The following is a 57373-nucleotide window of genomic DNA, read 5'->3' on the forward strand; positions in this document are numbered from 1 at the left end:
CCGACCCGACGGTGTCGGACGTCACGACGACGACCGTCGCTCCGGCCGCGGATCCACCGACCCTCGATCTGATGCGCGACCGGCTGGGCACCTCGCGGCGCGCCGCCGCCGATCTCGCCCGCACCCTGCAGGGGTACCGGGCGGGCCTGCTCGCCTCGATCAGCGCCGCGTGCGCCGTGCACACGGGGGTGCTGCTGCCGTGAGTTCGCAGTCGCTGGGTGTCGAGCAGCAGGCCCTCGTGGACGCGTTGAACGCCGAGTACGCCGCGGTGTTCGGGTACGGAATCGTCGCCGCCTTCTCCAACCCCGCCCGGGCGGCCGAGGTCTCGGCCGACACCGCGGCCCACCGCGCCCGGCGCGACGCCACCACGGATGCGCTGCGGGCCGCGGGCGTGACCCCGCCCCCCGCTGCCGCCGGGTACACCACGCCCTTCCCGGTGACCGATCCGGTCTCGGCAGCACAGCTGGCGGTACAGATCGAGGCCGATGTCGCCGTGGCGTGGCGTTCCGTCGTCGAGCGGGCCCGCAGCGAGCACACCCGTGGAGCGGCGATCGAGGCGCTCACCGAGTCGGCGATGCGGGCGGCACGGTGGCGCGTCAACCTGGGGATCGCCCCGTCGTCCGTCGCGCTGCCCGGGCAACCCTGAGCCGTCCGGCGCGGCGGGTCAGGCGGTCATCACGGCGATCGCCACGCCGTCCCAGCCCTTGACCCCGACGGTCTGCAGCGCGGTCGCGTCGAGGCGGGGCTCCGCCCCCATGAGTTCGAGCACCTCCCGGGCGCCGCGCACACGCTCGTCGTCGAGGTCGGCATTGGTCACCGATCCGCCGCGGATCACGTTGTCGACGACGATCACGGTTCCGGGTCGGCCGAGCCGCAGCGCCCACCGCACGTAGTGCGGGTTGTTCTCCTTGTCGGCGTCGACGAAGACCAGGTCGAACGGGGCCTCGCCCTCGAGGGACGGCAGGAGGTCGAGGGCGGCGCCCACGCGGACCTCGACGCGCTCCCCCACCCCGGCGCGGTCGAGGTTGGCGCGGGCGACCTCGGCGTGCCGCGGTTCGTACTCGAGGGTGACCACGCGCCCGTCGTCGCCGACGGCCCGCGCCAGCCAGATGGTCGAGTACCCGCCGAGCGTGCCGATCTCGAGGATGCGCCGGGCACCGCGGATCCGGGCCAGCAGGTGCAGCAGCTTGCCCTGCACCGGTGCCACGTCGATCGGCGGCAACCCGGCCGCGGCGTTGGCCTCGAGCGCCGCGGTCAGGGCGGGGTCGTCGCCGACGAGGAGCTCGGCGAGGTAGCTGTCGGTGGCGGCCCAGTCGTCGGCCGTGTCGCTGTCGGTCATGACACCGATTGTGGGGTCCGACGCGCCTCAGCGGCCGAGGATCTCCTGCAGCGCCTCGTCGGCCGGAACCTCCCGGGACTCGCCGCCGAACCGGTCGCGCAGCTCGACCTTGCCGTCCGCCCATCCCCGTCCGACGACGACCACCAGCGGCACGCCGAGCAGCTCGGAGTCCTTGAACTTCACCCCGGGCGAGGCCTTGCGATCGTCGAGCAGGACCGCGACTCCGGCCTTGTCGAGTTCGGCCGCCAGGTTCTCGGCGCCCGCCCGGGCCGCCTCGTCCTTGTTGGCGATCACCAGGTGCACGCCGAACGGAGCGACCTCGGCCGGCCAGCGCAGACCCTTGTCGTCGTGCTGCTGCTCGGCGATCACCGCGACGAGCCGCGAGACGCCGACACCGTAGGAACCCATGGTCGGCCGCACCGGCTTGCCGTTCTCGCCGAGCACGTCGACGGCGAAGGCATCGGTGTACTTGCGGCCGAGCTGGAACACGTGGCCGATCTCGATGCCGCGCGCCGACACCAGGGGCCCGGCACCGTCGGGCGACGGATCACCGTCGCGCACCTCGGCGGCCTCGATCGTGCCGTCCGGGACGAAGTCCCGGCCCGCGACGAGTCCGACGACGTGCCTGCCGGGTTCGTCGGCGCCGGTGATCCACGACGTGCCGTCCACGACCCGCGGATCGACGAGGTAACGGACCCCGTTGTCCAGCAGCGCCTTCGGACCGATGTACCCCTTGACGAGGAACGGGTGGGCCGCGAAGTCGGCGTCCGTGAGCAGCTCGTACTCGGCCGGCTCGAGCGATGCACCGAGCCGCTTGTCGTCCACCTCTCGGTCGCCGGGGATGCCGATACCGAGCAGTTCCCACTCCCCGCCGGGTCGCCGCGTCTTGACGAGGATGTTCTTCAGGGTGTCGGCGGCGGTCACCGGGCGGTCGAGCGCCCCGGCTGCCCACTCGACGAGAGTCTCGATGGTCGGGGTGTCGGGGGTGTCGTGCACCACCGGCTCGGGCAGCCCGTCGAACGCGACCGGCTCGGGAGCCAGAGTGCGCACCGCTTCGACGTTCGCGGCGTAGCCCGACTCGAGGCAGCGCACGTACGTGTCCTCACCCACCTCGCTCTCGGCGAGGAACTCCTCCGACGCGCTCCCGCCCATCGCGCCCGAGGTCGCGGAGACGATGACGTACTTCACCCCGAGACGCGCGAAGATCCGCTCGTAGGCGTCGCGGTGGGCCCGGTAGGACTCGGCCAGGCCCTCGTCGGTGAGATCGAAGCTGTAGGAGTCCTTCATCACGAACTCGCGGCCGCGGAGGATCCCGGCACGCGGCCGCTCCTCGTCCCGGTACTTGGTCTGGATCTGGTACAGCGTGACCGGAAAGTCCTTGTAGGAGTTGTATTCGCCCTTGACGGTGAGCGCGAACATCTCCTCGTGGGTGGGCCCGAGCAGGTAGTCGGCGCCCTTGCGGTCGTGCAGCCGGAACAGCCCGTCGCCGTACTCGGTCCACCGGTTCGTGGTCTCGTAGGGGTCGCGCGGCAGCAGTGCCGGCAGCGAGATCTCCTGCGCGCCGATCGCGTTCATCTCCTCGCGCACGACGCGCTCGACCTGCCGCAGCACCCGCAGACCCAGTGGCAGCCACGAGTACACCCCCGGCGCTATGCGGCGGACGTAGCCGGCGCGCACGAGCAGCTTGTGGCTGGCGACCTCGGCGTCGGCCGGATCGTCGCGGAGGGTGCGGAGAAACAGGTGCGACATGCGGGTGATCACGGGAGAGCAGCCTACCTGCCGCCCCCGGACCGGCCTCGGTACGGTTACCGCTTGTGCTGGTGCTTCTGCCTCCTTCCGAAACCAAGTCCGACGGCGGCGACGGTGCGCCCCTCGACCTGGGCGAACTGTCGATGCCGCAGCTGACCGTGACTCGCGAGGCGCTGGCGCAGGCACTCGTCGACCTGGCCGCGGACCACGAGGCGTCGACCGTGGCGCTCGGCCTGGGTCCCACGCAGGCGGACGAGATCGAACGCAACGCCAAGCTGTGGGTCTCGCCCACGCGACCGGCGCTCGCGCGATACACCGGAGTGCTGTTCGACGCCCTCGACGCCGCCGGGTTCACCAGGGCGCAGCGGGCGAAGGCCTACCGGCGGCTCGCGATCGGGTCGGCGCTGTTCGGCGCGGTCCGTGCGGGCGATCCCGTCCCTGCATATCGCCTGTCGGGCGGATCGAAGCTGCCCGGGTTCGGCACCCTCGCGTCGTTGTGGCGCCCGGAACTGAGCGACGCACTGTCCGCGGAGGCCGCCGGGGAGCTCGTCGTGGACCTGCGCTCGGGGGTGTACCAGCAACTCGGACCTGTCCCCGGTGCGGTCACGGCAACCGTGCTCACCGAGCAGCCGGACGGCAGCCGCAAGGTGGTCAGCCACTTCAACAAGCACCACAAGGGCCTGCTGGCACGTGCGCTCGTGCTGACCCGCGCGGAGCCGGCGGACGTCGACGGTGTCGCGCGGGTCGCGGCCCGCGCGGGTCTGCGGGTGGAGACGGCGTCAGCCACCGAACTCGTGATTCTGACCTGATTGCGGTGTGCGCCCGGTGTCCTGCACCGCGGTGAGGAACCGGTGCGCCGGGTGCCAGAAGCTCCCGAGCACGGCCGCCACCCGGGGATCACCGGACCCGGCGGCCGAGCGCTGCAGTTCGGCGAGCCGGCGGGCGCACCGGTCGCGGGCCTCGTCGAATCGCGCGGGGTCGTCGTGGGCGTCCCCGATCCGGTCCACGAGCCCGGCAAGGGCCGTCAGGAGGGCGGGCACGGAACACCGCGCCGCGTCGTCCGCCTCGGCGAGAACACCGTCCGACGCCGCCTCGGCGACACGTGCGAGTTCGCGCAGCGCCGGCACGGCGTACCACAGCCGGTCCAGGACGCCCTGGGAGGCCGTGGCCTGGTCCCGGACCCGGTCTGCGATCGGACGCGGATTGAGCCGCGCGCTCTCGCGTGCCCACTGCGAGGATTCCGCCGCGCGCTCCATCATCCGGTCGATCTCCTCCGCCCGGCGCGCCCAGCCCCCGGTGCCCGGGCCCGCGTCGTCGCCCGTCCCGGCGGCCATGTCGCACAGCAGGGATCGGATCTCCCGGGTGAGTACCTCGAGCTCGTCTCCGACCGGGTAGACGGGCGGGAAGAGCGCCGCGGTCACCACGAGTCCGCAGACCGCGCCGATGGCGGTCTCGATCAACCGGTCTCCCAGCATCACCGGATCGCCCGCGACGCCCGTCGCGATGACGAACAGGGCGGTGATCGCCACCCAGATCCCGTTGGTGCCGAACACCCGCCACCGGCCGACGAACCAGCCGACGAGCACGGCTGCGCCGATCGACAGCGTCGGTCCGGGCACGAGCGCGATCGCCGCCGCGGCGAGCAGTACCCCGGACAGGACGATCGCCATCTGCACGAACGCCTGCCGGACCGACCGGAACACCGTCGTCTCGACGAGGAACACCGCGACGTACGGCGCGAGATAGGCCTGCGGCAGCGCGAGCCACTCGGCGGCGACGAGCCAGGCCATCATCGCAGCGACGGACGCCTTGGCAGCCTGGGTGGCGATGTGGCGCTCGTGGCCTCGTTCGCGGACGGCACGTACCGTCCACGACGCCGAGTATCGAACCCGGTCGGTGAAGGCGGACAGCATGTGCTCCGGCTACCCGGGACGCACGGCGGTCACACCCCGGTGCGGGCGGCCACCGCGGCGGAGGTCTGTGTGCTGTTGCACCTCCGGCGGCGGAGGTCTATGTACCCTGCGCCTCCGGCGGCGGAGGTCTATGTACCCTGTGCCTCCGGCGGCGGAGGTCTATGTACCCTGTGCGCCGCCTTCTCCGCTTCCTGGGCCTGCGCGACCTGCTCCGGGGTGAAGCGGATGAACAACGCCGCAGCCCCCGCGATCACGGCGCACACCGCGCAGCCGACGAGAGCGAACAGATAGCCCTCCCCCAGCGCGTAGAGCTGGGCGGGGTCCATGTCGGCGACGGCGCCGGACGTACCCCCCAGGGCCAGGGTCCGGGAGGTGGCCATCGCGCCGATCACGGCGAGACCGATCGGGCCGCCGAGCGTCTGCGCCACCTGGGCGATCGCAGCGAGCGGGCCGATCTCGTGCGAGCCGACGCCGGCGATCGCACACAGCGGCAGCGGGACCACGGCCAGGCCCACGCCGAATCCGACGACGAGCACCAGGACGAACAGCGTCGGCACGTACGCGACGGTGTGCGACATGGTCGACCCGTACAGCAGGCTGACCGCCATGATCAGGGCTCCGGTGACGACGAGCCACCGGGGCCGCACCCGGACCGCGAGCTTCGACGCGACCGCAGCGGCGGCGCCCAGCCCGAAGGCGAACGGCACGAACGCCAGACCGGCCTGCAGCGGCGAGTACCCGAGGATGTCCTGCACGAACAGGGCGACGAACGCGGCGAGGCTGAACATGACGGCACCGGCGAAGAAGATCGACACGAACGTCGCGACCCGGTCGGGATTGCGGAACAGCACGAACGGCAGCAAGGGGTTCTCGGCGCGGCGCTCCACGACGAGGAACACCGCGAGCAGCGCGGCACCGGCGAGCAGCGCGCCGACCACCGCCGGGCTGCTCCACCCCATCTCGGGGCCCTCGGTGAGCCCGAAGACGAGACCGGTGCAGCCGAGCGTGGCGAGCACCGCGCCCGGCACGTCCAGCGGCAGCCGCTCGGCGGCGGTCTCGCGGAGTGCGATCACGGCCAGGGTCACGATCAGGATCCCGATCGGCACGTTGATCAGGAAGATCCAGCGCCAGGACACCTCGGTCAGAGCGCCTCCGATGATCAGCCCGGCGATCGAGCCGACACCCGTCATGGCCGCGAAGATGGCGATCGCCTGGTTGCGGGCCGGTCCGGGTGCGAAGGTGGTGGCGACCAGCGCCAGGGCCGTGGGCGAGGCCACAGCGGCGCCGACGCCCTGCAGCGCGCGGGCCGCGACGAGGGTGCCCTCGTTGACGGCGAGTCCGCACAGCAGCGAGGCGAGCGTGAACAACCCGACGCCGGCGATGAACATGCGTTTACGACCGAAGGCGTCGCCGAGGCGTCCGCCGAGCAGCATGAGACCGCCGTAGCTCAGTGCGTACGACGTGAGCACCCAGTTGCGGCCCGCGTCGCTCAGGCCGAGGTCCTCCTGCAACGGGGCCAGCGCGAGATTGGCGACCGTGCCGTCGAGGACGACCATCAGCTGCAGGCCGCTGAGGACGACGATCGCCAGACCCAGCGCACGCGTGGTGACGGGGTAGCTCACGGGCGAGGAGGTTTCGGCCATGTGGATCAACGTTACCGAGCGTCCGAGGCGACCTCGGCCACCGGCCCGACGTCGAACGCGGCCACCGGCCCGATGACGACGATGGCCGGCGGGCGGATCTGCTCCTCCCGGACCCGCGCGGCGACGGTCGCCAGATCGGCGCGCAGCACCCGCTGGGTGCGCAGCGTGCCCTCCTGGATCACGGTGACCGGCGTCTGCGCGGGCCGGCCCCCCTCGAGCAGGGCGGCGGCGAACTGCTCGATCCGCTCGACCGCCATCAGCAGCACCAGCGTGCCGCGCAGGCGCGCGAGCGCACCCCAGTCGGTGAGCGAATCCGGGTGGTCCGGGGCCACGTGCCCGCTGACCACGACGAACTCGTGGGTGACCCCGCGATGGGTGACCGGGATCCCCGCCGCGGAGGGCACCGAGATGGCGCTGGTGATGCCCGGAACGACCGTCACGGGCACCCCGGCGGCAACGCATGCCTCGAGTTCCTCGTAGCCGCGGCCGAACACGTACGGGTCGCCGCCCTTGAGCCGGACGACGAACTTCCCGGCCTTCGCGCCGTCGATGAGGGCCTGGTTGATGGCCTCCTGCGCCATCGCCCGGCCGTAGGGGATCTTGGCGGCGTCGATCACCTCGACGTGGGGGCCGAGCTCGGCGAGCAGTTCCGGTGGGGCCAGCCGGTCGGCGACGACGACGTCGGCCCGGGCCAGCAGGCGCCGCCCGCGGACGGTGATCAGGTCGGGATCGCCCGGGCCACCCCCGACCAGCGCGACCCCGGGACGGGCGGGTTCGGCGTCTGCGACGACGGCGCCGGACTGCAGGGCCTCGCGGATCGCGGTGCGCACGGCCGCGGAGCGGCGGTGGTCGCCGCCGGCCAGCACACCGACGGTCATCCCGTCGTAGTGGGCGGTGGCCGGGGTGACCGCGGTGCCGCGACGGGCGTTGTCGGCCCGGACGCAGAAGATGCGGTCGCGTTCGGCCTCCGCGACGATCGCGGCATTCGTGTCCGGTTCGTCCGTGCAGGCGATGGCATACCAGGCGCCGTCCAGATCCCCGGCGCGGTAGTCGCGCAGTTCCAGGGTGATCTGCCCGGCGGTCGCCATGCCCTCGACGGCGGGCGTCGCGGCACGGGTGATCACGTGCACGTGGGCACCGGCGGCGACGAGCAGGCCGAGCCGCCGCTGTGCGACGGTACCGCCGCCGACCACCACCACGCGCCGGCCCCGCAGATTGAGCCCGACCAGGTAGTTGGTCTCGTCGTCGGCAGCACTGGACACCGGCACTTCCCATCTTTCGGCACTGTCTGCAACGCGCATCACGCTGCGTGGAACGCACAAACACTACGGGCACGGTGGTTTGCGGCGCCATCCGCCGTACGAACTTCGTGAGCGACGCCGCAGTCGCGACCCGCACGGCTGCCGGAGGGATCAGCCGGGGAGGAGAGACTCGCGGACCTGCCGGCGCAGCACCTTCCCGATCTGGGAGCGCGGCAGGTCCTCCACCACCACCACACGTCGCGGAACCTTGTAGGCGGCCAGGCGCGACCGGCAGTGCTCCCGCGCCGCCTCGGGGTCGACGTCCTCACCCGAAACCAGCACCGCCGCCACCACGTCCTCGCCGCCGTCGGAAGCCGGCAGTCCCACCACGGCGGCATCGACGATCCCCGGGAACGACCGCAACGCCGCCTCGACCTCGGACGGCATGACATTGAATCCACCGGTGATGACCAGTTCCTTGATCCGATCCACCACCGTGACGAATCCGTCCCGGTCGACCTGGACGATGTCCCCGGTCCGGAACCAGCCCCCGTCGAGCAGTGCTTCCGCCGTCTGTTCGGGCTTGTTCCAGTATCCGGAGAACACCTGCGGACCCCGGAGCAGCAATTCTCCCCGCTCCCCGGGTTCGACGTCGCGCGCCGGGTCGGCAGGATCGACCACCCGGATCTCGGTGCTCGGGAAGGGCACCCCGACGGCGCCGGGCCGGCGGGTGAGTCCGATGGGATTGCCGATCGCCACCGGCGACGTCTCGGTGAGCCCGTACCCCTCGACCAGTACCCCGCCGGTGACCTCCTCCCACAGTTCCAGGGTCTCCGTCGGCAAGGGCATCGCCCCGGAGATCGACCATCGCGCCGACGTCAGGTCCACCGATCGCTCCCGGGCCGCGCGGGCGAGCCGCTCGTAGATCGGCGGCACCGCCGGCATGAACGTGGGCGGGTGCTTCGCGGCGGCGGTGAGCACCAGATCCACGTCGAACTTGGGGAACAGGACCAGCCGGGCGCCGATACTCATCGCGAAGGTCACGCACAGCGTGAGCCCGTATGCGTGGAACATCGGCAACACCGCGTACACGACCTCTTCGCCGTCCACCAGGCCCGGTACCCACGCACGACCCTGGGCGGCGTTGGCGCCGAGGTTGCGGTGGGTCAGCATCGCGCCCTTCGGGACGCCGGTGGTGCCGCTCGTGTACTGGATCACCGCCAGATCCTCGACCGAGGGCCCCGGTCGATCGGGGTCGACGGGCCCGTCCGCCAGCAGCCGATTCCACGGAATCGTCCCGGGCGCAGAGCCGGTCAGCGCGTCCCGCGCCGCACGCGCTTTCGGAACGGGAAGGGCGAGCGCGAGCCGCTTGGACCACGGCATCGAACGCGTGATGTCCACCGCCACGATGTGCTCGACGGCCGTGTCCCCGGCGACCCGCTGCAGCAGCGGACAGACCTTGTCCCAGGCGATCGCCACCGTGGCGCCGTGGTCCGCGAACTGGCGGGCCATCTCTTCCTCGGTGTAGAGCGGATTGTGCTCGACCACCACGCCGCCGATCCGCAGGACCGCATAGAACGCGATCACATGTTCCGGGCAGTTCGGCAGGACGAGCGCCACCCGGTCACCGGGGCGCACACCGAGCCGCCGTAGCCCCTCCGCGCCGCGGTGCACCCGGTCGGCGAGTTGCGAATAGGTCAGTTCCGCGCCGAAGAACTCGAGCGCCGGACGTGGTCCGAACCGGGCTGCCGAAGTCTCGAGCATGTCGACCAGCGAGTGCTCCGGAGGCGTGATGTCCGAGGGCACGCCCTCGGCGTAGCTGGCGAGCCAGATCCGTTCCCTAGCGGTGCTCACAGCCCTGCCCCTCTCCACGCTGGAACCAGCGTAGACCGCCGGGCGGGGACACCGGCATGTTCCGGCGGACGAGGCGGCCCGCCCGGGACCCGGCCGGGTCCCGCGCGGGCGGCCTCGACGACTGGACGGTCAGACCGTCGCCGGCTCCGCCGGGGCGGGGGCGTCGACCGGGGAGGCGACATCGAGCTGCAGGGACTTGGTACCCCAGCGCCAGACCTTGTCGAACAGTGCGGTGTCGTCCGAGAGCCTGACTCCGAGGGACGGCACCATCTCCCGCAGGGTGTCCTGCCATGCCGTCCACCGGTCGGGGAAGCACCGTTCGAGCACGTCGAGCATCGCCGGAACCGCGGTCGAGGCCCCCGGCGACGCGCCGAGCAGACCGGCGATCGTGCCGTCGCCGGCATTGACCACGGCGGTGCCGAACTCGAGCACTCCGCCCGCGCCCTTGCGGCGGATGACCTGTACCCGCTGGCCGGCGGTGATGAGCTCCCAGTCCGCCATGCGGGCCTGCGGCACGAACTCGCCCAGGGTGCCGATGCGGTCGCGCGGCGACTGCATCAGCTCACCGATCAGGTACTTGGTCAGTCCCATCTCGGTGAGGCCGACGCCGATCATCGACAGCAGGTTGTTCGGCTTGACCGACCCGGGCAGGTCGGTGAACTTGCCGTTCTTGAGGAACTTCGGGGACCAGCCGGCGTAGGGGCCGAACAGCAGGCCCTGCTTGCCGCCGATCACGCGGGTGTCGAGGTGCGGGACCGACATGGGCGGTGCACCCACGGCGGCCTTGCCGTACACCTTGGCGCTGTGCATGGCGATCAGCTCCGGATTGGTGCAGCGCAGGAACTGACCGGAGACGGGGAAGCCGCCGAAGCCCTTGGCCTCCGCGATACCCGACTTCTGCAGCAGGTGCAGCGCGCCACCGCCGGCACCGACGAACACGAACCGGGCGTGCACCTTGCGGGCCTGGCCGGTGCGGCGGTTGCGGACCTTGACGCTCCAGCTTCCGTCGGACTGCTTGTCCAGATCCGTCACGTCGTGGCCGAAGTGCACGGTGCCGCCGGACGCGGCGACGTTGTTCAGCAGTTGCTTGGTGAGGGCGCCGAAGTCGACGTCGGTGCCGTCCTGGGTCCAGTTCAGCGCGATGGGCTCGGAGAAGTCCCGGCCCTGCGCCATCAGCGGCAGCCGTTCCGAGAAGTACTCGGGGCTCTCCGAGTACTCCATGCCGGCGAAGAGCGGGTGCCCGGCCAGCGCGTCGTAGCGGGCACGCAGGTACTTCACGTTGTCGGCGCCGTGGACGAAGCTGACGTGCGGAACGGGATTGATGAAGTTCTTGGGATCGGTGAGGATGCCGTTGTCCACCGCGAACGCCCAGAACTGGCGCGAGACCTGGAATTGCTCGTTGACGTTGATCGCCTTGGTGATGTCCACGCCACCGCCCGGCTTGGCGGGCGTGTAGTTCAGCTCGCACAGCGCCGAGTGGCCGGTGCCCGCGTTGTTCCAGGGATCACTGCTCTCGGCCGCCGCGGCGTCGAGCCGCTCGAAAGCGGTGATGGACCAGTCGGGCTGCAGCCGGCGCAGGATGGCGCCGAGTGTCGCGCTCATGATGCCCGCACCCACGAGCACTACATCGGTCTTGGCCTCTACCACGTTCTCTGACACTGGAGGATCGACTTCCTTGTCTGTTCGCACGCGCCGCTGCGTTCCGCACTGCACCGCGTGAGTGTCCCGTGCACGTCCGTGCTCGTCCGCCGGGTCTCGCTGAACTCACGGATCCCGGCGACGTCGCGGCCGCGCCGACTGCGACGAACAGGTTACCCGCGCGTTGTCCGGCGTTTGTCTTCACCCAATTGTGCCCCCACGACAGGTCCGCGTACCGACCAATACAGTGTGATCGTGACTACTTGGCAGCCCGATATCCTCGGCGACGGATACGAGCAGCTCACGCTGCATCTCGGCCCCGATCCGGACGGCGAGGGCGAGGCCACCGCCACCCTCGTCCGCTACCAGCCGTCCGTCTACCCCGGCGGCGAGTCCGCGCCGGACCGCGCGGTGATCTACGTGCACGGCTTCACCGACTACTTCTTCCAGCAGCACCTCGCCGAGCACTTCGCCGCCCAGGGGTACCGGTTCTTCGCCCTGGACCTGCGCAAGTGCGGGCGCTCGCGGCAACCCGGGCAGACCCCGCACTTCGTCACCGATCTGACCTACTACGACGCCGAACTCGAGGAGGCACTGCGGATCGTCCGCGGTGAGGTCGGCGGCGGGATCCTGCTCGTGGCGCATTCCACGGGCGGGCTGGTCCTGCCGTTGTGGCTCGATCGGATGAACCGCCGACCGGGCGGTACGGGCGGCGCCGGGATCCAGGGCCTGATCCTCAACAGCCCGTGGTTCGACCTGCAGGGACCGTCGATCCTGCGCGGCCTCGGCACCGTCGCGGTCGATGCCGTCGGCCGGGTGCGCAGCCGCGCCGTCATCCCGGGGCAGAGCCTGGACACCTACGGGATGAGTCTGCACAAGGACGCCAACGGCCACTGGGAGTACGACCTGGACTGGAAGCCGCTGGCCGGGTTTCCCGTCACGTTCGGCTGGCTCCGTGCCGTCCGCCGCGGCCACGCGACACTGCACCGCGGCCTCGATGTCGGCGTCCCGTCGCTGATCCTGCGGTCGAAGGACACCCGCTGGGCCCCCGCGTACGACCCCACGGTGGACACCGCCGACGCGGTCCTCGACGTCAAGCAGATCGCCCGGTGGGCCGGATGCCTGGGCGACCGCACGACGATCGTTCCGATCACCGGCGCCCGGCACGATGTGTTCCTCTCCACACCCGACGTGCTCGACGTGGCGTTCCGGGAATTGGATCTGTGGCTGCACTGGTTGGACGGTCACAGCAGATCCCTGTGATCGTCCACGCGAACCTGACAACGGGAGAACAGTGAGTCACTACGACCTGGCCATCATCGGCACCGGCTCCGGAAACTCGATCCTCGACGAGCGATTCGACGGCCGGAAGGTGGCGATCCTCGAGCAGGGCACCTTCGGTGGCACCTGCCTCAACGTCGGCTGCATCCCCACCAAGATGTACGTCTATGCGGCGGAGGTCGCGCAGACCGTGCGCAAGGCCGCGAAGTACGGTGTCGACGCGACGATCGACGGGGTCCGGTGGAGCGACATCGTCGACCGGGTGTTCGGCCGGATCGACCCGATCGCGGCCGGCGGCGACCGCTACCGCACCGAGGACTGCGCGAACGTCACCGTCCACCGCGGGCACGCCCGGTTCGTGGGCGAGCGCACCCTCGACACCGGCACGGGCGAGATCATCACCGCCGACCAGGTCGTCGTCGCAGCGGGCGCGCGTCCGGCGATCCCGCAGGAGGTACTCGACGGCGGGGTCCGCTACTACACCAACGACGACATCATGCGGCTGCCGAAACTGCCGGAATCGCTGGTGATCCTCGGCTCCGGGTTCATCGCGATGGAGTTCGCCCACGTCTTCTCCGCCCTGGGCACCCGGGTGTCGGTGCTCGCCCGCACCGGTCAGTTGCTGCGGCACCTCGACCACGACCTCGCCGAGCACTTCACCGGCCTGGCCACCGACCGGTGGGACGTGCACCTGTCCAACCCCGCGACGGCGTTCCGTCCCGTCGGCGACGGCGTCGAGGTGGAACTGGCCGACGGCACCACCGTCAGCGGCGACGCGCTGCTCGTCGCGGTCGGCCGGACACCCAACGGGGACGCACTCGACGCCGCCGCGGGCGGCATCGCGCTGCACGACGACGGCCGGATCGTCGTCGACGAGTTCCAGCGCACCACCGCGCGCGGGGTCTTCGCGCTCGGCGACGTCTCGTCGCCGCACCAGCTCAAGCACGTCGCCAATCACGAGGCCCGCGTCGTACAGCACAACCTGCTCCACGACGCGTGGGGCAAGGACGTCTCGGTCCTGCGCCGCTCGGACCATCGGTTCGTGCCGTCCGCGGTCTTCACCGACCCGCAGATCGCGACGGTCGGCCTGACCGAGGAACAGGCCCGCGCCCAGGGCTACGACGTCGCGGTGAAGATCCAGTACTACGGCGACGTCGCGTACGGCTGGGCGATGGAGGACACCGAGGGTTTCTGCAAGGTGATCGCCGACCGCACCACGGGCAAGCTGCTCGGCGCGCACATCCTGGGCGCCCAGGCGTCGTCGGTGATCCAGCCGCTGATCCAGGCCATGAGCTTCGGTCTCACCGCCCGGGAGACGGCCACCGGACAGTACTGGATCCACCCGGCCCTGCCGGAACTGGTCGAGAACGCTCTCCTCGGGTTGTGATCGGTGTGTCCTTTGGGCGGCTCCCACCGCCCAAAGGACACACCGGCGGCGAAGCCGCCTACCAGCTGCCGGTGCGCAGGGCGATCGCGCTGGCCAGTTCCGCCGGCGCCTCGGCCGGGATGTTGGCCACTCCGCTCAGTTCGACGACGCGGAACTCCGACAGGACGTACCGCATCGAGGCGTCGGCTTCCGGGCGGCGCGCGGCGCTGCCCACGAGCACGGTGGTGGGCACCTCGGCGGGGGCGGCGTCCGCGTCCCGTACGACGCCCTCGACGTCCGGCACCGCCGGGTGGCCCCGGTCGGCGACCACGAGGCTGGCGAACCGGCCGAACCGGCCCGAGGCGGCCGCCCACGCCAGCTCCGCTCCAGCCCCACTGCCGACGAGGTGCACCCACGGCAACTGCAGGGCGTCGAGCAATGCGTGCACGCCCGCGACGTCGAGACCCTCGATGGTCTCCGGTACGAACGTACGCAGATCCGAATGGTGCAGCCGCGTGCACACCGCGTCGTAGACGTCGGCGGATTCCCCGGCGCCGGGCAGCAGCAGCACCGCGTGCCGGCTCTCGGGGCCGTCGATTCGCACGGTGAAGGTGCCGGCCGGGATCGCCACGTCAGTCGGTTCCATGCCGAAGCACGGTACGCGACAAGACGATGCGCCCGGCACCCGGCCGCGTCACGGCAGCGTGAGGATATCCGCTCCGCTGTCGGTGACGACGATGGTGTGCTCGAACTGGGCGGTCCACTTGCGGTCCTTGGTGACCACGGTCCAGCCGTCGTCCCAGATCTCGTAGTCCACGGTGCCGAGGTTGATCATCGGCTCGATCGTGAACACCATTCCCGGCTCGAGCACGGTGTCGACGGACGGCTGGTCGTAGTGCAGGATCACCAGCCCGTTGTGGAACGTCTCGCCGATGCCGTGACCGGTGAAGTCACGCACCACCCCGTACCCGAACCGGTTCGCGTACGACTCGATGACCCGGCCGACGACGTTGAGCGCCCGGCCCGGCTTGACCGCCTTGATCGCCCGCATCGTCGCCTCACGGGTCCGTTCGACCAGCAGGCGGTGCTCCTCGGAGACCTCGCCCGCCAGGAACGTGGCATTGGTGTCACCGTGCACTCCCCCGATGTAGGCGGTGACGTCGATGTTGACGATGTCGCCGTCCTCGAGCACCGTCGAATCCGGGATGCCGTGGCAGATCACCTCGTTCAGCGACGTGCAGCACGACTTGGTGAAGCCCTTGTACCCCAGCGTCGAGGGATACGCGCCGTGGTCGCACATGTATTCGTGCGCGATCCGGTCCAGTTCGTCGGTGGTCACGCCCGGCGCGACGGCCTTGCCCGCCTCGGCCAGGGCCTGCGCGGCGATGCGGCCGGCGACCCGCATCTTCTCGATGGTCTCCGGGGTCTGCACCCACGGCTCGTGCCCTTCGTTCGCCGTCGGCTTCCACGCGTACTCCGGTCGCTCGATCCCGTTGGGGACGGCGCGGACGGGTGAGACGGTTCCGGGGACGAGTGCGGTGCGAACAGGCATGGTCACCAGGATAGGCCCCGACCGACGGGGGGCGACGCGGCGCCGGCCGCGCCGCCCCCACGCGGGCGGCTCAGCCCTGACGCAGGATGTAGCGCTGGATCTTGCCGCTGGGCGTCTTCGGCAGCTGCGGCACGAAGTGCACGGTCCGCGGGTAGGCGTGCGCCGCGAACTTGCGCTTGACCAGCTGCTGCAGCTCCACCTCGAGCTCGTCGGTGCCGTCGACGCCGTCGCGCAGCACCACGAACGCTTCGAGCACCTCGCCGCGCAGCTGGTCGGGCATGCCGACGACGGCGGCCTCGACGACGTGCTCGTGCATCACCAGCACGCTCTCGACGTCGAACGGGCCGATCCGGTAGCCCGCCATGATGATCACGTCGTCGTCGCGGGCGGAGAAGTAGAAGAACCCGTCCTCGTCGACCTGTCCGGCGTCGCCGGTGAGGTACCAGCGGCCGTCCTCGGTGAACCGCTGCGCGGTCTTCTCCGGCGCGTCCACGTACCCCGTGAACCACAGCAGGGGGCTGGCGTGGGTGTCGATCGCCACCCGTCCGGGCACGCCGGGGGCGGCGATGTCGTCGGAGTCGTCCGAGAGCACGGCGCAGGACCACCCGGGCAGGGGCTTACCCATCGATCCGGGCCGCACTTCTTCGCGCAGCCCGTCCGCCCACGCGTTGACGACGAACATGCCGTGCTCGGTCTGGCCGTAGTGGTCGCGCACGATCACGCCGAGGGTCTGCTCGGACCATGCCACGACGTCCGGGGTGAGCGGCTCGCCGGCGGACGAGGCGCGCCGCAGCGAGACCGACTCCGGCACGGGCGCCGAGTCCGCCCGCAGGCTGCGGTAGACGGTGGGCGCGGCCGCGAAGTTGGTGACCCCGAACTTCTCCATCACCTGCCAGGTGAGGGCGGCGGAGAACCCGGCGTGCAGCAGCAGGCTGCGCACACCGGCGGCCAGCGGCGCGAGCAGCGCGTAGTAGAGCCCGTACGCCCAGCCGGGATCGGCGGCGTTCCAGAACACGTCGTCCTCACGCACGTCGAGGCCGAAGTCCAGGTAGGCGTGGAACGACGCGAGCGCCCGCACCGGCACCGGCACCCCCTTCGGGGTGCCGGTCGTGCCGGAGGTGAACAGCTGCACGAGCCCGCCGTGCCCACCGACGGCGACCGCGGCGCCGCGCGGATCGTCCGCATCGTGCGAGGCCACCAGGTCGGCGAAGCGGACGCCGATGCCGGCGGTGCCGGCCTCGGCGGGACCGGCAACGACGATCTGCCACGGCGCGTCGGCGGGGATGTCCTCGCCGGGCGCGAGCTTGCCGACCTGGTCCGCGTCGGCGACGACGACCTTCGCCCCGCTGGCCTGCAGCCGGAAGCCGATCGCCGGGGGTGCGAAGGCGGTGAACAACGGCACGTGCACGGCACCGCGACGCCAGATGCCGAGCAGCGCCACCACCAGGTCCGCGGACTTGCCCATCAGGGTGGCGACATGGTCGCCCGGCTCGACGCCGAGATCGGCCAGGGCCGCGGCGAACCGGGAGGACTGCTCACGCAGCTCGCCGAAGGTCAGGTCGGTCGCGGTCAGATCCGCCTCGACCACTGTGAACGCGACGGCGTCCGCGGGATGCCCGTCGCACAGCAGCTGTGCGGCACACGCGTCGGCGGTGTCGTAGCGGTCCAGCAGTTCCCGCACCCGTGCCTCCTGCCCGGAATGCGCACGCGCGGTGGTCTCGGTGGTCATCGAATCCGTCCTCTCGTGAAGCGCCCCGGGGTGAACGTCCCGAGGATCGATTCCTTTATGATCCAGGTCACACGTCCGTCCCGATACCCCCGGAAAGGGGTGACCGATGGCGCCGGCCGGCACCTCGCCTCTCCTTCGTCCCCGCGACAGCGACGCCCTGCGCGGGGAGCTTCGCCGTACCGCGGCGGAGGCCCTGATCCCCGTCGTGTTCGCCGGGGAGGTCCGCGACGGGAACCTGCACCTGACCGAGTTCTTCGGCACCCGCACCAACGCTCTCGAGGGGGTCGTGGTGCCGCCGCGGGCCGGTCTGGGCGGCCTCGTGGTGGACCGGGCCCGGCCGGCGACGGTGCCGGACTACGGCCGGTCGTCGTCGATCACCCACCACTTCGATCGGCCGGTCCTCGGCGAGGGGCTGCGCTCGATCCTCGCGGTGCCGGTGATGGTGAGCGGGGCGGCTCGTGCCGTGCTCTACGGCGCGATCCGGGAGTGTTCACCGCTCGGCGACCGCGCGGTGGGAGCCTTCGTGCAGGCGGCGCGACGGCTCAGCAGCGAGATCGCCGTCCGGGACGAGGTGGACCGGCGGCTGGCGATGCTCGGCTCCCTCGACCGCCCGGCCGAGAGCCCGGTCGCGGCCGCCCAGATCCGGGACGTGCACGCAGAACTGCGCGGTCTCGCCCAGTGCGTCGAGGATGCCGGCCTGCAGCGTAAGCTGCGGGACCTGTCGGACCGGCTGGCCGGGGCGCTCGGCGGCGCGGCACCGCTCCAGAGCGACGTGGTGCTCTCGCCGCGCGAGACCGACGTGCTCGCGCACGTGGCGCTGGGATGCACCAACGCCGAGATCGCCGACCGGCTGTCGGTGGGCCCGGAGACGGTCAAGAGCTACCTGCGCAGCGCGATGGGCAAGCTCGACGCCCACACCCGGCACGAGGCCGTCGTGTCGGCGCGACGCCTGGGGCTGCTGCCCTGACCGGCGGCCGGTGGGCTCTCCCGCGGCGCGCCCGGGCCGGTCAGTAGCCCTCCGGCAGCGCCGCGAACATGTCGCGGGTGACGGCGACGGCGTTGTCGGAGCTGCCGCCGCGCACGACGAGCGTCGCGAAGGCCAGGTCACCGCGATATCCGACGAACCATGCGTGGGAGCCGCCCGCGACCTCGGCCTCACCCGTCTTGCCGTACACCTCGCCCTGGTCGCGAATCCGGTCGGCGGTACCGCTGGTGATCACCAGGCGCATCATGCCGCGCAGGCCGTCGACCATCTCCGGGGTGACCGGCGGCCGGTCGCCGGTGACGACGGTCTCGCGTCCCTGCAGCAGGTAGGGCACGGGTGCGCTGCCGTGCGCGACGGTCGCCGCGGCCAGGGCCATCCCGAACGGGCTGACGACGACCCTGCCCTGACCGAAGCCGTCCTCGGCGCGCTGGACCAGGTCCTCCGCGGGCGGCACCGATCCGGAGAACGTGGGCATGCCCACCACGTCGTACTCGGGTCCGATGCCGAACTGCGCGGCCGCGACGGTGAGGGCGTCGGGCGCCATCTCGGAGGCGAGTTTGGCGAACGAGGTGTTGCACGAGCGCGCGAACGCCGTCGCCATCGGCACGGTGCCGACCGAGAATTCGTTGTAGTTCGGAACACTGCGCTCGCCGATCGTGATCCGGCCCGGGCAGGCCACCATGGTGCCCGGTCCCGCGAGCCCGCTGGAGATGGCGGCACCCGAGGTGATGATCTTGAAGGTGGAGCCGGGCGGGTACTGTCCGGCCAGCGCGACCGGCCCGTCGCGGTCGGCGGCCTTGTTCTGCGCGACGGCGAGGACCGCGCCGGTGGACGCCTCGATCACCACCATCATCGCCTGTTCCGTGCGGGCGTCGACGGCGGCCTGCGCCGCCACCTGGATGGGACGGTCCAGGCTGACGGAGAAGGACGGCGCGGGTTCGGGCGGCGTCTCGGTGAGGACCCCGGTGTCGACACCGTTCTGGTTGACCGCGACGACGCTCCACCCGGCCTTGCCGTCCACCTCGTCGATCACGGTCTTCTTGACCTGGCCGACGAGGTCGGGGGCGAAGGTACGGTCGGTGGCGACGAGATCGGCCTGCTCGGTGATCGTGACCCCGGGCACCGCCGCGAGGGTGTCGGCGACGCGTTCGTAGTCCTCCTCACGCAGCCGCACGACCGAGTAGGCGCCGTCGGCGGCGGTCGCGGTCTCGGCGATCGACTGCGCGGTCAGCGACGGGTCGAACTCGGTCAGCGCCGCCGACAGCGCCCGCGCCGCGGCCCGGACATCGCCCGCCTGCGCCGCATCGAAACCGATTCCGTAGACGATGCCCGGAACGAGCACGTCCGAGCCGGAATGCTCGTTGACGCGGGCACGCGGGGCGGGATTGGTCCGCAGCTGCATCCGCTGCCGGTCCCCGAGCTGGGGATGCAGGTTCGACCGCGTCCAGCGCACCACCCAGTCCTCGCCGCTGCGGCCCATGTTCATCTGCCCGGAGTACCGCCACACGCGCTCGCCGGGCAGGTCCCACTCGTAGACGTAGGTGACGGTCGCGGTGTCCCCGTCGATCCGCACCCCGTCGGTGTCCACCTCGAGACCCTCCGCCTGCAGCCCCGTCCACGTCGCCGCGAGCGCCTCCTCGGCCGAGTCGGGACGATCGGTCAGGGCAGCGGCCGCAGCGAAGTCCCGCTCGGCGAAGTCGGTGAGGAACTCCTGTGCGGCAGGCTCCGGTCCGGCGGGTTTGGGGGTGCATGCCACGACGCCGCCGGCCAATGCGACGGCGGCTGCCAGGATCGGCAGGAGCCGACGCGGTGCCTGGACGAACCGGACGGACGGGACCGGGGCGCAGACGGGTCGAGTTCTCATCGCCGTCATCGTAGGACCGGTGGCACCCGGGATCGGGGAGGCGACACGGCCCGGACGGAGCGGCCCCTCAGTCCAGCAGAACCGTGCAGAAGGTCGCGACCTGCCGGAAGCCGATCCGGGCGTACGCCGCGCGAGCGCGGTGATTGAAGCTGTTGACGTACAGGCTCGGCAGCCGGCCACCGGCGGTGACGGCGGCGGCGACGGCCGCGGTGCCGGTCGAGCCGAGGCCGGCGTCGCGCCTGCCGGGGTCCACCCACACGCCCTGGATCTGCCCCACAGACGAGGACTGGGAGCCGATCTCGGCCTTGAACACCACCCGGCCGTGCTCGAAGCGGGCCCATGCGCGTCCGGTGGCGATCAGGCTCTGCACCCGGCGGCGGTATCCCGCTCCGCCGTCACCCGCGCACGGATCCACACCGACCTCCTCGCGGAACATCGCGATCGCGGCCGGCATGTAGGCGTCGATCTCGTCCGGTCGCACGCGCCGCACCAGCGGGTCGGGGACGACGAGGGGTTCCCGGTCGAGCACCAGCAGCGGTTGCTCGGCCCGCACCTCGCGGGCGGGACCCCATTCCGGCTGCAGGACCTCCCACATCGGCAAGGCGAGTTCGGCACGGCCGACGAGCGACGAGCACAGGCGGGGGCCGCGGGCGGCGCGGTCCGCGAAGGCATGCAGGTCGTCGCGATCGCCGAGCAGCGGGACGAGGTTCGCCCCCGAGAAGCACAGCGACTCGTCGGGTCCGCCCCGGCTCCACATGTCACCGCCGACGGCGCGGGAGTCGAGGCCGTACTCCTCGATCCGGCCGGCCACCATGCACGCCGCCACCGGATCGCGGGCCAGCACCCGCAGCACGTGTGCGGTGTCACGGCCGCCGAGAGACCGGACTCCCAGAAGCTTGAGCACGTCCCACCACCTGTCGACTGCGGATACGCACTCAGACTGCCAGAAGCCGGGGCCGCGCGGGAGTCCTGTGCCCGCCGAACCGGTTCAGCCGACCGAGACCACCGGGTTTCCGGTGCCGGCGTCGCCTTCCATCTCCTCGGCGATGCGCATGGCCTCCTCGATGAGGGTCTCGACGATCTGGGCCTCGGGGACGGTCTTGACGACCTTGCCCTTGACGAAGATCTGGCCCTTGCCGTTGCCGGACGCGACGCCGAGGTCGGCCTCGCGTGCCTCACCGGGGCCGTTGACGACGCAGCCCATGACCGCGACGCGCAGCGGCACCTCCATGCCCTGAAGGCCTGCGGTGACCTCGTCGGCGAGGGTGTAGACGTCGACCTGCGCGCGGCCGCACGACGGGCAGGAGACGATCTCGAGCTTGCGCGGCCGCAGGTTCAGCGACTGCAGGATCTGGGTGCCGACCTTGATCTCCTCGGCGGGCGGCGCCGACAGCGACACCCGGATGGTGTCGCCGATGCCCTCGCTGAGCAGCGCACCGAACGCGACGGCCGACTTGATCGTGCCCTGGAAGGCGGGCCCTGCCTCGGTCACACCCAGATGCAGCGGGTAGTCGCACTGCGCGGCGAGCTGACGGTAGGCCTCGACCATCACGACGGGGTCGTTGTGCTTGACCGAGATCTTGAGGTCGCCGAAGCCGTGCTCCTCGAACAGGCTCGCCTCCCACAGCGCGGACTCGACGAGCGCCTCGGGCGTGGCCTTGCCGTACTTGCTCAGGATGCGCGGATCCAGCGAGCCGGCGTTGACTCCGATACGGATCGGAATGCCCGCGGCGCCGGCGGCTTTGGCGACCTCCTTCACGCGGCCGTCGAACTCCTTGATGTTGCCGGGGTTGACGCGCACGGCGGCGCAGCCGGCGTCGATGGCGGCGAAGATGTAGCGCGGCTGGAAGTGGATGTCCGCGATGACCGGGATCTGGCTCTTCTTCGCGATCGCGGCGAGCGCGTCGGCGTCCTCCTGCCGCGGGCACGCGACCCGGACGATGTCGCAACCGGACGCGGTGAGCTCCGCGATCTGCTGCAACGTCGCGTTGACGTCGTGCGTCTTGGTGGTGCACATCGACTGCACCGACACCGGGTGGTCGCTGCCCACGCCGACGTCGCCGACCATGAGCTGACGGGTCTTGCGCCGGGGCGCGAGGACGGCGGGAACTTCGGGCATGCCCAAACCGACGGGGCTGGTCACGTTTCGCCTTCTTTCGTAGCTACGCGGCAATTCTAGCGGTGTGGGTCAGAACAGCTGGATGGGGTTGACGATGTCCGCGGTGAGTGTCAACAGCATGAACGCGCCGCCGATGAGGACGAACACGTAGGTGACGGGCAGCAGCTTCGTGTAGTCGACCGGGCCGCCGACCGGCAGCCCGCGCAGCCCGCGGATCCAGTTGCGGACCTTCTCGTACACGACGACGGCGATGTGGCCGCCGTCGAGCGGCAGCAGCGGGAGCAGGTTGAACATGCCCAGGAAGAAGTTCAGCTGGGCGAGCAGCAGGACGAACATCTGCCAGATGCCCCGCTCGGCGACCTGCCCACCGATGACGGAGGCACCGACCACGCTGATCGGGGTGTCGGGGTCGCGTTCGCCGCCCGTCACCGACTCCCACAGCGCCCCCACCTTGCTGGGCAGGTCGGCGAGGGCCTGCGCGGTGAGCACGAACATGTCGCCGGTGAATTGCAGCGTGCCGCCCACTGCGGTGAACGCGTTGTATTCGGTGACGGACGGCGGCGCGGCCACCCCGATGGCGCTGACGGTCTCCGAGGTGATCGCGCCCGTCTCGGGATCCTGCACCCAGCGCTGGGCGGACTGGACCGGCACCGGGATCGTCAACGTGCGACCGTCGCGCTCGACGACGAAATCCACCGTGCCGGTCGCGGCGCGGGTGACCTCGACCAGGTCCGCGAATGTCGCGACCTCGGTGCCGCCGACGGAGACGACGACGTCCCCGACTTCGAGGCCGGCGGCAGCGGCCGGACCCGGCCCGCTGCACGGCGCGAGCTCGTAGCCCCCGGATTCACCGGCCTGGGTCGGTGCGACGCACGAGAGCTCCCCGATCTCCGCCGGGGTCTCCCCCAGCCGCGGCAGACCCCACGCCACGGCGAGCCCGAAGATCAGCACCATGCCGAGGAGGAAGTTCATCGCGATGCCGCCGGACATCACCACCACGCGCTTCCATGCCTTCTGCTTGAACATGGCGCGCTCGTGCTCGTCGGGAGCCAGCTCGTCGAGCGCCGTCATGCCCGCGATGTCGCAGAAGCCGCCCGCCGGGATCGCCTTGAGGCCGTACTCGGTCTCACCGCGCCGGAACGAGTACAGCCGCGGCCCGAACCCGATGTAGTAGCGCCGCACCTTCATGCCGAGGCGCTGCGCGGTCCACATGTGCCCGGCCTCGTGCAGGGCGATGGATACGGCGATGCCGAGGGCGAACAGCACGACGCCCAGAACGAACATCATCGGTGGCCGGTCCTCCTACTTCACGAGCGCGCGGGCTCGGTCCCGAGCCCAGCCGTCGGCGGCGAGCACATCTTCCACGGTAGCGGGTGCCGCGGACCAGGCGTCGGCGTCGGCCAGCACCGCCGCCACCGTGCGCACGATCCCGGGGAACGGCAGCGCCCCCGCCAGGAAAGCCTCCGCGGCCACCTCGTTCGCGGCGTTGTACACCGCGGTCAGGCATCCGCCGGCCACCCCGGCGGCCCGGGCGAGTTCGATCGCGGGGAAGACGTCGTGATCCACGGGTTCGAACTCCCACGTCGAGGCGGTCGTGAAGTCGAGGGCCGGCGCCGCGTCCGCGATCCGGTGCGGCCAGCCCAGCGCGAGCGCGATCGGCAGCTTCATCGACGGCGGCGACGCCTGGGCCAGCGTGGACCCGTCGGTGAAGGTGACCATCGAGTGCACGATCGACTGCGGGTGCACGGTGACGTCGATCCGGTCGTAGCCGATGCCGAACAACAGGTGCGTCTCGATCAGTTCCAGGCCCTTGTTCACCAGCGTCGCCGAGTTCAGGGTGTTCATCGGGCCCATCGACCAGGTCGGGTGGGCGCCGGCCTGCTCGGGGGTGACCGACTCGAGCCGTTCGGCCGTCCAGCCGCGGAACGGACCACCCGAGGCGGTCAGCACGAACCGGGCCACCTCGTCGGGGCTGCCGCCGCGCAGGCACTGGGCCAGCGCCGAGTGCTCCGAGTCCACCGGCACGATCTGCCCCGGGGCCGCGGCGGCGGTGACCAGTGCGCCGCCCGCGACGAGCGACTCCTTGTTGGCCAGCGCCAGGCGTGCGCCCGTCGCCAGTGCGGCCAGGGTCGGCTCCAGCCCGAGGGATCCGACGAGGGCGTTGAGCACCACGTCGGCCTCCACGTCGCGCACCAACCTCGTCACCGCCTCCGGCCCGCTGCGGACCTGCAGGCCCGGGAGGTCGAGGCGCGCGGCGGCCTGTGCGTTCGCGACGGCCACCTCGGTCACACCGGTGACGCGGATCTGTTCGGCGAGCAGATCGATGTTGCCACCACCGGCGGCGAGACCGACCACCTCGAACCGGTCGCGGTTGGCGGCGATCACCTCGAGTGCCTGGGTGCCGATGGAGCCGGTGCTGCCGAGCAGCAGGACACGGGTGCGGGAGCTGGGTTGCGAGTCGGCCACGCCGACATTGTTCCCGACCGTCCTGAGGGGAGGCTGAATCACCCGCCCGGCGCGCGGGAGCGCGCCCCCACTTCGTACGACGGGCGGTCGTATGTCACGATTGGCCCAACAGCGAAGATCTTTGCGACCAGGAGGACAAGCGGTGGCCGGTACCGAGTTGAAGACCACTGGCGTCGACACGGCCGAGGTGCCGTCGGCGGAGTGGGGCTGGAGTGGCGAGGCGCCCCGCCTGTTCCGTTTCATGGGCTGGCTCATCGCCCTGTTCCTGCTGGCGATGATCATCGGCAACCACAACGGCAACGTCGAGAACTGGTTCCTGATCGGTTTCGCCGCGCTGCTCGTCGCCATCCTGGTGCGCGACATCGTCCAGCGCCGGCGCCGCAGGTAGCCGCACGTCCCCACAGCAACACCGAAGGGTCCGCCCGGTTCGTCCCGGGCGGACCCTTCGCTTGCCGCGAGTCCGTGTTCAGTTCTCGGCGGCGAGCTGGCCGCAGGCTGCCGCGATCTCCTGGCCCCGGGTGTCCCGCACGGTGCACGAGACCCCCTGAGCCTGGACGCGACGAACGAACTCGCGCTCGACCGGCTTCGGGCTGGCGTCCCATTCGCTGCCCGGCGTCGGGTTGAGCGGGATCAGGTTCACGTGCACCAGCGGGCCGAGCGCCTTGTGCAGCTTCTTGCCCAGCATGTCCGCCCGCCACGGCTGGTCGTTGACGTCGCGGATCAGGGCGTACTCGACGGAGACACGGCGACCGGTCCGGTCGGCGTAGTAGCGCGCGGCGTCGAGCACCTCGGCGACGGGCCAGCGGTTGTTGACCGGCACCAGCGTGTCGCGCAGTTCGTCGTCCGGCGTGTGCAGCGACACGGCGAGGGTCACGTGCAGTCCCTCGTCGGCCAGCCGGCGGATCGCCGGCGCCAGACCGACGGTGGAGACGGTGACCGACCGCTGCGACAGGCCCAGTCCCTCCGGCGGCGGGGCGGTGATGCGCCGCACCGCGGCCACCACCCGCTTGTAGTTCGCCAGCGGCTCCCCCATCCCCATGAATACCACGTTGGACAGACGACCCGGTCCCCCGGCCACGTCACCGTCGCGCAGGGCCGCGGCCGCGGCGCGCACCTGATCGACGATCTCGGCGGTGGACAGGTTCCGATCCAGGCCGCCCTGGCCGGTCGCGCAGAACGGGCAGGCCATCCCGCAGCCGGCCTGGCTCGAGATGCACAGGGTGGCGCGGTCGGGGTAGCGCATGAGCACACTCTCGAGGAGGGTGCCGTCCCCGGCGCGCCACAGCGTCTTGCGGGTCTCGCCGCCGTCGCACGCCACGTGCTTGACCGGTGTCAGCAACGCGGGGAAGAACGCCGCCCCCACCTGCTCGCGCACCTTCGCCGGCAGATCCGTCATCTTCTCCGGATCGGCCTCGAGCCGCCCGTAGTAGTGCCGGGCCAGCTGATCGGCCCGGAAGGCCGGCAGGCCCAGTTCACGCACGGCCGCCCGGCGCTGCTCGGCGTCGAGGTCGGCGAGGTGACGCGGCGGCATACCGCGTTTGGGCGCGTCGAAAACCAGGGGAAGAGAGGAGGGCATAATGACCCATTATCCATTACGGCGGCGGAGCCGGTCTTCCTCGCCGAATACGGTGTGCAGCGGCAGCCGGAGCGAGATGATCGATCCATGACCGACCGCCCCGCGAATCTGCCCGATCCGGTACCGGACCTGCCCGGCGGGGATCGGCCCGACCGGCAGGGCTCGACGAAGGCCACGCCCGATTCCGACCTCCGTCCCGCGCCGGAGATTCCCCTCGACCGCAGCCGCGCGGCATCGACGTGGACCGGCCTGGTCATCGGTGTTCTGGTCCTGATCCTGCTGCTCGTGTTCATCCTGCAGAACCTCGACTCGGTCACCATGGAACTGTTCGCCTGGGAGTTCACCCTGCCGCTGGGGGTGAGCCTGCTGCTGTCGGCCATCGCGGGAGCCCTCGTCATGGCGCTGGCGGGCGGTGTGCGGATCCTGCAGATCAAGCGTGCCGCGAAGCGGCGGTGACACAGCGCCGCCCAGCGGCGGGTGACGAACACAACGCACCCAATCTCCCCAACGCGGCGACAAGAGGGCACCCTGGAGACAAGACCTTCACCCGAGGAGCCTGACGTGACCGCCCACCTGGATGCCCCCGCCTCCGCCACCGTCGCACCCGAGCTCGCCCGATCCTGGCTGCTCGTTCCGGGCACCGCCCCGGAGCGCTTCGCGGCGGCTGCCGCGTCCGCAGCCGATGCCGTGATCCTCGACCTCGAGGACGCCGTGCCGGCGGCCGGCAAAGCCGCCGCACGGGGTCACGTCGTCGAATGGCTGCGCGGCGGTGGCCGTGCCTGGGTGCGGATCAACGACGCCACCACCGTGCACTGGGCCGACGATCTCGCCGCGCTCGCCGCGGTTCCCGGCCTGCAGGGCGTGATGCTCGCCAAGACCGAAAGCGGCCAGCAGGTCGACGCCACCGCCGCTCAGTTGCCGCCCGGAACCCGCATCCTCGTGCTCATCGAGTCGGCGGTGGGCCTCGAGGCCACGCCCGAGATCGCCCGCGCCGACGGGACGTTCCGGCTGGCTTTCGGCAGCGGCGACTTCCGCCGCGACACCGGAATGGACGACTCCCCGCTCGCGATGGCGTACCCGCGTTCCCGCCTGGTCGTGTCGAGCCGGGCGGCCCGCCTGCCCGGTCCCGTCGACGGACCGTCGCTGACCGACGACCCCGAGGTTCTCGAGCGGGAGGCGAAGCTGACCGCCTCCATGGGAATGACCGGGAAGCTGTGCATGACCCCGGCCCGGGCACCGTTCGCCAACGCCGCCCTGAGCCCCAGTTCCGACGAGGTCGGCTGGGCCCGCGACGTGATCGACACACTCGGGGAGGACGGCCGCGGTGTGCGCGACGGCAGTGACCTGCCCCGCCTGGCCAAGGCCAAGAGGATCAGCGAACTGGCCCGGGTGTTCCGCATCCGGGGCACCCACCACCGGTAGGTTCGCGGCCCCGGCAGGTTCGCGACCCCCGGCAGGTTCACGGCACGGTCAGGCGATCTCCAGTCCCCGGGGCTTGCGGCGCACGTGCAGCCGGTAGCGCACCGTGAGGGCGGTGCCTGCCGTGCCACGCACCGCACGCTCGGCAACCTGGGGGCCGAACTCGATGCCGAGTACGCGCTCGAGCGTGGCGCGGTCCGGGAAACGCCACTCCGTGTCGAGCCGGCGCAGGTCGAAACCTTGGGCGTCGAAGAACGCCTCGACTGTGCGCGGGTCGTAGTGCGGCAGGTCCGCGCGCATCCATTCGCCGTACGGATGGGCGGTCGCGTCGAGATCGACGATCGCGAGGGCGCCGCCGGGCCGCAGCACGCGCATCGCCTCGGCGATACCTGCCCCGCACCCGGGACCGAAGAAGTACGCGGTACGGGCGTGCACGAGGTCCACGCTGCTGTCCGCGAGCGGCAGGTGCTCGGCCGAACCGGTCTGCACTCGCACGCCCGGTTGGCCCCGCATCCGTCGCCGTGCCAGTTCCACCAGCGGCGGGTGCGGTTCGACACCGGTCACGGTGCGCGCCGCGGCCGCGAACATCGGCAGGTGGAAGCCGGTGCCGCAGCCCACGTCGACCACGTCCCGACCGGCCCAGTCGTATGCCTCGCGCAGCGCCGTGTACACGACGCCGTGGACGTCCTGGGCGCGGTTCTCTTCCTCGTAGACCTCCGGCCAGTGCCAGATGTTGGGGCTGGGCACCACCCCGTGCGTGTCGGACCGCTGCCTTCTCGTCACCGGCCTAGACGAAGGCCCCGAGGACGAGCCAGGTGACGAACGCGGACGGCAGGATGGAGTCCAGCCGATCCATGATCCCGCCGTGGCCGGGCAGCAGGGTGCCCATGTCCTTGATGCCGAGATCCCGTTTGACCTGCGACTCGATCAGGTCGCTCGCCGTGGCCGTGGCGGCGAGCACGACGCCGAGGAGCACACCGATCCACCAGGCGGCGTCGAGCAGCAGGGTCACCGTGAGCACACCGGCGACGGTGCAGGCGAGAACCGAGCCGCCGAAACCCTCCCAGGACTTCTTCGGGCTGATCGCGGGCGCCATCGGGTGCTTGCCGAACAGCACCCCGGACGCGTATCCGCCGACGTCGGATGCGACGCACACGATCATCAGGCAGAACACCCGGGCGGCACCGTCGTCCTCGAGGACCATCAGCGTCGCGAACGACGCGAGGAAAGGTACCCATGCCGCGGTGAAGACGGTGACCGCGGTGTCGCGCAGGTAGTTGCGGGGCCGGCCGCGCAGTCCGCGGTCGAACAGCCGCCACAGCATCGACACGACGGTGGTGCCGGCGAAGGCGCCGAGCACGCCGGTGGTGCCGTAGGGCCAGCCGAGCCAGATCATCGCCTGCCCCCCGACCAGGAGCGGGACCCGGGGAACCAGGACGTCCGCCTCACGCAGGCGCTTGGTGACCTCCCAGGTGGCGATCGCGATGGCCACCGCGACGACGAGGAGCCAGGCCTTGGGGGCGAACGCGAGCACGCCGATGACGAGGCCACCGAGCCCGGCGCCCACGCCCACGGCGGCGGGCAGGTTCCGGCCGGCGCGGGACGCCTTCTTCTCCGGCTCCGCGGCAGGGGTCGGATCGGGCCGGCCCGGCGGGACCTCGGTGCCCGCCTTCGCGGCGTCGGCCGCCGAGTCGGCGTCGGTGACGCCCAGGGGGAGCTGCGGATCGGACGACCCGGCGGCGGTACCCACGGTTAAACCTCCAGCAGCTCGGCTTCCTTGTGCTTGACCAGCTCGTCGATCTGCGCCACGTACTTCGCCGTGGTCTTGTCGAGCTCCTTTTCCGCGCGGGTGACGTCGTCCTCGCCGGCCTCGCCGTCCTTCTGGATGCGGTGCAGCTCCTCCATCGCCTTCCGTCGCACGTTGCGCACGGACACCTTGGCGTCCTCGCCCTTGGCCTTGGCCTGCTTGACCAGCTCGCGGCGGCGTTCCTCGGTCAGCTGCGGGATGGAGATGCGGATCAGGGACCCGTCGTTGGTCGGATTGACGCCCAGGTCGGAGTTGCGGATCGCGGTCTCGATCGGGCCGAGCTGCGAGGCCTCGTAGGGTTTGACGACCACCATGCGCGCCTCGGGGACGTTGATGCTGGCCATCTGCGTGACCGGGGTGGGCGCGCCGTAGTAGTCGACGACGATCCTGGAGAACATGCCGGGGTTCGCGCGGCCGGTGCGGATGGATCCGAGATCGTCCTTGGCCACCGTGACGGCCTTTTCCATCTTCTCCTCGGCTTCGAAGAGAGCTTCATCGATCACGGCTGTTCCTCCATGTTCCGTTGTCCGTTCATGACCGTACGAGTGTTCCGATCTTCTCACCGGCGACAGCCCGAGCGATATTCCCCTCGGTGAGCAGGTTGAAGACCATGATCGGCATGTCGTTGTCCATGCAGAGACTGAAGGCGGTCGCATCCGCGACCTTGAGGCCCTTCTCGATGACCTCGCGGTGGGTGATCTCGGTGAACAGGGTCGCGTCGGCGTCGATCCGGGGGTCGGCCGAGTAGACCCCGTCGACGGCCTTGGCCATCAGGACCACCTCCGCGCCGATCTCGAGGGCGCGCTGCGCGGCGGTGGTGTCGGTGGAGAAGTACGGCATGCCCATGCCGGCACCGAAGATCACCACGCGGCCCTTCTCGAGATGCCGGCGGGCACGCAGCGGCAGGTACGGCTCGGCGACCTGCCCCATCGTGATAGCGGTCTGGACGCGGGTGTCCACGCCCTGCTTCTCCAGGAAATCCTGCAACGCAAGGGAATTCATTACCGTGCCGAGCATGCCCATGTAGTCGGAGCGAGCGCGGTCGAGACCGCGCTGCTGCAGTTCGGCGCCCCGGAAGAAGTTGCCGCCGCCGATGACCACCGCCACCTCCACCCCGGAGCGGACGACCTCGGCGATCTCCTCGGCCACGGTCGTCACCACGTCCGGGTCGAGACCGACCTTGCCCCCGCCGAACATCTCCCCGCCGAGCTTGAGCAGCACCCGACGGAAACCGGGACGTTCCTGGGCGTGTTCGGACATGGTTCTCCTCGGGTCGAGCGGTGGGTCGGCCCTTTCATCCTGCCTCATCCGACCCCGTGGAACCGAGACGGGGGCGCGAGTGTCCGATCGGCCCGATATCGGGTCGCCGACGCGCCTCGACCCCGCCGGCGAGCGCCGACGGGGTCGAGGAAACGAGAGGTCTAGCTGCCGCCGACCTCGAAACGCACGAAGCGCGACACGGTGGCACCGGCATCGTCGAGCAGCGCCTTGACGGTCTTCTTCGAGTCCGTCACCGAGGCCTGCTCGAGCAGCACGACGTCCTTGAAGAAGCCGTTGAGCCGACCCTCGACGATCTTCGGCAGGGCGGCCTCCGGCTTGCCCTCGTTCTTGGCGGTCTCCTCCGCGATGCGGCGCTCGTTCTCGACCGTGTCGGCCGGAACCTCGTCGCGGGAGAGGTACTTCGCCTTCAGCGCGGCGACCTGCATCGCGGCGGCACGGGCGGCCTCTGCGGCGGCGTCACCCTCACCGGAGTACTCGACGAGCACGCCGACAGCCGGCGGCAGGTCGGACGCACGCTTGTGCAGGTACACCGCGACGGGGCCGTCGAAGACGGCGAGACGGCGCAGCTCGAGCTTCTCGCCGATCTTGGCGGAGAGCTCCTGCACGAGGGTGTCGACGGTCTTGCCGTCGACCTCGACGGCCTTGAGGGCCTCGAGGTCGGCCGGCTCGGCCTCGGCCGCAGCGGTGACGATCTTCTCGGCGAGAGCCTGGAACTCGTCGTTCTTGGCGACGAAGTCGGTCTCGGAGTTGAGCTCGATGAGCACGCCGTTCTTCGCGGCGACCAGGCCCTCGGCGGTGGAGCGCTCGGCGCGCTTGCCCACGTCCTTGGCGCCCTTGATGCGCAGCTGCTCGACGGCCTTGTCGAAGTCGCCGTCGTTGTCGGCGAGGGCGTTCTTGCACGCCAGCATTCCGGAGCCGGTGAGCTCACGCAGACGCTTGACGTCGGCGGCGGTGTAGTTCGCCATGGGAAGCGAGCCTCCTGTGTCTGTTGTGCGCGATGGGTGCTCGCGCGGAAGTTTCCTCTGATGCGGCTCGGTCGCGTGCGGGTGCACTGATGCGGCGCGGTCGCGTGCGACGGCCCCGACCATGATCTCAGGATCTACCGGTCGGGGCCGCGCATCGGATCAGGCTTCGGCGGAGGGCGCCGCGTCGGCGGCGGGGGCCTCGGCTTCGGCGGCCGGGGTGGCCTGCGCGAGCAGCTCCTGCTCCCACTCGGCGAGCGGCTCGCCGGCGCCGGCCTCCGGCTTGGCGTCCTTGTCGGCGCTCTGGCCGGCGCGGGCCTGCACGCCCTCGGCGACGGCGGAGGCGACGACCTTGGTCAGCAGCGCAGCCGAACGGATCGCATCGTCGTTGCCCGGGATCGGGTAGTCGACGACGTCGGGATCGCAGTTGGTGTCGAGGATCGCGACGACCGGGATGTTCAGCTTGCGGGCCTCGCCGACGGCGATGTGCTCCTTGTTGGTGTCGACGACCCAGATCGCCGACGGCACCTTGGCCATGTCGCGGATGCCACCGAGGGTGCGCTCGAGCTTGGTCTTCTCACGCGTGAGCATGAGGATTTCCTTCTTGGTGCGACCCTCGAACCCACCGGTCTGCTCCATCGACTCCAGCTCCTTCAGGCGCTGCAGGCGCTTGTGGACGGTGGAGAAGTTGGTGAGCATGCCGCCGAGCCAGCGCTGGTTCACGTAGGGCATCCCGACCCGGGTGGCCTCTTCCGCGATGGACTCCTGCGCCTGCTTCTTGGTGCCGACGAACAGCACGGTGCCACCGTGGGCGACCGTCTCCTTGATGAACTCGTACGCCTTGTCGATGTACGTCAGGGTCTGCTGCAGGTCGATGATGTAGATGCCGTTGCGGTCGGTGAAGATGAACCGCTTCATCTTCGGGTTCCAGCGACGGGTCTGGTGACCGAAGTGGGCGCCGCTGTCGAGCAGCTGCTTCATTGTTACGACAGCCATGGCTGTTCTCTCTTTCGGTTCGGTTGCCGCGGGAGATCGGGTGATCCCCGCCCTGGCGTCCGCATGCCCGTCGGACCCTTGCGGGACCGGCCGACGGCCAATTTCCGATGGCGCCCGGAGCACCGGGCGGCGATCAGCGCGCGGACGCGCGAAGTCGATCTGCGAACACAGACCGCTCGAACAGTGTACGGCCTTGCCCTGCGGGAACCACAACTGCCTGATCAGCGGGCCGGTTCGGACGATCTGTGGACGAATCGGAGGGTTGTCCACAATGCCGGGCAGACTCTGTCCGTCGCGGGCACCGCCCGGCACGCTGGGCGGATGAAGATCACCGGGATCGCCGTCCTGACCGCGCTCGCCACACTGGCGGGGTCGGTTCCCGCCGCGGCGTCCCCCCGCGAGTTCGGCTGGCCGCTGCAGCCACGGCCGGCGGTGGCCCGCCCCTTCGACGGTCCCGAGCACGACTGGCTTCCCGGGCACCGGGGCGCCGACCTCGCCGGCCGGCCCGGGCAGCCGGTGCTCGCCGCCGGTGCCGGCGTGGTGGTGTTCGCGGGGACCGTCGCCGGCAAACCCGTGGTCTCGGTGGAGCACGCCGGCGGGCTGCGCACCACCTACGAGCCGGTGACCGCGACGGTCACCGCCGGCCGGCGCGTGGAACGGGGGGACCCGCTCGGCACCCTCGAACCGGGCCACGAGGGTTGCCCCGCGGTGGCCTGCCTGCACTGGGGTCTGCGCCGAGGCCGCGACGACTACCTCGACCCGTTGCCGCTCGTGCGGTCGGTGATCCGTCTCGAGCCCGTGTCCGGGCGCGGCGGTGGGACCGCTCAGGCGCGCCCGCGGCTCGGCTCCGGGCGGCGGTCCGCGGCGTGACGTCCCGACACCGCGGCGAAGTCGTCGGCGACCATGGCGGCGAGTTCGAGGAAGGCGCGACGAGTGGCGGGCCGGAGCAGAGCGAGGTCGATCTCGGCCCCCTCGGCGAGGTGCTCGTCGAACGGCACCACCTGCACGGCCCGGCACCGCGCGAGGAAGTGGCCCGTCAGTGCCTGCATGTCGATGTTGGTGGCCCCGGGCCGGGCAGCGCTGATCACCACGACGGTGCGCTCGACGAGCGCCCCGAAACCGTGGTGCTGCAACCAGTCGAGCGTCGCTGCAGCGCTCCGGGCCCCGTCGATCGCCGGGGATGCGACGAGCACGAGTGCGTGGGCGAGATCGAGCACCCCCCGCATCGCCGAATGCATGATGCCCGTGCCGCAGTCGGTGAGGACGACGTTGTAGTACACCCGCAGGATGTCCACGACGCGGCGGTAGTCGTCCTCGCTGAACGCCTCGGACACGGCCGGGTCGCGTTCGCTCGCAAGCACCTCGAGACGGCTCGGCGCCTGCGACGTGTGCGCGCGGACGTCGGCGTAGCGGGAGATCCGCGGGGCCGCGGCGAGCAGGTCGCGCACCGTGGACTCGGTCTGCTGGGGCACTCGCTGCGCGAGCGTCCCGAAGTCCGGATTCGCGTCGACCGCGATCACGCAGTCCCCCCGCAACGAGGCGAACGTGGAGCCCAGACCGACGGTGGTCGTCGTCTTCCCGACACCGCCCTTGAGGGAGAGCACCGCGATCCGGTAGTCGCCGCTGATCGGCTGCCGGACCCGGTCCCGGAGCTCACGCCGGTACGCCTCGTCGGTCGATTCGCCGGGCGCGAGGATTCCGCCGGTGAGCCGGTGCACGCTGCGCCGCCAACCGGCTGCCGGAGAGCGCCGGGACCGCCGGACCAGGGCGCCGGAGGTCAGGTCGTGATCGGACGGCCGGGGCTCCGGCGCGCCGGACTCCACCGTGCCGGTTTCCCGGCGGTGTCCTGGGGTGGAATGCCCGGGAGGGGTCGACGACGTCGGGCGTTCGGGATCGTCCGCCGCTCGCAGGGGTGACCCGGCGGCGTCCGCGCCGGGCGTGGGTGGACGCGGTGCGGGCTCGGTGCGGTGATGTTCCCCCGGACCGTTCTGCCCCGCCGCCTCCTCCGGACCGGTCGCAGTCGCGGGCCCGGCCACCGCGGCGTCGGCGGGTTGTCCGGTGACAACCGGTTCCGGCACCACCGGTTCTGTTGTTGCGGCTTCGAGGGCGGGTTCCGGGTCCGCAGGTTCGGGCTCCCCAGGTTCGGGGTCCCCAGGTTCGGGGGTGACGGGTTCGGGGGTGACAGGTTCGACACGGGACGGTTCGGGAACCGCTGCATCGACGATCCGCGCTTCGGGCACAGATGCGGGACGTTCTCGAGGAGGCATGCCGAACGGGACCGACGGCACCGGATCCGGCAGACCCGTCGACCGGTCCACCTCGACGGGCGCGGGCCGGGACGGCGGATGTACAGGCTGCGCAGGCGGCTCCGGCTGCGCAGGCAGCTCCGGATGCGCAGGCAGCACGACCGCACGGTCGCCACCCCGTCGCCTTCCGCGGCGGCCGACCGGCGCCGGTTCGTCCCGAAGCCAGGCAGGCAGAGCGTGCGTCGACTCCTCGTGTCCCACAATTCCCCCCGGATTGCGCAGCAGGTGCGGCGGCGACCGTACCAAACCTCGGGTTCGTCGTCGCCCGGGTCACGCCCGCGGATGCGCCTGTTCGTGCGCCGCCCTCAGCCGCGCTACCGACACATGGGTGTAGAGCTGGGTCGTCGCGAGGCTCGCATGTCCGAGCAACTCCTGCACCACCCGCAGGTCGGCCCCGCCCTCGAGCAGATGGGTGGCGGCGCTGTGCCGCAGCCCGTGCGGCGCGAGGTCGGGCGCGCCGGGGACCGCGGCCACGTTCTCGTGCACCACGGAACGGACCTGGCGCGGGCCCAGCCGCCCGCCGCGTGCACCGAGCAGAAGTGCGGGCCCGGAGTCCGGGCGCGCGAGGGCGGGCCGTCCGCTGTGCAGCCACGCGTCGAGCGCAGTGGCGGCGGGCGCACCGTACGGCACGGTCCGCTCCCTGTTGCCCTTGCCGAGCACGCGCAGCGCCCGACGATCGGCATCGACGTCGTCGACATCGAGCCCGCACAGCTCCCCGACCCGGATCCCCGTCGCGTACAGCAGCTCCAGCACGAGCCGGTCGCGCAGCGCCACCGGGTCCAGCTCGCGCGCACCGGCTTCCGCAGCCGCCATCACCTCGCATGCCTGGTCGGCCCGCAACACCGGCGGAAGGGTGCGATGGGTGCGGGCCGACACCAGCCGAGCCGCGGGATCGTGGTCGAGCCGGCCGGTGCGGGCCAGCCACGCGCAGAAGGTCCGGGCGGAGGAGGTGCGCCGCGCCAGGGTCGTACGGGCAGCGCCACCCGCGACCTGGTCGGCCAGCCAGGAGCGCAGCACCTCGAGGGTGAGGTCGTCGATCCGCGCATCCGGGTGGCCGGCCTCGAGGTGGGCGAGGAGGGTGCGGATGTCGGTCGTGTACGCGCGGATCGTGTGGGCAGACCGGCCGCCCTGCAGGTCGAGGTGCTCGACGAACTCCTCGAGGTGCACGGCGAGAGGCGGCGGCAGCGCGGTGTCCATGGCCGTCACCGTGCGCCGTGGGTACCGCCCACGCAACCGAACACGCCGATCGGGCCCACACTAAGGTTAGTTCGTGAGTAAAACGATTCCGTTGCCGATGCTGTTCGGTCTGGCACTGCTCTCCGCCACCGCACCGCTGGCCACCGACATGTATCTGCCGGGACTGCCGATCATGTCGGAGAGTCTCGGCACCAGCACGGTCGGCATCCAGCTCACGCTCACCACCTTCATGGCCGGCCTCGGCGTCGGGCAGCTCGTCGTGGGACCGCTCTCCGACGGGTGGGGCAGGCGTCGCCTGCTACTGGCGGGCACCGTCGTCCTCGCCCTGAGCAGCGCCCTGTGCGCGACGGCGCCGACAGTGGAGGTGCTCATCGCGGCGCGCCTGATCCAGGGCTTCAGCGGCGGCACGGGAATCGTGCTGGCGCGCGCGGTGATTGCGGATCGCTCCCGCGGCAACGAGGCCGCCCGCCTGTTCAGCATCATGATGATCATCGGCGGAGTGGCACCGATCGTCGCACCCCTGCTCGGCGGCGTCCTCCTCGGGCCGATCGGTTGGCGCGGCATCTTCTGGGTTCTGACGGGCCTCGCGGTGGTGATGGTCGTCGCGGTGCTCACGGTCGTTCCGGAGACACTGCCGCCCGAACGCCGCCACAGCGGGGGCCTGGCCACGCTCGCCCGCAACTTCGGCACGGTGATCGGCAATCGGCAGTTCGTGGGTTACGCCGCGACGTTCGCGCTCGGCTTCGGCGCCATGTTCTCGTACATCTCCGCGTCACCGTTCGTGGTCCAGGAGGTCCTGGGAATGACGCCGGGACAGTTCTCCCTGATCTTCGCCGTCAACTCGGTGGGCCTCGTCGCAGGCAACATCGTCAACACCCGGCTCATCGGCCGCTTCGAGGTGCGGAACCTGTTGCGGTACGGCGTAGCCCAGATGCTGGCCGCCGGAATCCTGCTGGTGCTCGCGGTCCTGGTCGCGGACACGGCCCGCTGGCTGGTGCTGCCCCTGCTGTTCCTCGTCGTCTCCAGCCTCGGCTTCGTCATGGGCAACGCGACGGCGCTGGCGCAGGGGCAGGTGCCGAAGACGGCGGGCACCGGTTCCGCGGTCATGGGCGCCTCGCAGTTTGGCCTGGCCGCCCTGGTGTCGCCGCTGGTCGGGCTCGGCGGGGAGGACACCGCGCTGCCGATGGCGCTGGCGATCGCGATCTCGGCCGCGCTGTCGATGACCGCACTGCTCACCCTCACCCGCGAACGCCCCTGAGCCCGCTCACCGCGCTTCGGCCGTGGCGAGTTCGCGCTTCCACTCCCGGAAGCCCTCCTCGCTGCGGCCGCGCCGCCAATACCCGGAGATCGACGCGTGTGCCGCCGGAACCCCGCGGGTCTTGCGGACGTACGGCCGCAGGTACTGCATGACGGTCTCCGCTTCCCCGTGGATGAACACGTGCGGGTCTCCCGGCAGCCACTCCGCGCCGGTCACGGCCGAGACCAGGGGCGCGCTCGCGCCGGACAGGTCCGGCCCGGTAGTTCCGGCAGCGGAGCCGCGGTGCAGCCAGGTGACCTCGACTCCGGCGGGCGCCTCGAGGGCGATTTCGTCGTCGGGACCGGCCACCTCGAGGAACACCCGGCCCCGCGCATCCGGAGCCAGGGCTTCGAGCGCCGCGGCGACGGCCGGAATCGCGGTGTCGTCCCCGGCGAGCAGGTGCCAGTCGGCGTCCGGATCCGGACGGTAGGCGCCTCCCGGGCCACGGACCACGACGGTCTGCCCCGGCCGTGCGGACGCCGCCCAAGGGCCGGCGACACCCTGATCGCCGTGGACGACGAAATCGATCGCGATCTGCCCGGCCTCCCGGTCCACAGCCCGCACCGTGTACGTACGCAGGACCGTCTCGCCGTCGGCCTCCAGCTCGAGTTTGACGTACGAATCCGTGTGCGGGCCGGGTTCGAACTCGTCGAACCCGGGACCGCCCAGGTACACCCGCACCAGGTGCGGGGTCAGGCGTTCACTGCCCGTCACCGTCAGGGTCGTCGATCGCGGGGACTTCGGGGCCACGCCCACCTCCATATTTGCTCAGCCTTACCTAACCACTGCAGCGTACGCGTGCCGCTCGTCGCCGGCCACCGCCCCCCGCATCGACGCGACACCACCGGGATCGGCCGATCCGCCGACATCGCCCCGGAATTCCGCCATCGTTGCGGTATGCGAGAAACGATGAACACCGTCACGTCGCAGTACCTGACCAGCCTCGTCGGCGCCCTCGAGGAGACGGACCGCCGGCGCGAGGCGATCGGCGCACAGCTGGCCGAGCTCGAGTACGTCCTACTCCAGACCGGGGAGACCGAGCTCGCGGCCCAGGTGACCCGGGTGCTCGGCGACAAGTACTACAAGCCCATCCTGGCCAAAGCCGAGGAGCTACGCGGGCACGAGCAGTCCTGACGCTCACCCGCCGCCGCGCGCCCACCCGGCTGCCTCCCGCTGCACGTGTCCCTCGAGTTCGAGCAGCGGAAGCGCGGCCCGCACCCGCTCCGGGAGCAGCCCCGACGCCACCGACAGTTGCTGCACCGACACCGCACCCACCGCGGGCAGAGCTTCGTACACGGCCGCCATGTCGCCCGAGAGCCCGTCGAGCGCTCGCGCCCACCGCCCGTCACCGTCGTCGGCCACACCCATCGGGCCGACCTCCTCGACCACCTCGCGTGCGGTGCCCACCAGTCGCGCCTCCTGTTCCCGGATCATCCGATGACAGCCCTGCGACGCCGCCGACGTCACGGGCCCCGGAACCGCCAGTACCGGCCGTCCCAGCCGTCTCCCCCACGCCGCCGTGTTCCGCGCCCCGCTGCGCCAGCCCGCCTCCACCACCAGCACGCCCCCGCCCAGCGCCGCGACCAGTCGGTTGCGGGCCAGGAACCGGAACCGCGCCGGCAGCGTGCCGGGCGGATACTCGCTGACCACCGCCCCCTGCTCGGCGATCTGCCGCAACAACCCGGTGTGCGCTGCCGGATAGGCGCGGTCCACTCCGCACGCGAGCACCGCCATCGTCGCGCCACCGACCCCCAGGGCCGCCCGGTGCGCCGCCGCGTCGATCCCGAAGGCCGCCCCCGACAGCACCGCCCACCCGTCGGTCGCCAGGTCCCCGGCGATCTCCGCGGTCACGTTCTCGCCGTAGCCACTGGCCGCACGCGTGCCGACGACGGCAACGGACCGCTCCACCAGCTCGTCGATCCGCCGTCGCCCCAGCGCCCACAACGCCGGCGGCGCGGCATCGGCGTCCGCGCCGTCGAGACCGTCGAACGCGAGCAACTGCCACGCCGGCCACTCGTCGTCGTCGGGTGTGACCAGACGGCCGCCCAGCCGCTCCACCAGCTCGAGGTCCCTCGCCGCGGAGTCGAGATGGGCACGGGCGGCGGTACGCCTGCGGAGGGGACCGCCGATCGAACCGTCGCGCACCGCTGCCGCGACCACCTCCGGGCCGGCCTCCGCGATCGCGGCGTTCAGCATGCGCGACGCCCCCTGCGCCACGACCGACAGGTAGGCCCACGCCAGCCGGCGCGGATCCGTCGCGCTCACACCGTCCCCCGATCCCGGAAATCCAGAGCCGTCGCCACCTGCACTTCTCCCGGGGCGTCGAGCCCCGCGAGATCTGCCAGCGTCCACGCGACTCGCAACGCACGATCCGCGCCGCGCGCGGTGATCGCCCCCTTCCGCAGCGCCCACTCCACGGGCCCCAGCGCCGCGCGCGGCAGGCGGAACTTCTGCCGCAGCGCGGGACCCGGGACCTCGGCGTTGGTGCTCCATCCGTGCGCGTTCCAGCGGGCTGCCGCGGCGGCCCGGGCCCGGGCCACCCGGGCGCGAACATCCTCGGTGCTCTCCCCCGCCTCCCCCATGAGCGCGCCGGTCGCTACCGTCTCCATCCGAACCCGCAGGTCCACCCGGTCGAGCAGCGGGCCCGACAACCTTCCCAGGTAGCGGCGGCGCGCGGCGGGCGGGCACACGCAGTCGGCGTCGCGAGGCGGCGCACACGGGCACGGATTGGCGGCGAGAATCAGCTGGAAGCGCGCCGGATAGCGCGCGACGCCGTCGCGGCGGGCGATGCGCACCTCACCGTCCTCGAGCGGGGTCCTCAACGCCTCGAGCGCCTTGGTGCCCATCTCGGCGACCTCGTCCAGGAAGAGGACGCCCCGGTGGGCACGGCTGACCGCACCAGGCTTGGCCGTGCCGCTGCCCCCGCCGACGAGCGAGCTGACCGACGCGGTGTGGTGGGGAGCGATGAACGGCGGGTCGGTGACGAGCGGCTGATCCGCCGACAGCGTTCCGGCGACGGAGTGGATCGCGGTCACCTCGAGCGCCTGTTCCTCCGTCAACGCCGGCAACACCCCGGGAAGCCGCTGGGCGAGCATCGTCTTCCCGATGCCGGGCGGGCCGGTGAGCATCAGATGATGCGCACCGGCGGCCGCGATCTCGATGGCCCGTCGTGCCTCGTGCTGACCGACCACCTCGCTCATGTCCGCCCGTCCCGGCCGCTCCCCCGGTGGACGGGGACCGGGTCGCTCGAGCGGTCCGTCGCCGCGCAGCCACAGCACCACCTCGGTGAGAGTGCCCGCCCCGTAGATGTCGATGCCGTCGACCAGGCCGGCCTCGGGCATCGTCGCGGCCGGCACCACCACCCGCTCCCACCCGGCACGCTTGGCGGAGAGCACCGCCGGAAGGACTCCCCGCACCGACCGGACCCGGCCGTCGAGCGCCAGCTCCCCGAGCAGAATCGTCCGCGCAACCGACTCCGGTGGAATCGACTTGGCGGCGTTGAGCACGGCGCACGCGAGGGCGAGGTCGTAGACGCTGCCCACCTTCGGCAGCGTCGCCGGCGACAGGGCCAGCACCACCCGCGAATCCGGCCATTCGCCACCGGAATTCGTCACCGCCGCCCGGACTCGGTCCCGGGACTCCTGGAGCGCGGTGTCGGGCAGACCGACCATCTTCACTCCCGGCAGTCCGCGGCCGATGTCGGCCTCGATCTCCACGACCTGTCCGTCCACCCCCGTGACCGCCACCGAGTAGGCCTTCCCCAGCGCCATCAGAGCACCTGCCGGCGATGGGTGATCACGGGTGCGCCCCGGGACGGGAGCAGCACCGTGACCACATCGACCCGGATGCGCCGCCATCGTCGCTCGTGGCTGGAAAGCCACAGCGCGGCCAGCCGCCGGATGCGGTCCGCCTTCGCCGCGGTCACCGCCTCGGCCGGCGTGCCGTACCCGAGGCCGGTGCGGGTCTTGACCTCCACGAACACCACGGTGTCGCCGTCCTCGGCGATCAGATCGAGTTCGCCGTACCGGCTACGCCAGTTGCGCGCGAGCACCACCAAGCCCGCCGACTCGAGAAACTCGGCGGCCAGGTCCTCCCCCAGCGCCCCCACCTGCTGATTACGTCCCATCCCCGTCCCTCCCTGTGTGGCAACCACTGTGCGGCACAGGAGGGACGCCCGCGGCCCCCGCCGGTCCGGATCACGGAATCTGTGGATGAACTCGCCGGGTGTGGACAACTCCTGCCGACGGGGCGAGGCCGGGGAACGGCCCGTGGCCGAATGTCACACCGCTTCGATCGAATCGACTGAATGTGACATTCGGCCACGAAGGCGCGGATGGGGTGAGCCGGCTATCCCAGCTTGTCGGGCAGGCGCAGGTCCGGCTTGTCGAGCTCTTCGATGTTGACGTCCTTGAAGGTGATGACCCGGACGTGCTTGACGAAGCGGGCCGGACGGTACATGTCCCACACCCACGCGTCGGACATGCGCACTTCGAAGTACACCTCGCCGCCGGAATTGTGCGGGAGCAGCTCGACCGCGTTGGCGAGATAGAACCGTCGCTCGGTCTCCACGACGTACGCGAACTGACCGACGATGTCCCGGTACTCCCGGTACAGCGAGAGCTCCATCTCGGTTTCGTACTTCTCGAGATCCTCGGCACTCATCGGTCTCGGTGTCCTCCCGTTCTGGTGTGTCGATCCATCATCCCGCATCCGCCTCGTCGGAGCCGAATCGGCCGTGGCCGGAGTCGTCGCCGAGGAGGGCGGCGACGTTGGCGTATCGCAGGCGATGCTCCCGGCTGGGGCCGAGATCGCGCAGCGCCGCCATGTGCGCGGCGGTGCTGTAACCCTTGTGGACGGCGAAGCCGTAGCCGGGCAGCTCGCTGTCCAGGTCGACCATGATCCGGTCCCGGGTGACCTTGGCGAGCACGCTCGCCGCCGCGATGCAGGCCGCCGCGGCGTCCCCGCCGATGACCGGCAGCGACGGCGCCGGCAGGCCCGGGACCCGGAACCCGTCGGTGAGAACGTACCCGGGCGCGACGGACAGCCGCATCACCGCACGGCGCATGCCCTCGATGTTGGCCACGTGCACACCGATGGCGTCGATCTCGGCGGCCGGCACGATCACCACGCTCCACGCCACCGCGCGGCGTCGGATGATCGGGAACAGCTCCTCCCGGGCCTTCTCGGTGAGCTTCTTGGAGTCGTCGAGACGCGCGAGCGTCGGATGTGGTCGGGGATCGAGGATGCACGCGGCGACGACGAGCGGCCCGGCGCAGGCGCCGCGGCCTGCCTCGTCGACCCCCGCGACCGGCCCGAGCCCGCACCGCACGAGCGTCGACTCCATGGTGCGCAGGCCCGCGGACCTGCGGATCACAGCGCGCGGCGGCCACGGGGTCACGGTTGCTGGATCTCCGGGGAATCGATGGTGCCCCACCGCGAGGGCGGCAGGACGATGAACCGGGCCTTGCCGATGACGTTGTCGACCGGGATGGTGCCCTGGTTCTCGTCGGCGACGTGGTAGCGCGAGTCCGCGGAGTTGGAGCGGTTGTCCCCCATGACCCAGATGTGGCCGTCCGGCACGGAGACCGGACCGAAGCAGCGGCCCGAGCGCACCTCGGTCTCGCAGGTGACCACGCCGGGGGTGAACGGGAAGTCCATCTCGATGTACGGCTCGTCGAGGGGGCGGCCGTCGACGAGGACGCGGCCCTGGTCGTCGCAGCATTCGACGGTCTGCCCGCCGACGGCGATCACGCGCTTGACGAGGTCGTTCTCGTCGGGTGGGACGAGGCCGACGAGGGAACCCACCTCCTGCACGCCGCGGATCACGACGTTGTCGGAGCGGGTGGAGACGTATCCGGTGGACCAGGAGTCGGGGCCGCGGAAGACCACGACGTCGCCGGGCCGGGGATCGCCGAAGCGGTAGCCGATCTTCTCGACGACGATCCGGTCGCCGGTGCAGCCGGGGCAGCCGTGCAGGGTGGGCTCCATCGACTCCGAGGGAATGAGGTACACCCGCGCGACGAAGGTCTGGAGCAGGAAGCTCAGCACGAGCGCGACGAGGATCAGGACGGGCAGTTCCCGCAGGAACGACTTCTCCTTCTTGTCCTGTTTCCGATCGCGTCCAGGCGTGTCGTCGGTGCTGTGCTGCTGCATCTCCGGCACGGCCGGGTCTCGCGAGGAATCTGCCACCGAATCAGAGTAGCCCGGCCCGGAACGGATCCGGACCGGGCTACTCGGGGCCTGACGGTCAGCGCGTGACGATCAGCGCTTTTCCTTGATCTTGGCGGCCTTGCCGCGCAGCTCGCGCAGGTAGTACAGCTTGGCGCGGCGCACGTCACCACGGGTGACGACCTCGATCTTGGCGAGGTTGGGGCTGTGCACCGGGAAGGTCCGCTCGACGCCGACACCGAACGAGACCTTGCGCACGGTGAAGGTCTCGCGGATGCCACCGTTCTGGCGACGGATCACGACGCCCTTGAAGACCTGCACGCGCTCCTTGGAGCCCTCGATGACCTTGACGTGCACGTTCAGGGTGTCGCCGGCACGGAAGTCCGGAATGTCGTCGCGCAGGGACTTGGCGTCCAGGAAGTCCAGGGTGTTCATCGGTTGTCATCCTCGCTTGTTCGCATGAGCAGAGGAACCGAGCGGCATCCACCGGAAGGCGGTGCTCGACTGGTTCGTGCCCAGGTCAGGTATGCGTGCCCGAGCCGGGCAACCCGTCAATTGTGCCAGACGGTGCCGGGGTGGCGGAAATCGGCGGGGGTGCGGCGTGCACGGTGCGGGCCAGTTCGGCTTCGGCGGCGACGCGGGAGTGCTGGACGGCTCCCTGCACGGTGTCCATCGTCGGCTTGCCTGCCACGAGGTCCTGCACGAAGATCTTCGCCCGGATCACCGGGCGTCGGTAGCGCCGCTCGCGTTCGATCGCGCGGCGCATCTTGCGGGTCTTGCCGGTGTAGCGCCAGCGGGCCCAGGGTGCGCCGGGCCGCGACAGGCGCACCGCCCCGACCAGCAGCAGGGGGAAGACGAACAGACCGACCAGGCCCGTCCAGATCTTGCCCTTGGCCAGCACGACCGCCGCGAGGGCCAGATTTCCGACAGCGGAGAGGGCGATCAGGGTGCGGGTCACCCATGACGGGTCCTCCCGGAAGTTGGTGATGTCGGCGAATTCGAGGGGCTGCAGGCCGAGCAGCACCAGGCCGGTGACGGCGATCGCGACGAAGACCGCATCGACCGAGACGCGTCCCTCCTGCTCCCAGTACACGTCGTTGAGGTAGAAGATCAGGGCGAACTCGTCGAGCACGAGCGCGGTCCCGATGCCGAAGAGCGTGGCCAGGGCCGCCCCGGTGGTCTGCGTGCCGTCCTCGTAGACGGCGATGAGGGATCCGCCCGCGATCACCATGGTGACGACGCCGAACACCACGTGGTGCACGTGGTGGCCGCCGGGGGTGACGTTGCCGGGCCACCAGCGCACCTGGGCGCGGATCATGCGGACGCTGAACCGGATGAACAGGAACGCGAGGAGAAATCCGAGCAGGAAGAACAGCAGTGGCAGGCGCCCGCGGTCGATGATCTCGCGTTGCAGCCACTCGGTCACGGCCGTCACGGCGCGATCGCCCTCGGGACTTCGTCGGCGGGGCGGGGCGGGTCCTTCGGCGCGCGGCCGGTCGTCACCGTGGGCTGCATGCTCCCGAGGATGTCAGGAACCGGGCCGCGCCGGTAGTCGGCGCGGCCCGGCGGCGTCTACTTGCCGAATCCGGCGCGCCGCAACGCGTCCGCCATCGAGCCGGCGGCCGGCGGGGCGTCCTGGCGACGGTCCCCGCGGTGACCACCCTGCCCCTGCCCGCCCTGACGCTTGCCCTGCTGCCGGCCACCCGGCCGGCGTCCGCCCCGGTCCTGCGGACCGCGCGAGTCGCCGCCGCCGGACGGGGCGCCAGCGGGGATCTCGTCGTCGAGGCGCAGCGTCAGGCCGATCCGCTGCCGCGGCACGTCCACATCGAGCACCTTGACCTTGACCACCTCGCCGGACTTGACGACGTCGCGCGGGTCCTTGACGAAGCTGCGGGACATCGCGGACACGTGCACGAGACCGTCCTGGTGCACCCCGACGTCGACGAACGCCCCGAACGCCGCGACGTTGGTGACGACGCCCTCGAGCACCATGCCGGGTTTCAGGTCGGCGACCTTCTCAACGCCGGCGGCGAACGTCGCGGTCTTGAACTCCGGGCGCGGGTCGCGGCCCGGCTTCTCGAGTTCGGCGATGATGTCGGTGACCGTGGGCAGACCGAAGCGGTCGTCGACGAAGTCCTCCGCGCGCAGGCGCCGCAGCACTGCGGTGTTGCCGACCAGCTCGCGCACGCCGCCGCCCGCGGTGTCGACGATGCGCCGCACGACCGGGTACGCCTCGGGGTGCACGCTCGACGCGTCGAGCGGATCGTCGCCGTTCGGGATGCGCAGGAAGCCGGCACACTGCTCGAACGCCTTCGGGCCGAGGCGCGGCACCGCGGTGAGGTCCTTGCGGGTGCGGAACGGCCCGTTCCCGTCGCGGTGGGCGACGATGCTCTCGGCGAGGGACGACGTGATGCCCGACACCCGGGCCAGGAGCGGCACCGACGCGGTGTTGACGTCCACACCGACGGCGTTGACCGCGTCCTCGACGACCGTGCCGAGGGAGCGGGCGAGCAGCGTCTCGGACACGTCGTGCTGGTACTGGCCGACGCCGATCGACTTGGGATCGATCTTGACGAGTTCGGCGAGCGGGTCCTGCAGGCGCCGGGCGATGGACACGGCACCGCGGATCGACACGTCGAGGTCCGGCAGTTCCTTCGAGGCGTACGCCGACGCCGAGTATACGGACGCGCCGGCCTCGGACACCACGATCTTGGTCAGGTTCGTGGCGCCGGACTTCGCGATCAGTTCGGTGGCGAGGGCATCCGTCTCGCGGGAGGCGGTGCCGTTCCCGATCGCGATCAGTTCCACACCGTGCTGCGCGACGAGCCGCGCCAGGGTGGCCAGGGCCTGGTCCCGCTTGTTGTGCGGCTGGTGCGGATAGATCGTGTCGTGCGCGACGACCTTGCCGGTGGCGTCGACGACGGCGACCTTGGTGCCGGTGCGGAAACCGGGGTCGAGTCCCATCGTCGGCCGGGTGCCGGCGGGGGCGGCGAGCAGCAGGTCGCGCAGGTTCGCGGCGAACACGTCCACGGCGTCCTTCTCGGCGGACTGCCGCAGCCGCATGCGGATGTCGAGGGCGAGGGAGACGAGCAGTTTGGTGCGCCACGCCCAGCGGACGGTGTCGAGGAGCCACTTGTCGGCGGCCCGGCCCTCGTCGGCGATGCCGAAGCGGGTGGCGATGCGGCCTTCGTAGTAGGTGCGCTGCCCGGGCTCGGGTTCCTCGGAGTCCGGTTCGAGCGACAGGCTCAGCACCTCCTCCTTCTCGCCGCGCAGCGCCGCCAGGATGCGATGCGAGGGCAGGTCGGGGAAGGGCTCGGAGAACTCGAAGTAGTCGGCGAACTTGGCACCCTCGGTTTCCTTGCCGGGACGCACGGTGGACTTCAGCTGGCCGCGGGTCCACATCGCCTCGCGCAGCTCGCCGACGAGGTCGGCGTCCTCGGCGAAGCGTTCGACGAGGATGGCGCGGGCGCCGTCGAGCTGTTCGGCGCTGTACTGCGCGGGGTCGGTGGTGGGGTCGCCGAGGAGGGCGTCGGCGACGGGCTCGTGACCGGCCTCCCGCGCGATCTGCGCCTTGGTGCGGCGCTTCGGCTTGAACGGCAGGTAGATGTCCTCGAGCCGGGCCTTGGTGTCGGCGAGCAGGATCTGCGTGCGCAGCTCGTCGTCCAGCTTGCCCTGGGATTCGACGGACTCGAGCACCGCCGTGCGGCGCTCGTCGAGTTCACGCAGGTATCGCAGGCGTTCTTCGAGCTGCCGGAGCTGGGCGTCGTCGAGCCCGCCGGTGACCTCCTTGCGGTAACGGGCGATGAACGGCACCGTCGCGCCGCCGTCGAGCAGGTCGACCGCCGCGGCGACCTGACCTTCCCGGACGGCGAGTTCCTCGGCGATGCGCTGATTCACGGTCTTGAGAGCGGTCGTCACAGCGGTCGACCCTACCGCTATCCTTCCTCCGCCCTCGGTGACGCGGAGGGGCGTGCGCGTCTCCTCGACGGTGGGACGAGTTCGTCGGACAATCGACAACAGGAGGGTGGATATGTCCCGGGTGCGCGGCGGACGCTGGGCGATGCTGGCGCTGTCGTTGCTGACCGCAGCGACGGTGGGGGCGTGCGGCCCGGAGCCGGTCGGGTCGCCGGTCGCCCTGCCGTCCGCCGGCGTCGAGTCCCCCGGTCCGCTCGAACCACTCGGTTCGCTGCCCGATCGGATGACGGCCGCGGCGGCGACCGCGGCCGGGCGCGGCGCCGACGTCACGATCGCCGCGCTCGACCGGCGGACCGGGCTCCGGGTCGTCGGCGGCGTCGACACACCCGTCGAGACCGCGTCGGTGGCCAAGCTGTTCATCGCCGACGACCTGCTGTACCGGGCGGCGACGGGCGAGTTGCCGCTCGGCGGCAGCGACTACGACCGGATCACCGCGATGCTCGAGTCGTCGGACGATTCGGCGGCGAACGACCTGTGGTTCCGGCACGGCGACTCGGAGATCGTCGAGCGTACCGCCGCGCGGCACGCGCTCACCGGCACCGTCGCGCCGGCGGACGGGCTGTGGTGGAACACCGTCACCACCGCGTCGGACCTGCTCACCTGGTACGCGGATCTGCTCGACGGCACGGGCGGGCTCGACGAGTGGGGCCGGGCGACGATCCTGGGGCACCTGCGTGCCGCCGGCCCCGTCGGCGCCGACGGGTACGACCAGCGATTCGGGTTGCCGGACGGGCTGAGCGACACCACCGGGCTCGGCGTCAAGCAGGGTTGGATGTGCTGCCTGGACGGGCGCTGGATCCATCTGTCCACGGGGTTCGTCGGGGACGACGAGCGGTACGTGCTGGTAGTGCTCTCCCGCGAACTCGTGCACTACGACGCGGACGACGACCGGTGGACCGATCTGCCGGACACGGCGCTGTTCGATGCGACCGGGGATGCGAGCGCGCAGCACGCGCGGGAGACGGTGACCGAGGTGGTCCGCACGGTGTTCGGCAGCGCCGGGACGCACTGAGCGTGGGTCAGTCGGCGAGCAGGTCGGGTCGGCGTTCGCGGGTGCGCTCGAGCGCCTGTTCCCGCCGCCACGCGGCCACCTTGGCGTGGTCCCCGGACAGCAGTACCGGCGGCACGTCGAGGCCGCGCCAGCTGACGGGGCGGGTGTAGCTGGGGCCCTCGAGCAGCCCGTCGGAGAACGAGTCCTCCTGGTGGGACTGCTGATTGCCGAGGACGCCGGGCAGCAGCCGCACGACGGCCTCGGTCATGACGAGGACGGCGACCTCGCCGCCGATGAGCACGTAGTCGCCGATGCTGACCTCTTCGACGCGTACCCGGCGCGCGGCGTCGTCGAAGACGCGCTGGTCGATGCCTTCGTAGCGGCCGCAGGCGAATACGATGCGCTTCTCGCCGGCCCAGCGTTGCGCGGTGGCCTGGTCGAACGGCACACCGGCCGGGGTGGGGACGACGAGCAGCACGTCGGGGTCGGGTTCGCCGTCGGGCCCGGCGAGCACGTCGTCGAGGGCGGGCCCCCACACCGTGGGTTTCATGACCATGCCCGGTCCCCCGCCGTACGGGGCGTCGTCGACGGCCTTGTGCACGTCGTGGGTCCAGTCCCGCAGGTTGTGGATCCCCACGGAGACGAGCCCCTTGTCGATCGCCTTGCCGAGCAGCGCGACGCGCAGCGGCTCGAGGTATTCGGGGAAGATGGTGACGACGTCGAAACGCACGGGAGGCTATGTCTCCGAACCGAAGTCGGGGTCGAGCAGACCCTCGGGCGGATCGATCTCGACGACACCGGCCGCGAGCGAGACCGTCGGCACGATCGCGGTGACGAACGGAATCAGCAGTTCGCGCTGTTCGTCGCCGGCCGGCCGGACGGAGAGCAGTTCGCCGGCGGCGGTGTGCAGCACCTCGCGAACGGTGCCGATCTCGGTGCCGGCGTCGGGCCGGCCCCCGACGATACGTACGGACAGTCCCTCGAGTTCGTGGTCGTAGAATTCGTCCGGGTCGTCGGACGGCGGCAGATCGGCGCTGTCGACGACGAACAGGGTGCCGCGCAGGGCGTCGGCGGCGCTGCGATCGGTGACGCCCCGCACGCGCAGCAGAAGCCGCCCGGAGTGTTCCCGGGCGGCTTCCACCGTGTACGTCTGCAGGGTCTGCTCGCGGGGCTTGCGGCCGTGCAGCACCGCGCCGACGGCGAAGCGCTCCTCGGGTTCGTCGGTGCGAATCTCGACGACCACCTCACCCTTGATGCCGTGCGACTTGGCGACACGGCCCACCACGAGCTCCACCGCGGCGCGCCTACTGGTCGGTGTCGACGACGTCGACGCGGATCCCTCGGCCACCGATGCCGGAGACGAGGGTCCGCAGGGCGGTCGCGGTGCGGCCACCGCGACCGATGACCTTGCCGAGATCGTCGGGGTGCACGTGCACCTCGACGGTGCGCCCCCGACGGCCCGTGATCAGCTCGACGCGCACGTCGTCGGGGTTGGCGACGATTCCACGGACGAGATGCTCGACGGCATCGGCGACAACGGCGCTCATTACTCGGCAGCCTCGGTGGACTCGGAGGACTCCTCCGCGGCGTCTTCCTTGGCGGCCTTCTTCTTCTTGGGCGTGATGGCCTCGGCAGCCGGCGCGTTCTCGGCCTGCGCGAGGGCAGCCTGGAACAGCTCGAGCTTGGACGGCTTGGGCTCGGCCTTGCGCAGGGTGCCCTCGGTGCCGGGCAGGCCCTTGAACTTCTGCCAGTCGCCGGTGATCTTGAGGAGGTTCTCGACCGGCTCGGTCGGCTGTGCACCGACGCCGAGCCAGTACTGGGCCCGCTCCGAGTCGATCTCGATCAGCGAGGGCTCTTCCTTCGGGTGGTACTTGCCGATGGTCTCGATGGCGCGGCCGTTGCGGCGGGTGCGCGAGTCGGCAACCACGATGCGGTACTGCGGGTTGCGGATCTTGCCGAGACGGGTGAGCTTGATCTTGACAGCCACTGCTGCGAATCTCCTTCGGCGCATGCGAAATACGCCTGTCACGTGCAATTCGGACGACGCGCCCTTCTGGCACGCCCGGTTTTGCCTCTATCCTGTGACCGCCGCGCGGTGCGTAACCGGATGCGACGACAGCGGTCCATTCTGCCAGATCCACCCGGCGGGACGAAAACGACAGGTCAGAGCAGCAGCAGCAGACCCAACGCGGGCAGGGTGTTGTTGAGCGAGTGCGCCACCCAGGACGAGAACACCGACCGGCCGCGCAGCCGCGCGAACCCCATCGCCGCGCCGCCCCACAGCAGCACCGGCAGCCGCCACCATTCCTGATGCCACACGGCGAACACGACGGTGGTGATCGTCAGGACGCCGATCGGGCGTCCCCACCACCGGTCGGGCCGGCGTTCGAGCGCCCCCCCACAGCATGCCGCGGAACATCAGTTCCTCGCCGAGGGGGGCGCCGAACCACACCCAGGCCACGAGCAGCAGTTTCCACCCCGTGGGCAACCCGACCAGCGCGGTGAGCGGGGAATCGGCGGCGTCGATTCCCAGGGCGACGACGAGGATCGCCGCCAGGATCAACGCGCCGAGCAGCGCGATCCCCCCGCCGAGCAGACCGACCCCGAGCTGGTCGCGGAACTCCGCCCACGACCGCGGCAGACCGAAGTCGGCGACGGGCCCGCAGCCCCGCCACACGCTGAACGCGAGGGCCGCCGCCCCGGCGAGCAGGGTGGGGGCCATGATGGCGAGCACGTACGTCTCGGCGACGAAGCCCTCCCCGGCCAGGATCGGTCCCAACGTGAATCCGACGAGGTTGACGGCCAGCACCGCCAGCGCGGCGGGGATACCCCACCGGTGTGCGGGCCGGGACGGTGCGGGCAGCGCGGGAGCCGCAGCGGTCCCCGGGTCGGGCGGTTCGGGGGCGGTCATGTGCGGGCGGCGCGGCGGGTGACGACGGCACCCCGGAGCATCACCAGATCGGGCCGGGCCAGCACGTCCGGGCCGCTGCGCGGGTCGTCCGCGTACACCGTGAGGTCGGCCGGCGTGCCCGGTTCGAGGCTCGGGTGTCCCAGCCAGGTGCGGGCCGCCCAGCTGGCGGCGGCGAGCGCCTCGGTCGGGGTCAGCCCCGCCTTCCCGAGGGCGGCGACCTCGTCGGCGATGCGCCCGTGCCGCACCGAGCCGCCGGCGTCGGTGCCGGCATAGATCGGGATTCCGGCGTCGTGGGCAGCGCCGACGGTGTCCGCGACGCGGGCGTGCAGGTCCCGCATGTGCGCCGCATAGACCGGGAACCGGGCGGCCGAGTCGGCGATCTCCGGGAAATTGTCGATGTTGACCAGCGTCGGCACGAGGGCCGTGCCCTGCGCGGCCATCGCGGCGATGGTGTCGTCGGTCAGGCCCGTGCCGTGTTCGAGGCAGTCGATCCCGGCGGCGAGCAGGCCGGGCAGCGCGTCCTCCCCGAACACGTGCGCGGTCACCCGCGCTCCCTCCCGGTGGGCCGCGGCGATGGCCTCGACGAGGATCGCGTCCGACCACAGCGGGGCGAGATCGCCGGTGCCGCGGTCGATCCAGTCGCCGATGAGCTTGACCCAGCCGTCGCCGGCACGGGCCTGGCGCACCACTTCATCCGGCAGCTGGGATTCGTCGTCGAGGTCGACGGGCAGGCCGCGGATGTAGCGCTTGGGCGCGGCGATGTGCCGTCCCGCGCGCACGATCCGCGGCAGGTCGGCCCGCGCGTCGAGGTGCCGGGTGTCGACCGGGGATCCCGCGTCGCGCAGTAGCAGTACCCCGGCGTCGCGTTCGGTGACGGCCTGCGCGATCAGCCCGTCCGCGTCCTCCGCGCCGCCACCGAAGCGGATCCCGACGTGGCAGTGGGCGTCGACGAGACCGGGCAGGATCCAGCCGTCGGCGGTGAGCAGTTCGGCCCCGGGGATCGGCTCGGCGGCGAACGTGCCGTCGTCGTCGATCCACAGCTCGATCGGTTCGCCGTCCGGCAGGGACCGTCCGCGCAGGGTGAACGCCACGGCGGTCTACTTCTTCGGCAACTTCAGCTGCGAGAGGTCGAAGTTCTCGAGACCGGGCGGCAGCTCGTCGAGGCCCTTCGGCATCTTCGACAGGTCCGGGAACCCGGCGGGCATCCCACCCATGCCGGGCATGCCGGCGGGCATGCCGCCGGGGAACCCGCCCTTGATCTTCGGCGGGGTCGGCCCGCGGCCGCCCTTCTTGCCCTTCTTGCCCTTCTTCGCGCGCTGCGGCTTGCGGGATCCGGGCATGCCCATGCGCCCGGCCATCGCGGCCATCATCTTGCGGGCTTCGAAGAACCGGTCGACGAGCTGGTTGACGTCGGAGACCTTGACGCCGGAGCCGTTGGCGATCCGCAGCCGCCGGGAGGCGTTGATGATCTTCGGGTTGGCGCGTTCCGCCGGTGTCATGCCGCGGATGATCGCCTGGATGCGGTCGAGCTGCTTCTCGTCGACGTTCGCGAGGGCGTCCTTCATCTGGCCCGCACCCGGCAGCATGCCGAGCAGGTTCGCGATCGGCCCCATCTTCCGCACGGCCATCATCTGGTCGAGGAAGTCCTCGAGGGTGAGCTCACCGGAACCGATCTTCGCGGCGGTGGCCTCGGCCTGCTGGGCGTCGAAGACCTGCTCGGCCTGCTCGATGAGGGTGAGCACGTCGCCCATGCCGAGGATGCGGCTGGCCATGCGCTCGGGGTGGAAGACGTCGAAGTCCTCGAGCTTCTCACCGGTGGACGCGAACAGGATCGGCTGGCCGGTCAGCTCACGGACGCTGAGGGCGGCACCGCCGCGGGCGTCGCCGTCGAGCTTGGTGAGCACCACGCCGGTGAAGCCGACACCGGCGCGGAACGCCTCGGCGGTGCTCACGGCGTCCTGGCCGATCATGGCATCGAGCACGAACAGCGTCTCGTCGGGCTGCACGGCGTCGCGGATGCCGGCGGCCTGGGCCATCAGCTCCTCGTCGATGCCGAGACGGCCGGCGGTGTCGACGACGACGACGTCGTAGTGCTTGGCGCGGGCCTCTGCGATGCCGTCGCGGGCGACGTTCACCGGGTCGGCGGCGGTGATGCCGAGCGGGTTCTCGCCTCCGCCGATCGAGGTGCCGGGGTGCGGGGCGAACACGGTCGCGCCGGCGCGCTCACCGACGATCTGCAGCTGGGTGACCGCACCGGGTCGCTGCAGGTCACAGGCGACGAGCAGCGGGGTGTGTCCCTGGTCCTTGAGCCACTTGGCGAGCTTGCCGGCGAGGGTGGTCTTACCGGAACCCTGCAGACCGGCGAGCATGATCACCGTGGGCGGGGTCTTGGCGAACTGCAGCCGGCGGGTCTCACCGCCGAGGATCCCGACGAGTTCCTCGTTGACGATCTTGACGACCTGCTGGGCGGGGTTGAGCGCGCCGTGCACCTCGGCGCCCTTGGCACGTTCCTTGATCTTGGCGATGAACGAGCGCACCACGGGAAGCGCGACGTCGGCCTCGAGCAGCGCCAGGCGGATCTCCCGGGCGGTCGCGTCGATGTCGGCGTCGGAGAGGCGCCCCTTGCCGCGCAGGTCCTTGAGGGCTCCGGTCAACCTGTCGGAAAGGGATTCGAACACCGAATGCGCTCCTGGGTCTGGCGAAGATGCGGACAGTTCTGCGTTCCAGGGTAGCCGTTCGCGGCACGAGTTCTCGCACGTGCACGAGCGCCCACCCCACGCTCAGCCGTTGTCCTCGGGTTTCTTCGGTTCCGGCGCGGGCACCACGGCCAGCACGGCCCGCTCGATCCGCTCCCGGTTCTCCCGGGTGTCGGAGCCTGCGAGGTCGATGCAGAACGCGTCCACGACGGTGCGTCCGAGAGTGGCGACCCGGGCCCAGCGCACGTCGGCACCGCACCGTTCGAACGCGTCCGCGAGCCGGCACAGCATGCCCAGCCGGTCCTCGGCGCGCAGTTCGAGAATCGCCTGCCCCTGCTCCGGGGCGTCGATCCAGATCAGGTGCGGAGGCGCCTGCGCGTAGGTGCCCGGCACGGCCCGCTCCGGTCGTTCGGGCAGCTGCGCCTCGCGGGCGGCCTGCTCCTTCGCGGCGAGTGTGGCGAGCAGGTCCAGGTCCCCGGAGCGGGCCCGGACGAGTTCCTGCCGCAGTAGGCCCGCCGCCGGCGGGGCCCCGAACAGCGGGGCGACGGCGAAACTGTTGACCGCGCTGCCGGCGTGGCTGCCCACCGAGGCGGACAGCACGCGCAGGCCGTACAGTGCCAGCACTCCGGCAGCGTCGGACAGCAGGCCCGGCTCGTCGGGCGCGACAACCGTCACGGTGTAGGCGTGCGGGTTCTCCCCGGGTTGCAGGTCGACGTGGATGCCGCCCTGTTCCGCCCGCCCGGCGAGCTGGGGGTCGATCGGATCGGGGTGCGGCAGCTCCTCCCCCGCCATCATCAGCCGGCAGCGCCGGACCAGTTCCCGGATGAGCGCCGCCTTCCAGTCGCCCCACACTCCCGGGCCCGTCGCGAGCGAGTCCGCCTCGGCGAGTGCGTGCAGCAGTTCGAGCAGCACCGGGTCGCCGTCGATGGCCTCGACGACGGACTCCACCGTGGCGGGATCGTCGAGATCGCGCCGGGTCGCGGTGTGCGGAAGCAGCAGATGGTGGCGGACCATCGCGGACAGCACGGCGACGTCGGAGGGCCACAGGCCCATCCGGCGTCCGATCCGGGTGGCGAGCTCGGCTCCGACGACGCTGTGGTCGCCGCCGCGGCCCTTGCCGATGTCGTGCAGCAACGCCCCGAGCACCAGCAGATCGGGGCGCGCGACGCGGGTGGTCAGGCCTCCTGCCTGCACGGCGGTCTCCACCAGGTGCCGGTCCACCGTCCAGATGTGCACGGCATCGCGCGGGGGCAGATCCCGCACGGCGCCCCACTCGGGCAGCAGGCGGCCCCACAGTCCCGTCCGGTCGAGGGCCTCGATGGGGTCGATCGCGCGGGTCCCCGAACCGAGCAGCACGAGGAGGTCGTTCAGTGCGGTGCGCGGCCACGGTTCGCGCAGTTCCGGTGCGTTGTCGGCCAGCCGGCCGAGAGTCGACGCGGAAATGGGCAGGTCGTGCTGCGCCGCGGCCGCCGCGACCCGCGTGATCAGACCGGGGTCCTTGCGGGGGTTCGCGTCACGGGCCAGCGTCACCTCCCCGCCGTGCTCCACGACACCCTCGTCGAGGGGACGGCGGACGGGGACGCGCCGCAACCGGGACAGTCCCTTGCGGGGCAGCGCGTTCCCGGCCGTGCGTACGCCGACCTCCACCGAGTAGCTCACGGTCCGCGCGGCCTCGGTGAGCACCCGGGCCAGGTCGAATCGGTCGCCGATGCGCAGGGCGGCGCCGATCTCGTCCGCGTCCTGGGCACGGAGCTGGTCGCGGGGACGACCGGCGACGCGGTGCAGCTCGGTGCGCACATCGAGCAGGCGGCGGTGCGCGGCCGCGAGCCCGCCGCCGGGAACGTCGGGGCCGAGGCCCGGCATGCCGTCGGTGAGCTGCGCGACGGACAGGGCGTTGAGCAGCTGCACGTCCCGCAGCCCGCCGCGGCCGCTCTTGAGATCGGGTTCGGCCCGGTGCGCGATCTGCCCGCTGCGCTCCCATCGGGCCTCGGTCAGTGCGATGAGCTCGTCGAACCGGCTGCGGATGCCGGTGCGCCACTGCCGCCGCACACCCCCGATCAGCAGGTTGCTCAGTTCGGGGTCGCCGGCGATGTGGCGGGCTTCGAGCATGCCGAGCGCGGCGGTCAGGTCGGATGCCGCTACCTGCAGAGCCTGCGGAACGGTCCGGACGCTGTGGTCGAGCTTGATGTGGGCGTCCCACAGGGGGTACCAGAGCCGGTCGGCGACGCGGGACACGACCGCTGGGTCCATGTCGTCGTGGAGCAGGACGAGGTCGAGATCGGAGTAGGGCAGCATCTCGCGACGGCCGAGGCCGCCGACGGCGACGACGGCGAAGCCGCAGTCGGGTGCGATGCCGAGTTCGGCGCCCTTGGTGACGAGCCAGAACTCGTGGAGGTCGACGAGGGCGTGGCGCAGGGCCGGGGCGTCGAGTCGGCGGTGGCGGGCACCACCGGAGAGCAGCTGGGTTCGGGCTCGGGCGAGGTCGGTGGCGGCGGTGCCGGTTCCGGCCGGTCCCGCAGACACCGGCGGCCCCGATCCCGCTGCGGAGGCAGCGGGACCAGGGCCGCGAGTTCCGGACCCGTTGGGGTCAGAGTGCATCGGCACCTCGTTCACCGGTGCGCACCCGGACCACGGTCTCGACCGGGGTGACCCATACCTTGCCGTCGCCGATCTTGCCGGTGCGGGATGCCTCGACGATGGTCTCGACCACCTTGTCGACGGTGGCGTCGTCGACGACGACCTCGACGCGGACCTTGGGAACGAAGTCGACGGAGTACTCCGCTCCACGGTAGACCTCGGTGTGGCCCTTCTGGCGACCGTATCCCTGCACCTCGCTGACGGTCATGCCGAGCACACCCGCCTGCTCGAGGCCTGCCTTGACGTCCTCGAGGGTGAACGGCTTGACAATTGCCGTGATCAGCTTCATATCCTCATCCCTTCCCAGTCTCCAGTGCCCTGCTGTCTTCTTATCACTTGAGGGCGGCCGCGAAGTCGTATGCCGACTCCGCATGCTCGGCCTCGTCGATGCCGCGTGCCTCTTCCTCCTCCGACA

At 71.3% G+C, this 57373-nt stretch carries 57 protein-coding genes (2 of these 57 only partly in view); 13 read left to right on the forward strand and 44 right to left on the reverse strand.

Annotated features, from left to right (window positions below):
- Positions 1-203, forward strand: the end of a protein-coding gene (locus tag RR3_RS13865; RefSeq protein ID WP_064066639.1) for a hypothetical protein. 298 nt of this gene lie to the left of the window's left edge; 203 of the gene's 501 nt are visible here — the last part of the coding sequence; the start codon falls outside the window, past its left edge; the stop codon is at positions 201-203.
- Entirely contained in the window at positions 200-646 is a 447-nt protein-coding gene (locus tag RR3_RS13870; RefSeq protein ID WP_064066641.1) for a ferritin-like domain-containing protein, read from the forward strand. The genes RR3_RS13865 and RR3_RS13870 overlap by 4 nt, the downstream gene beginning before the upstream one ends.
- Before the next feature lie 18 nt (positions 647-664).
- On the opposite strand, the gene RR3_RS13875 is transcribed toward RR3_RS13870, so the two are convergent.
- Together RR3_RS13875 and RR3_RS13880 are read right to left on the reverse strand one after the other, a co-directional pair.
- Positions 665-1339 (reverse strand): O-methyltransferase, encoded by a 675-nt coding sequence (locus tag RR3_RS13875; RefSeq protein WP_064066638.1) that lies wholly within the window; start codon positions 1337-1339, stop codon positions 665-667.
- A gap of 27 nt (positions 1340-1366) precedes the next feature.
- Positions 1367-3100: a proline--tRNA ligase gene (locus RR3_RS13880; RefSeq protein ID WP_064066637.1), complete on the reverse strand. Its 1734-nt coding sequence runs from the start codon at positions 3098-3100 to the stop codon at positions 1367-1369.
- A gap of 53 nt (positions 3101-3153) precedes the next feature.
- On the opposite strand from RR3_RS13880, the gene yaaA reads away from it, so the two are divergent.
- A complete protein-coding gene (gene yaaA, locus RR3_RS13885; protein WP_064066636.1) occupies positions 3154-3897 on the forward strand; it encodes a peroxide stress protein YaaA in 744 nt (247 codons plus the stop codon).
- Here yaaA and RR3_RS13890 read toward each other — a convergent pair.
- The 5 genes from RR3_RS13890 to mqo all read right to left on the reverse strand — a co-directional run bounded on the left by RR3_RS13890 (position 3868) and on the right by mqo (position 11398).
- On the reverse strand, positions 3868-5001 hold the full coding sequence (locus tag RR3_RS13890; protein ID WP_064066635.1) for an FUSC family protein: 1134 nt from the start codon (positions 4999-5001) through the stop codon (positions 3868-3870). The genes yaaA and RR3_RS13890 overlap by 30 nt on opposite strands.
- A gap of 128 nt (positions 5002-5129) precedes the next feature.
- Positions 5130-6644 (reverse strand): MFS transporter, encoded by a 1515-nt coding sequence (locus RR3_RS13895; RefSeq protein ID WP_064066634.1) that lies wholly within the window; start codon positions 6642-6644, stop codon positions 5130-5132.
- A gap of 11 nt (positions 6645-6655) precedes the next feature.
- On the reverse strand, positions 6656-7945 hold the full coding sequence (gene cobA / locus RR3_RS13900) for a uroporphyrinogen-III C-methyltransferase (RefSeq protein WP_225222750.1): 1290 nt from the start codon (positions 7943-7945) through the stop codon (positions 6656-6658).
- Positions 7946-8056: 111 nt separating this feature from the next.
- Positions 8057-9739, reverse strand: coding sequence for a long-chain-fatty-acid--CoA ligase (locus RR3_RS13905; protein ID WP_064066633.1), 1683 nt, complete (start codon positions 9737-9739; stop codon positions 8057-8059).
- A gap of 129 nt (positions 9740-9868) precedes the next feature.
- Positions 9869-11398, reverse strand: coding sequence for a malate dehydrogenase (quinone) (mqo, locus tag RR3_RS13910; RefSeq protein ID WP_072786451.1), 1530 nt, complete (start codon positions 11396-11398; stop codon positions 9869-9871).
- A gap of 234 nt (positions 11399-11632) precedes the next feature.
- Between mqo and RR3_RS13915 the strand changes: the two genes are divergently transcribed.
- Together RR3_RS13915 and mtr are read left to right on the forward strand one after the other, a co-directional pair.
- Positions 11633-12640, forward strand: coding sequence for an alpha/beta hydrolase (locus tag RR3_RS13915; RefSeq protein WP_064066640.1), 1008 nt, complete (start codon positions 11633-11635; stop codon positions 12638-12640).
- 31 nt (positions 12641-12671) lie between these two features.
- Positions 12672-14045: a mycothione reductase gene (mtr, locus tag RR3_RS13920; protein ID WP_064066631.1), complete on the forward strand. Its 1374-nt coding sequence runs from the start codon at positions 12672-12674 to the stop codon at positions 14043-14045.
- Between the two features lie 58 nt (positions 14046-14103).
- Here the strand turns inward: mtr and RR3_RS13925 are convergent, their stop codons facing one another.
- The 3 genes from RR3_RS13925 to RR3_RS13935 all read right to left on the reverse strand — a co-directional run bounded on the left by RR3_RS13925 (position 14104) and on the right by RR3_RS13935 (position 17305).
- Positions 14104-14670, reverse strand: coding sequence for a hypothetical protein (locus RR3_RS13925; protein ID WP_064066630.1), 567 nt, complete (start codon positions 14668-14670; stop codon positions 14104-14106).
- Positions 14671-14718: 48 nt separating this feature from the next.
- A complete protein-coding gene (gene map, locus RR3_RS13930) occupies positions 14719-15576 on the reverse strand; it encodes a type I methionyl aminopeptidase (RefSeq protein WP_010592724.1) in 858 nt (285 codons plus the stop codon).
- Between the two features lie 70 nt (positions 15577-15646).
- The gene (locus RR3_RS13935; protein WP_040271845.1) at positions 15647-17305 is read right to left on the reverse strand and encodes an AMP-binding protein; all 1659 of its coding nucleotides are present in this window, start codon (positions 17303-17305) and stop codon (positions 15647-15649) included.
- Positions 17306-17411: 106 nt separating this feature from the next.
- On the opposite strand from RR3_RS13935, the gene RR3_RS13940 reads away from it, so the two are divergent.
- Positions 17412-18272 carry a helix-turn-helix transcriptional regulator gene (locus RR3_RS13940; RefSeq protein ID WP_010592726.1) on the forward strand — a complete coding sequence of 287 codons (861 nt, stop codon included), beginning with the start codon at positions 17412-17414 and terminating at the stop codon, positions 18270-18272.
- Between the two features lie 40 nt (positions 18273-18312).
- On the opposite strand, the gene RR3_RS13945 is transcribed toward RR3_RS13940, so the two are convergent.
- From RR3_RS13945 to dxr, 5 genes are all read right to left on the reverse strand, one after another.
- Positions 18313-20154 carry a penicillin-binding transpeptidase domain-containing protein gene (locus RR3_RS13945; RefSeq protein ID WP_010592727.1) on the reverse strand — a complete coding sequence of 614 codons (1842 nt, stop codon included), beginning with the start codon at positions 20152-20154 and terminating at the stop codon, positions 18313-18315.
- A gap of 67 nt (positions 20155-20221) precedes the next feature.
- A complete protein-coding gene (locus RR3_RS13950) occupies positions 20222-21058 on the reverse strand; it encodes a GNAT family N-acetyltransferase (RefSeq protein WP_017680563.1) in 837 nt (278 codons plus the stop codon).
- An 84-nt stretch (positions 21059-21142) separates the two neighbouring features.
- Positions 21143-22297: a flavodoxin-dependent (E)-4-hydroxy-3-methylbut-2-enyl-diphosphate synthase gene (ispG, locus tag RR3_RS13955; RefSeq protein WP_010592729.1), complete on the reverse strand. Its 1155-nt coding sequence runs from the start codon at positions 22295-22297 to the stop codon at positions 21143-21145.
- Between the two features lie 45 nt (positions 22298-22342).
- Positions 22343-23560: a M50 family metallopeptidase gene (locus RR3_RS13960; protein WP_010592730.1), complete on the reverse strand. Its 1218-nt coding sequence runs from the start codon at positions 23558-23560 to the stop codon at positions 22343-22345.
- Positions 23561-23575: 15 nt separating this feature from the next.
- The gene (dxr, locus tag RR3_RS13965) at positions 23576-24739 is read right to left on the reverse strand and encodes a 1-deoxy-D-xylulose-5-phosphate reductoisomerase (RefSeq protein WP_064066629.1); all 1164 of its coding nucleotides are present in this window, start codon (positions 24737-24739) and stop codon (positions 23576-23578) included.
- A gap of 142 nt (positions 24740-24881) precedes the next feature.
- Between dxr and RR3_RS13970 the strand changes: the two genes are divergently transcribed.
- A complete protein-coding gene (locus RR3_RS13970) occupies positions 24882-25127 on the forward strand; it encodes a DUF2631 domain-containing protein (protein WP_010592732.1) in 246 nt (81 codons plus the stop codon).
- A 78-nt stretch (positions 25128-25205) separates the two neighbouring features.
- Here RR3_RS13970 and rlmN read toward each other — a convergent pair whose 3' ends face one another.
- Positions 25206-26315 (reverse strand): dual-specificity RNA methyltransferase RlmN, encoded by a 1110-nt coding sequence (rlmN, locus tag RR3_RS13975; RefSeq protein WP_010592733.1) that lies wholly within the window; start codon positions 26313-26315, stop codon positions 25206-25208.
- Between the two features lie 87 nt (positions 26316-26402).
- On the opposite strand from rlmN, the gene RR3_RS13980 reads away from it, so the two are divergent.
- Together RR3_RS13980 and RR3_RS13985 are read left to right on the forward strand one after the other, a co-directional pair.
- Positions 26403-26771 carry a LapA family protein gene (locus RR3_RS13980; protein ID WP_040271831.1) on the forward strand — a complete coding sequence of 123 codons (369 nt, stop codon included), beginning with the start codon at positions 26403-26405 and terminating at the stop codon, positions 26769-26771.
- Positions 26772-26876: 105 nt separating this feature from the next.
- Complete coding sequence (locus RR3_RS13985) at positions 26877-27737, forward strand: HpcH/HpaI aldolase/citrate lyase family protein (protein ID WP_017680559.1); 861 nt, start codon at positions 26877-26879, stop codon at positions 27735-27737.
- A 48-nt stretch (positions 27738-27785) separates the two neighbouring features.
- Here the strand turns inward: RR3_RS13985 and RR3_RS13990 are convergent, their stop codons facing one another.
- From RR3_RS13990 to rpsB, 6 genes are all read right to left on the reverse strand, one after another.
- Complete coding sequence (locus RR3_RS13990) at positions 27786-28484, reverse strand: class I SAM-dependent methyltransferase (protein WP_064066628.1); 699 nt, start codon at positions 28482-28484, stop codon at positions 27786-27788.
- A 37-nt stretch (positions 28485-28521) separates the two neighbouring features.
- Positions 28522-29484, reverse strand: coding sequence for a phosphatidate cytidylyltransferase (locus tag RR3_RS13995; RefSeq protein ID WP_010592738.1), 963 nt, complete (start codon positions 29482-29484; stop codon positions 28522-28524).
- A gap of 2 nt (positions 29485-29486) precedes the next feature.
- On the reverse strand, positions 29487-30044 hold the full coding sequence (gene frr / locus RR3_RS14000) for a ribosome recycling factor (RefSeq protein ID WP_006937444.1): 558 nt from the start codon (positions 30042-30044) through the stop codon (positions 29487-29489).
- 28 nt (positions 30045-30072) lie between these two features.
- Positions 30073-30801 carry a UMP kinase gene (gene pyrH / locus RR3_RS14005; RefSeq protein ID WP_003939001.1) on the reverse strand — a complete coding sequence of 243 codons (729 nt, stop codon included), beginning with the start codon at positions 30799-30801 and terminating at the stop codon, positions 30073-30075.
- 161 nt (positions 30802-30962) lie between these two features.
- Entirely contained in the window at positions 30963-31787 is an 825-nt protein-coding gene (gene tsf, locus RR3_RS14010) for a translation elongation factor Ts (protein ID WP_064066627.1), read from the reverse strand.
- Positions 31788-31946: 159 nt separating this feature from the next.
- Entirely contained in the window at positions 31947-32780 is an 834-nt protein-coding gene (gene rpsB, locus RR3_RS14015; protein WP_003939003.1) for a 30S ribosomal protein S2, read from the reverse strand.
- Between the two features lie 321 nt (positions 32781-33101).
- Between rpsB and RR3_RS14020 the strand changes: the two genes are divergently transcribed.
- The gene (locus RR3_RS14020) at positions 33102-33650 is read left to right on the forward strand and encodes a M23 family metallopeptidase (protein ID WP_064066184.1); all 549 of its coding nucleotides are present in this window, start codon (positions 33102-33104) and stop codon (positions 33648-33650) included.
- Here RR3_RS14020 and RR3_RS14025 read toward each other — a convergent pair.
- Both RR3_RS14025 and RR3_RS14030 read right to left on the reverse strand, forming a co-directional pair.
- Entirely contained in the window at positions 33605-34861 is a 1257-nt protein-coding gene (locus tag RR3_RS14025) for a nucleotide-binding protein (RefSeq protein ID WP_108754917.1), read from the reverse strand. The two genes, RR3_RS14020 and RR3_RS14025, sit on opposite strands and share 46 nt — an antisense overlap.
- A 495-nt stretch (positions 34862-35356) precedes the next feature.
- Positions 35357-36283: a tyrosine recombinase XerC gene (locus tag RR3_RS14030; RefSeq protein ID WP_017680556.1), complete on the reverse strand. Its 927-nt coding sequence runs from the start codon at positions 36281-36283 to the stop codon at positions 35357-35359.
- A 97-nt stretch (positions 36284-36380) separates the two neighbouring features.
- Here RR3_RS14030 and RR3_RS14035 point away from each other — a divergent pair, with 97 nt between their 5' ends.
- The gene (locus RR3_RS14035) at positions 36381-37541 is read left to right on the forward strand and encodes a multidrug effflux MFS transporter (RefSeq protein ID WP_017680555.1); all 1161 of its coding nucleotides are present in this window, start codon (positions 36381-36383) and stop codon (positions 37539-37541) included.
- Positions 37542-37547: 6 nt separating this feature from the next.
- On the opposite strand, the gene RR3_RS14040 is transcribed toward RR3_RS14035, so the two are convergent.
- Positions 37548-38342 carry a siderophore-interacting protein gene (locus tag RR3_RS14040; protein ID WP_064066183.1) on the reverse strand — a complete coding sequence of 265 codons (795 nt, stop codon included), beginning with the start codon at positions 38340-38342 and terminating at the stop codon, positions 37548-37550.
- A gap of 135 nt (positions 38343-38477) precedes the next feature.
- Between RR3_RS14040 and RR3_RS14045 the strand changes: the two genes are divergently transcribed.
- Positions 38478-38714 carry a hypothetical protein gene (locus tag RR3_RS14045; RefSeq protein WP_225222748.1) on the forward strand — a complete coding sequence of 79 codons (237 nt, stop codon included), beginning with the start codon at positions 38478-38480 and terminating at the stop codon, positions 38712-38714.
- A 3-nt stretch (positions 38715-38717) separates the two neighbouring features.
- Here the strand turns inward: RR3_RS14045 and dprA are convergent, their stop codons facing one another.
- The 9 genes from dprA to RR3_RS14090 form a co-directional block, all read right to left on the reverse strand.
- Complete coding sequence (dprA, locus tag RR3_RS14050; RefSeq protein WP_010592747.1) at positions 38718-39845, reverse strand: DNA-processing protein DprA; 1128 nt, start codon at positions 39843-39845, stop codon at positions 38718-38720.
- Positions 39842-41350: a YifB family Mg chelatase-like AAA ATPase gene (locus RR3_RS14055; protein WP_010592748.1), complete on the reverse strand. Its 1509-nt coding sequence runs from the start codon at positions 41348-41350 to the stop codon at positions 39842-39844. The genes dprA and RR3_RS14055 overlap by 4 nt, the downstream gene beginning before the upstream one ends.
- Positions 41350-41706 carry a YraN family protein gene (locus RR3_RS14060; protein ID WP_026137711.1) on the reverse strand — a complete coding sequence of 119 codons (357 nt, stop codon included), beginning with the start codon at positions 41704-41706 and terminating at the stop codon, positions 41350-41352. Before RR3_RS14060 ends, RR3_RS14055 begins: the two co-directional genes overlap by 1 nt.
- A 221-nt stretch (positions 41707-41927) precedes the next feature.
- Positions 41928-42242 carry a DUF2469 domain-containing protein gene (locus RR3_RS14065; protein WP_003939014.1) on the reverse strand — a complete coding sequence of 105 codons (315 nt, stop codon included), beginning with the start codon at positions 42240-42242 and terminating at the stop codon, positions 41928-41930.
- A gap of 37 nt (positions 42243-42279) precedes the next feature.
- Entirely contained in the window at positions 42280-42978 is a 699-nt protein-coding gene (locus tag RR3_RS14070) for a ribonuclease HII (RefSeq protein WP_017680551.1), read from the reverse strand.
- Positions 42975-43733, reverse strand: coding sequence for a signal peptidase I (lepB, locus tag RR3_RS14075; protein ID WP_017680550.1), 759 nt, complete (start codon positions 43731-43733; stop codon positions 42975-42977). The genes RR3_RS14070 and lepB overlap by 4 nt, the downstream gene beginning before the upstream one ends.
- A 108-nt stretch (positions 43734-43841) precedes the next feature.
- Positions 43842-44183, reverse strand: a complete 342-nt coding sequence (rplS, locus tag RR3_RS14080; RefSeq protein WP_003939017.1) for a 50S ribosomal protein L19 — start codon at positions 44181-44183, stop codon at positions 43842-43844.
- An 85-nt stretch (positions 44184-44268) separates the two neighbouring features.
- Entirely contained in the window at positions 44269-45174 is a 906-nt protein-coding gene (locus RR3_RS14085) for a hypothetical protein (protein ID WP_026137709.1), read from the reverse strand.
- A gap of 146 nt (positions 45175-45320) precedes the next feature.
- Positions 45321-47666 carry a Tex family protein gene (locus RR3_RS14090; RefSeq protein ID WP_010592753.1) on the reverse strand — a complete coding sequence of 782 codons (2346 nt, stop codon included), beginning with the start codon at positions 47664-47666 and terminating at the stop codon, positions 45321-45323.
- A gap of 112 nt (positions 47667-47778) precedes the next feature.
- Here RR3_RS14090 and RR3_RS14095 point away from each other — a divergent pair, with 112 nt between their 5' ends.
- Positions 47779-48735: a hypothetical protein gene (locus tag RR3_RS14095; RefSeq protein ID WP_010592754.1), complete on the forward strand. Its 957-nt coding sequence runs from the start codon at positions 47779-47781 to the stop codon at positions 48733-48735.
- Between the two features lie 7 nt (positions 48736-48742).
- Here the strand turns inward: RR3_RS14095 and trmD are convergent, their stop codons facing one another.
- From trmD to RR3_RS14145, 10 genes are all read right to left on the reverse strand, one after another.
- Positions 48743-49444: a tRNA (guanosine(37)-N1)-methyltransferase TrmD gene (gene trmD / locus RR3_RS14100; protein WP_003939021.1), complete on the reverse strand. Its 702-nt coding sequence runs from the start codon at positions 49442-49444 to the stop codon at positions 48743-48745.
- Positions 49445-49450: 6 nt separating this feature from the next.
- On the reverse strand, positions 49451-50008 hold the full coding sequence (rimM, locus tag RR3_RS14105) for a ribosome maturation factor RimM (RefSeq protein ID WP_017680548.1): 558 nt from the start codon (positions 50006-50008) through the stop codon (positions 49451-49453).
- A gap of 10 nt (positions 50009-50018) precedes the next feature.
- Entirely contained in the window at positions 50019-50261 is a 243-nt protein-coding gene (locus tag RR3_RS14110; RefSeq protein WP_003939023.1) for an RNA-binding protein, read from the reverse strand.
- Positions 50261-50701, reverse strand: a complete 441-nt coding sequence (gene rpsP / locus RR3_RS14115) for a 30S ribosomal protein S16 (RefSeq protein WP_017680547.1) — start codon at positions 50699-50701, stop codon at positions 50261-50263. Before rpsP ends, RR3_RS14110 begins: the two co-directional genes overlap by 1 nt.
- 87 nt (positions 50702-50788) lie before the next feature.
- Positions 50789-51625: a hypothetical protein gene (locus RR3_RS25355; protein WP_428839230.1), complete on the reverse strand. Its 837-nt coding sequence runs from the start codon at positions 51623-51625 to the stop codon at positions 50789-50791.
- Positions 51622-52716 (reverse strand): amidohydrolase family protein, encoded by a 1095-nt coding sequence (locus tag RR3_RS14125; RefSeq protein ID WP_017680546.1) that lies wholly within the window; start codon positions 52714-52716, stop codon positions 51622-51624. Before RR3_RS14125 ends, RR3_RS25355 begins: the two co-directional genes overlap by 4 nt.
- A 6-nt stretch (positions 52717-52722) precedes the next feature.
- Positions 52723-54303 carry a signal recognition particle protein gene (gene ffh / locus RR3_RS14130; RefSeq protein WP_010592760.1) on the reverse strand — a complete coding sequence of 527 codons (1581 nt, stop codon included), beginning with the start codon at positions 54301-54303 and terminating at the stop codon, positions 52723-52725.
- A gap of 102 nt (positions 54304-54405) precedes the next feature.
- Positions 54406-56919, reverse strand: a complete 2514-nt coding sequence (locus RR3_RS14135) for a [protein-PII] uridylyltransferase (protein WP_026137708.1) — start codon at positions 56917-56919, stop codon at positions 54406-54408.
- Entirely contained in the window at positions 56909-57247 is a 339-nt protein-coding gene (locus RR3_RS14140; RefSeq protein WP_010592762.1) for a P-II family nitrogen regulator, read from the reverse strand. The genes RR3_RS14135 and RR3_RS14140 overlap by 11 nt, the downstream gene beginning before the upstream one ends.
- A 43-nt stretch (positions 57248-57290) precedes the next feature.
- Positions 57291-57373, reverse strand: the end of a protein-coding gene (locus RR3_RS14145; RefSeq protein WP_010592763.1) for an ammonium transporter. It continues 1225 nt past the right edge of the window; only the last 83 of its 1308 coding nucleotides appear in the window; its start codon lies beyond the right edge, outside the window; its stop codon occupies positions 57291-57293.

The sequence above is a fragment of the Rhodococcus ruber NBRC 15591 genome (genome assembly GCF_001894945.1).
In the GTDB taxonomy this organism is placed as follows: Bacteria; Actinomycetota; Actinomycetes; order Mycobacteriales; family Mycobacteriaceae; genus Rhodococcus; species Rhodococcus ruber.

Coding starts and splice junctions, on each gene's coding strand:
- RR3_RS13875 (WP_064066638.1), bottom strand. CDS start 1,339: ATGACCGACAGCGACACGGCCGACGACTGGGCCGCCACCGACAGCTAC.
- RR3_RS13890 (WP_064066635.1), bottom strand. CDS start 5,001: ATGCTGTCCGCCTTCACCGACCGGGTTCGATACTCGGCGTCGTGGACG.
- RR3_RS13895 (WP_064066634.1), bottom strand. CDS start 6,644: ATGGCCGAAACCTCCTCGCCCGTGAGCTACCCCGTCACCACGCGTGCG.
- cobA (WP_225222750.1), bottom strand. CDS start 7,945: ATGCGCGTTGCAGACAGTGCCGAAAGATGGGAAGTGCCGGTGTCCAGT.
- RR3_RS13925 (WP_064066630.1), bottom strand. CDS start 14,670: ATGGAACCGACTGACGTGGCGATCCCGGCCGGCACCTTCACCGTGCGA.
- map (WP_010592724.1), bottom strand. CDS start 15,576: ATGCCTGTTCGCACCGCACTCGTCCCCGGAACCGTCTCACCCGTCCGC.
- RR3_RS13935 (WP_040271845.1), bottom strand. CDS start 17,305: ATGACCACCGAGACCACCGCGCGTGCGCATTCCGGGCAGGAGGCACGG.
- RR3_RS13940 (WP_010592726.1), top strand. CDS start 17,412: ATGGCGCCGGCCGGCACCTCGCCTCTCCTTCGTCCCCGCGACAGCGAC.
- RR3_RS13945 (WP_010592727.1), bottom strand. CDS start 20,154: ATGAGAACTCGACCCGTCTGCGCCCCGGTCCCGTCCGTCCGGTTCGTC.
- RR3_RS13960 (WP_010592730.1), bottom strand. CDS start 23,560: ATGATGTTCGTTCTGGGCGTCGTGCTGTTCGCCCTCGGCATCGCCGTA.
- rlmN (WP_010592733.1), bottom strand. CDS start 26,315: ATGCCCTCCTCTCTTCCCCTGGTTTTCGACGCGCCCAAACGCGGTATG.
- RR3_RS13980 (WP_040271831.1), top strand. CDS start 26,403: ATGACCGACCGCCCCGCGAATCTGCCCGATCCGGTACCGGACCTGCCC.
- pyrH (WP_003939001.1), bottom strand. CDS start 30,801: ATGTCCGAACACGCCCAGGAACGTCCCGGTTTCCGTCGGGTGCTGCTC.
- tsf (WP_064066627.1), bottom strand. CDS start 31,787: ATGGCGAACTACACCGCCGCCGACGTCAAGCGTCTGCGTGAGCTCACC.
- rpsB (WP_003939003.1), bottom strand. CDS start 32,780: ATGGCTGTCGTAACAATGAAGCAGCTGCTCGACAGCGGCGCCCACTTC.
- RR3_RS14020 (WP_064066184.1), top strand. CDS start 33,102: ATGAAGATCACCGGGATCGCCGTCCTGACCGCGCTCGCCACACTGGCG.
- RR3_RS14030 (WP_017680556.1), bottom strand. CDS start 36,283: ATGGACACCGCGCTGCCGCCGCCTCTCGCCGTGCACCTCGAGGAGTTC.
- RR3_RS14035 (WP_017680555.1), top strand. CDS start 36,381: ATGCTGTTCGGTCTGGCACTGCTCTCCGCCACCGCACCGCTGGCCACC.
- RR3_RS14040 (WP_064066183.1), bottom strand. CDS start 38,342: ATGGAGGTGGGCGTGGCCCCGAAGTCCCCGCGATCGACGACCCTGACG.
- RR3_RS14045 (WP_225222748.1), top strand. CDS start 38,478: ATGCGAGAAACGATGAACACCGTCACGTCGCAGTACCTGACCAGCCTC.
- RR3_RS14055 (WP_010592748.1), bottom strand. CDS start 41,350: ATGGCGCTGGGGAAGGCCTACTCGGTGGCGGTCACGGGGGTGGACGGA.
- RR3_RS14060 (WP_026137711.1), bottom strand. CDS start 41,706: ATGGGACGTAATCAGCAGGTGGGGGCGCTGGGGGAGGACCTGGCCGCC.
- RR3_RS14065 (WP_003939014.1), bottom strand. CDS start 42,242: ATGAGTGCCGAGGATCTCGAGAAGTACGAAACCGAGATGGAGCTCTCG.
- lepB (WP_017680550.1), bottom strand. CDS start 43,733: ATGCAGCAGCACAGCACCGACGACACGCCTGGACGCGATCGGAAACAG.
- rplS (WP_003939017.1), bottom strand. CDS start 44,183: ATGAACACCCTGGACTTCCTGGACGCCAAGTCCCTGCGCGACGACATT.
- RR3_RS14095 (WP_010592754.1), top strand. CDS start 47,779: ATGTCCCGGGTGCGCGGCGGACGCTGGGCGATGCTGGCGCTGTCGTTG.
- RR3_RS14110 (WP_003939023.1), bottom strand. CDS start 50,261: ATGAGCGCCGTTGTCGCCGATGCCGTCGAGCATCTCGTCCGTGGAATC.
- RR3_RS25355 (WP_428839230.1), bottom strand. CDS start 51,625: ATGACCGCCCCCGAACCGCCCGACCCGGGGACCGCTGCGGCTCCCGCG.
- RR3_RS14135 (WP_026137708.1), bottom strand. CDS start 56,919: ATGCACTCTGACCCCAACGGGTCCGGAACTCGCGGCCCTGGTCCCGCT.
- RR3_RS14140 (WP_010592762.1), bottom strand. CDS start 57,247: ATGAAGCTGATCACGGCAATTGTCAAGCCGTTCACCCTCGAGGACGTC.